This is a genomic window from Paenibacillus radicis (ex Xue et al. 2023) (assembly GCF_024722015.1).
Classification (GTDB): Bacteria; Bacillota; Bacilli; order Paenibacillales; family NBRC-103111; genus Paenibacillus_S.
In genome coordinates this window covers 288,357-332,375 of record NZ_JANQBD010000005.1, presented here as the reverse complement: position 1 = coordinate 332,375, position 44,019 = coordinate 288,357, and the positions used below count along the sequence as shown (strand labels likewise).

Annotated in this window: 29 protein-coding genes (1 of these 29 cut by a window edge); 11 read left to right on the top strand and 18 right to left on the bottom strand. The window is 44.8% G+C overall.

Annotated features, from left to right (window positions below):
- Positions 1-1,036: 1,036 nt before the first annotated feature.
- On the bottom strand, positions 1,037-2,074 hold the full coding sequence (locus tag NV381_RS09350) for a Gfo/Idh/MocA family protein (RefSeq protein WP_258213005.1): 1,038 nt from the start codon (positions 2,072-2,074) through the stop codon (positions 1,037-1,039).
- 419 nt (positions 2,075-2,493) lie between these two features.
- On the opposite strand from NV381_RS09350, the gene NV381_RS09345 reads away from it, so the two are divergent.
- On the top strand, positions 2,494-2,997 hold the full coding sequence (locus NV381_RS09345; protein ID WP_258213004.1) for a hypothetical protein: 504 nt from the start codon (positions 2,494-2,496) through the stop codon (positions 2,995-2,997).
- A gap of 135 nt (positions 2,998-3,132) precedes the next feature.
- Here the strand turns inward: NV381_RS09345 and NV381_RS09340 are convergent, their stop codons facing one another.
- From NV381_RS09340 to NV381_RS09325, 4 genes are read right to left on the bottom strand one after another with little or no spacing between them, the layout of a single operon-like run.
- Entirely contained in the window at positions 3,133-4,233 is a 1,101-nt protein-coding gene (locus tag NV381_RS09340; RefSeq protein ID WP_258213003.1) for a GerAB/ArcD/ProY family transporter, read from the bottom strand.
- A gap of 14 nt (positions 4,234-4,247) precedes the next feature.
- Positions 4,248-4,481: a hypothetical protein gene (locus tag NV381_RS09335; protein ID WP_258213002.1), complete on the bottom strand. Its 234-nt coding sequence runs from the start codon at positions 4,479-4,481 to the stop codon at positions 4,248-4,250.
- 10 nt (positions 4,482-4,491) lie between these two features.
- On the bottom strand, positions 4,492-5,694 hold the full coding sequence (locus NV381_RS09330; RefSeq protein ID WP_258213001.1) for a Ger(x)C family spore germination protein: 1,203 nt from the start codon (positions 5,692-5,694) through the stop codon (positions 4,492-4,494).
- 12 nt (positions 5,695-5,706) lie between these two features.
- Entirely contained in the window at positions 5,707-7,206 is a 1,500-nt protein-coding gene (locus tag NV381_RS09325; RefSeq protein ID WP_258213000.1) for a spore germination protein, read from the bottom strand.
- A 275-nt stretch (positions 7,207-7,481) separates the two neighbouring features.
- Here NV381_RS09325 and NV381_RS09320 point away from each other — a divergent pair, with 275 nt between their 5' ends.
- From NV381_RS09320 to NV381_RS09310, 3 genes are read left to right on the top strand one after another with little or no spacing between them, the layout of a single operon-like run.
- Positions 7,482-9,599, top strand: coding sequence for an AMP-binding protein (locus tag NV381_RS09320; RefSeq protein ID WP_258213015.1), 2,118 nt, complete (start codon positions 7,482-7,484; stop codon positions 9,597-9,599).
- 4 nt (positions 9,600-9,603) lie between these two features.
- The gene (gene lplT, locus NV381_RS09315) at positions 9,604-10,848 is read left to right on the top strand and encodes a lysophospholipid transporter LplT (RefSeq protein WP_258212999.1); all 1,245 of its coding nucleotides are present in this window, start codon (positions 9,604-9,606) and stop codon (positions 10,846-10,848) included.
- A gap of 43 nt (positions 10,849-10,891) precedes the next feature.
- The gene (locus tag NV381_RS09310; RefSeq protein ID WP_258212998.1) at positions 10,892-11,095 is read left to right on the top strand and encodes a hypothetical protein; all 204 of its coding nucleotides are present in this window, start codon (positions 10,892-10,894) and stop codon (positions 11,093-11,095) included.
- Positions 11,096-11,280: 185 nt separating this feature from the next.
- Here NV381_RS09310 and NV381_RS09305 read toward each other — a convergent pair whose 3' ends face one another.
- The 10 genes from NV381_RS09305 to NV381_RS09260 all read right to left on the bottom strand — a co-directional run bounded on the left by NV381_RS09305 (position 11,281) and on the right by NV381_RS09260 (position 31,040).
- Entirely contained in the window at positions 11,281-12,072 is a 792-nt protein-coding gene (locus NV381_RS09305; protein ID WP_258212997.1) for an alpha/beta fold hydrolase, read from the bottom strand.
- Between the two features lie 175 nt (positions 12,073-12,247).
- On the bottom strand, positions 12,248-13,222 hold the full coding sequence (locus NV381_RS09300) for a protease complex subunit PrcB family protein (protein WP_258212996.1): 975 nt from the start codon (positions 13,220-13,222) through the stop codon (positions 12,248-12,250).
- A 249-nt stretch (positions 13,223-13,471) separates the two neighbouring features.
- Positions 13,472-21,085: an immunoglobulin-like domain-containing protein gene (locus NV381_RS09295; RefSeq protein ID WP_258212995.1), complete on the bottom strand. Its 7,614-nt coding sequence runs from the start codon at positions 21,083-21,085 to the stop codon at positions 13,472-13,474.
- 218 nt (positions 21,086-21,303) lie between these two features.
- Positions 21,304-22,185 (bottom strand): carbohydrate ABC transporter permease, encoded by an 882-nt coding sequence (locus NV381_RS09290; RefSeq protein ID WP_258212994.1) that lies wholly within the window; start codon positions 22,183-22,185, stop codon positions 21,304-21,306.
- A 21-nt stretch (positions 22,186-22,206) separates the two neighbouring features.
- Positions 22,207-23,169, bottom strand: a complete 963-nt coding sequence (locus NV381_RS09285; RefSeq protein ID WP_419182251.1) for an ABC transporter permease — start codon at positions 23,167-23,169, stop codon at positions 22,207-22,209.
- Between the two features lie 102 nt (positions 23,170-23,271).
- Positions 23,272-24,909, bottom strand: coding sequence for an extracellular solute-binding protein (locus NV381_RS09280; protein WP_258212993.1), 1,638 nt, complete (start codon positions 24,907-24,909; stop codon positions 23,272-23,274).
- Between the two features lie 230 nt (positions 24,910-25,139).
- Positions 25,140-27,524 (bottom strand): helix-turn-helix domain-containing protein, encoded by a 2,385-nt coding sequence (locus NV381_RS09275; RefSeq protein ID WP_258212992.1) that lies wholly within the window; start codon positions 27,522-27,524, stop codon positions 25,140-25,142.
- Positions 27,525-27,648: 124 nt separating this feature from the next.
- Positions 27,649-29,439, bottom strand: coding sequence for an MHYT domain-containing protein (locus NV381_RS09270; RefSeq protein WP_258212991.1), 1,791 nt, complete (start codon positions 29,437-29,439; stop codon positions 27,649-27,651).
- A 193-nt stretch (positions 29,440-29,632) separates the two neighbouring features.
- Positions 29,633-30,067 carry a bactofilin family protein gene (locus tag NV381_RS09265; protein ID WP_258212990.1) on the bottom strand — a complete coding sequence of 145 codons (435 nt, stop codon included), beginning with the start codon at positions 30,065-30,067 and terminating at the stop codon, positions 29,633-29,635.
- Between the two features lie 19 nt (positions 30,068-30,086).
- The gene (locus tag NV381_RS09260; RefSeq protein WP_258212989.1) at positions 30,087-31,040 is read right to left on the bottom strand and encodes a M23 family metallopeptidase; all 954 of its coding nucleotides are present in this window, start codon (positions 31,038-31,040) and stop codon (positions 30,087-30,089) included.
- 199 nt (positions 31,041-31,239) lie between these two features.
- Between NV381_RS09260 and NV381_RS09255 the strand changes: the two genes are divergently transcribed.
- On the top strand, positions 31,240-32,331 hold the full coding sequence (locus NV381_RS09255) for a ParM/StbA family protein (protein WP_258212988.1): 1,092 nt from the start codon (positions 31,240-31,242) through the stop codon (positions 32,329-32,331).
- A gap of 108 nt (positions 32,332-32,439) precedes the next feature.
- Here the strand turns inward: NV381_RS09255 and NV381_RS09250 are convergent, their stop codons facing one another.
- Positions 32,440-33,960: an extracellular solute-binding protein gene (locus NV381_RS09250; protein ID WP_258212987.1), complete on the bottom strand. Its 1,521-nt coding sequence runs from the start codon at positions 33,958-33,960 to the stop codon at positions 32,440-32,442.
- A gap of 309 nt (positions 33,961-34,269) precedes the next feature.
- Here NV381_RS09250 and NV381_RS09245 point away from each other — a divergent pair, with 309 nt between their 5' ends.
- From NV381_RS09245 to NV381_RS09220, 6 genes are all read left to right on the top strand, one after another.
- Positions 34,270-35,664 (top strand): hypothetical protein, encoded by a 1,395-nt coding sequence (locus NV381_RS09245; protein ID WP_258212986.1) that lies wholly within the window; start codon positions 34,270-34,272, stop codon positions 35,662-35,664.
- Positions 35,665-35,777: 113 nt separating this feature from the next.
- Entirely contained in the window at positions 35,778-38,111 is a 2,334-nt protein-coding gene (locus NV381_RS09240) for a helix-turn-helix domain-containing protein (protein WP_258212985.1), read from the top strand.
- Between the two features lie 42 nt (positions 38,112-38,153).
- The gene (locus NV381_RS09235) at positions 38,154-39,104 is read left to right on the top strand and encodes an ABC transporter permease (RefSeq protein ID WP_258213013.1); all 951 of its coding nucleotides are present in this window, start codon (positions 38,154-38,156) and stop codon (positions 39,102-39,104) included.
- A 43-nt stretch (positions 39,105-39,147) separates the two neighbouring features.
- Entirely contained in the window at positions 39,148-40,026 is an 879-nt protein-coding gene (locus NV381_RS09230; RefSeq protein WP_258212984.1) for a carbohydrate ABC transporter permease, read from the top strand.
- Positions 40,027-40,214: 188 nt separating this feature from the next.
- Entirely contained in the window at positions 40,215-40,553 is a 339-nt protein-coding gene (locus tag NV381_RS09225) for an NIPSNAP family protein (protein ID WP_258212983.1), read from the top strand.
- A 71-nt stretch (positions 40,554-40,624) separates the two neighbouring features.
- Positions 40,625-41,707, top strand: a complete 1,083-nt coding sequence (locus NV381_RS09220) for a Gfo/Idh/MocA family protein (RefSeq protein ID WP_258212982.1) — start codon at positions 40,625-40,627, stop codon at positions 41,705-41,707.
- A 172-nt stretch (positions 41,708-41,879) separates the two neighbouring features.
- Here NV381_RS09220 and NV381_RS09215 read toward each other — a convergent pair whose 3' ends face one another.
- Together NV381_RS09215 and NV381_RS09210 are read right to left on the bottom strand one after the other, a co-directional pair.
- Positions 41,880-42,764, bottom strand: a complete 885-nt coding sequence (locus NV381_RS09215) for a metal-dependent hydrolase (protein WP_258213012.1) — start codon at positions 42,762-42,764, stop codon at positions 41,880-41,882.
- Positions 42,765-42,832: 68 nt separating this feature from the next.
- On the bottom strand, positions 42,833-44,019 hold the 3' portion of the coding sequence (locus tag NV381_RS09210; protein WP_258212981.1) for an MFS transporter. The gene runs 55 nt beyond the window's last position; the window shows 1,187 of its 1,242 coding nt (coding positions 56-1,242); its start codon lies beyond the right edge, outside the window — the gene reads right to left on this strand; its stop codon occupies positions 42,833-42,835.

Sequence of the window (44,019 nt, the reverse complement as noted above, 5' to 3'; positions counted from 1 at the left end):
GCGTCTGTGTAGATGTTGCCTTCCAGATTCCGCATACCGTCGGCCTATCTCAATGTTAGTCAATTTCGGGGCTCCGTCACTTTTCAGGCCTACTGCCTGACTGTCTACGCTTAGCACTCAACATTACTGCTGATAGCCCAAGACTCGCTATTGGCAACGCGGCTGCACGTTCTACCAAGCAGGGGTTCCACCTGCTAAATTACACGACCTTGCCCGGTCGCTCGCGGAATTCCGACTTCCGCTATCGTCTTAAATTGGGCGTGGCAGATTAAATAACGGAACTATCTGTTCCGTTCAAGTGCCTTTAGACACATAGTTACTTCCCCATTATCCGAATATAAAATGAAATTCGCCTGATGATTGAAAAGGATACCCGTGCCGCATATTTTGGTGCAATAATGTGCAATGAATAACTTATATTTTCTGACTGATTCCCACTCTTGTTCTACTCTGTGGGCCTGCCCCTTCTTAATCGGTCATTGATCCGGTATTCATAGCCATACTTGTAGTATTCCATCCGGTATAGCCATATACCCCATTGTTATATTCCCTATGTACCTTCAAAGCTAAAGCGGTGGTGTGTCTTCATCCCCTCACTCGCATAGGAGGAAATGAGGTGCGCTATTTCATTGTTTTAACGTTATGATTCGAGTGAAACGGAACTAGGATCTCTTATTTGTTTAAAATAGGGCATTTCAGTCTATTAAAGTCGGAATAACGCATCGTAGTTCCGCTTCTTCATGAAATAGGCTGGTTTTTCAATCCATAGAGGATCGACGTTCCGTTAGTCAGCGGCATTCCTGTTAGATGGATCCAAAGACATAACATAGATGAGCGACCGCGATCATTTGCAGGTTTTCTTGCAATATTAGACTTGCTCAGCTCCACTGAAAACTGATTAGTCTAATATGATAAGAAAACCGTCTCATCCATCGGTTGCCCAAGGAAGAGACGGTTCATCATGGAGAGCACGGTTCTCGTTAGACCGCGCCCCAATTGTATCGGATTACTGCCCGCCAAGCCTTAAAATAAGCCGTTAGCTCACAACCGATTCTGCGCCTTTATAGGAAATCTTCTTCCCTGTACGGGATGATTCATATATATCCATTACTAGGCTAAACGTTTTGTAGCCTTCCGGTCCATCAATCCAGAAATGCTTGCCTTCCAGCAAATGCTCGTAAAAATCACGAATTTGCAGCTCATGGCTCACTCCCCAGTAAGACTTCTCTCCCGTATTATTTACAGGAGGCTCCGTCAGTACAGTTAACTGTCCATCCTGCTCCAAATACAAGGTTTCGCCTCTTTGAACCAGTGAGCCTTGCTCAAATACAACTTCAAGCTCCACAGGAGAGTTTTTCAAGTAAGCATTTGTAGCATAGAAAATGGCTTTTGCTCCGTTTTCAAATTCCACATAGGCGTGAACGGTGTCCTCTACCTCAATAACATCCTCCAGTGAATCATTGGAAAATGACCCTTTCACACTAGCAATATCACCGCCGAACCAATGCAGTAAATCCAAGGTATGAATAGATTGGTTGATCAGCACACCGCCGCCTTCCGTTGCCCATTTCCCTTTCCACTCAGTCTCGTAATAGCTTGAGTTGCGGTACCAGGTGACAATCCCCTTCATGCAGATCAGTTTGCCAAATTCACCTGAATCAACGGCTTCTTTAATCCTTTGCGAAGCAGCATTATAACGATTTTGGAAAATAACACCGAGCTGTACATCAGGATTCTGGGCAGCGGCTTGCAGCATGCTTTGTCCGGCAGCCTTAGTTTCAGCCATCGGCTTCTCTGTCAGCACATGTTTGCCTGCATTCAAAACATCTACCGCCATAGGAGCATGCAAATGATGCGCAGTACACAAATGAACAACTTGAATATCTTCACGCTTCAACATTTCTTTATAATCCGTGTAATAGTCACAGCCATATTCAGCGGCCACTTTCTTCGCTAAACCTTCATTTACGTCAACAACCGCCTTCAGTTCAGAGCTTTCCAATCCAACTACCGCTTTCAAATGGATGCCTGAAATAGAGCCGAGTCCGATAATTGCTGTTCCCAATGTTTTCACGGTTTCACCTGATTCCTTATAGGTTGTTGTGTGCAATCCTTAACTGACGGGACAAGCCCGTGGGCATAGGCTCACACTTTACTTGTTATAATGAAGCATAATAATAACAATTTCCTTGCATGAATTGGTCTATATATTGCTTTTTTTGCTAATAAAAGAATTCACCGTTTTTCAGCGCTACTGATTTACAGCCATTAACGAATATTTTACTCAAAAAAATCACCCTTGCCAAGAAGCGCTTCAAGACGGCAACAAACTTATGGCGTATACAGAAGTGGTGATAGTTAATGACAGCAGCATGTACAATGGGCATAGTTAGACATACAGTCTGCAATAACGTCTATAAGGATTGACGAGACCAGCGCAAATATAATAGAATTACTAATGTTTGTTAGGCTTATTTAAAAGGGTGATCTCTTGTGTTATCCATGAATTTAAAGATATTTGTTATCTGCATATATTTGCTTCTCATTTATTCCGTTTCACAGCATCTGCCTGATTTAAAGATGATTTTCTTCCCAACACTCGGCGCATTCTCTTACTTGTTCATTAGCCGTTCCTTCCATTTTAGAGATTTTGCCAAGATGATCGCCGGAGCTTCTGTTGTTTCTTTAATCAGCTCCTTGCTATTCTTATCCATGACAGGGATTATCCCTTTTTTCTTATCAACGCTATGTACGATTCTAATAATTCGGAAGTTTAATTTGAACGCGCCTCCGATTTTAGCCATTGCACTCATTCCATTCTTCTCCCAACCTACCCACTTCTGGAGTCTTCCGTTGGCGGTTCTAGTTTCCTTACTAGGCTTGCTGCTGACGCTATCCGCCGTTGAATTGGCCGTAGCATTCGCAGCTCGGAATCAATGGGTCCAACGTTTGCGCAAACGCACAGACACTTCGCTTGATACAACTATTGACTCTTAAAAGCTGATCTTTCTGTAACCGACAGAAGGATGCAGCTTTTTTTCATTTCCTGATGTCCGAAAAGAGGATCTTGTTGTGCAAAACCAATACTTTTGTCACCCGAGAAACCGAAGGACGCTCCAGTTCCCGCAGGGTTCACTCTTTACTGCTTTTCGCTCGAATAGCGGATATGGAAGATGCTCCAAGCAGCAGCAAAGGTAAGAACACCGAGAAAATGAGTGCAAAGGGACTCCAGTTTTTGGAAAGATAGTCGTTGATATAGATGGAATTGGGGTAGCACATTATGGAAAGGACGATTAACCCCAGTGCCATTGGAATGATGAGTGGCTTCTCATCCTTGATATTCATGACTTGGACAAAACCGATAATTGAGGCGTGAAAGGTAAGGACGATTTTAATAAAAATAGACAATACCCAAATAGAGATCATAATTCCTTCTACCCGCTCAAGGAAATGACCGATGCTAATATTTTTGGCAAGCGTATACGCAGGGAATAACTGATTCGCCGTTAATGTAGCTCCGAGTACGGCAATGCTTCCTACTGTTGTACAAATGAGTACTGCCCCCCCTATTACTATACCTGTAATAAAACCATTCCCTCTCCCTTTCGTCTTGGATACTAACGGATAGAATATGAGCAGCACTATCAGCTCCTGTAAGCCCCAAAAGCTAAACCCGCCACGCACAATCGGTTTTATCCCGAACTCCATGACAGGCAAAAAATTAGAAATTTCAAACTTCGGTATCAAAGGCAAAATCAGCAGCAAAAACAATATCATTAACCAAGGAAAAAAAGCTTCCGCCGCGCGTGTATATACGATAAACCCAGATCGGACGGCCATCACTACAACCAGAATAAACAGCATCTGCAATACTTCCATAGGCGTTTCCTGCATAATTTGTGATGTTACAAAATAACCAAGATCCCCAATCATAAGCGATGCCAACAAATAGAAAAACAGCACAAAGCAGAGGGAGACGGCTTTACCAAACCATTTCCCCAGTGTTGTCTCGCAATATTGAATCAATGTCTGATCACCCATACGCTTCCCTATCACGACAAATAGCACTGCATTCAAGAGATTGAAGACAACACCGACAATGCAAGCCAGCCATGCATCCTGCTTAGCCTCTAATGCAAGGCCGGTTGGTGTAATAAGAATGGACGTACCTATCATAAAAAAAATGACTAGAATCACAAACGAACGCTTGCTAATGACTCCCGCCTTCTCCATAGAGCTGCCTCCTCTTATTTGAAAATCGAATATACAGCACGTGGATAAGGTCCCAACGCCACTGCAATCCAATCGAGAGGATTCGGCAGCTCCAGGTTCAAGCTTTTTGCAGAACTTAGCGCAGTTACAGCTAGTGTTATCAGCGCCAATGTCCACAGCTCTTTATGATTTCGTTCTCTCCATAATCGTGGGAATTCCTTCAGAATAGTCCAAGCCAACGTACCAGCTACACCGATGAAAAGCCACATTAGAGTACCCCTATTCTTTGTTTGTATAATCCACCGGCTGCAGGATTGTCCCCATTCTACGAAGGATAGAGTTCACATGGGCACGTACTTTAACGGTTGTAAATACCTTGTTCCAATCTTTAATTTGATGCCAAACCTTCGGATACTGTTGGTGAAGCACTTCGCCGAACCCATAAATATCCGTACCGAGATTCTTTTGTATTTTTTGGACTGAACCTTCGATGAAGGCCTTTATTTTATTATCAGTCAGTTTTTTCAGCTCGGGAACGATGGCTGCTTGCGATAGATCTATACTGCATTCGGCATCCGATATATCCTGCTCTATTCTAAGATATACATCGAATTCCGGCTTTCCGTTCTGGATACTCGCTTTAATAAAAGTATCAGCACGGATAACCTGCATCGTAATGTTGCCTTTTCCTTTTGGGCATGGGATAAACCCGGTCGTCTGGTAAACTGAATTTTGGACATAATTTAATGCCTTTGTGTCATTTTCATCCAACCAACCTACCATCCGATCTGATTTGAAAGCCGCCATACCGGCATATTGCAATATTACGGGAGGTTCTATATATTGCCCATTCGTCGTTTTTTTCCCAATGTTTCGATCTCCAACGATTTCAAGGCCAGTTATGGAAGGGCTCTTCCCCTCCTTCCCCAAATCTTGAAGCAGGTGGTTTAGCGTCATGCTGCCGGTGGCCGACCATAGTTTATCCGAGTTATCAAGCTTTGTATAAATATTATTTGCAGGAATCGGATCCATCGGACTATTTATTTTTAACACTTCGGAAGCGTCCGTATCTCTGGCAATGACAAAAAAGAAATCAGTTCGCATCTCCATATTTCTCGACAAGAAATCAAGCTGTTTACTGATCCCCTCTCTGGCCGCCTCTTCCCCTATGATAACCATACGCAAATGAGCGAAATATAAGTGGCGTGGAGCTTTTACGGTCATTCGGGATAATGCTTCAGGAATCGTGGTGCCTACCTCTTCGTACGTAACGACCGGGCTCGCAGTGCTGATGCTTCCTTTTTTGCTGGCAACCTGACCTGGATTAACAGTTTGGACCGTAACTTTGTATTTGCCATTGGATTTATCGATCCCCATTCCAACTACAATATTCAGATCATTTAATTCATGGCGGCTCCAGCAGCCAGTCATTAGCAATAATAGGAGCATTAGTAACAAGCAGCTTGCAATAGCTCGTTTCATGTGAACTCCTCCTCACCGGCGTTTCTGGCGAACAAGATTCTTTTGGCGAAACATTTTGGGCCGGGTAATAATATTCGGGAAGGAAAATCGAAACAAGGTATCTTTTTGATCAGACAGATGAAATGGAGCCAATGAGGACATATAAGGTACACCAAATGAGTGAAGACCGCACATATGAACCACAATGGCAATAAGCCCCATAAAGATTCCGAATAGACCGAAGGTAGCGGCAAGTATCATGAGTACAAACCGGATGATTCGGATCGTTATTCCTAGGTTAAAAGCCGGAAGAACAAAGTTGGAGATGGCTGTGATGGACACTACGATAACCATAGCTGCACTAACCAGTCCCGCTTCCACTGCAGCTTGACCAACTACTAGCGTACCAACAATAGATATCGATTGGCCAACCGTCCTTGGCATCCGTACACTCGCTTCCCGTAAAATCTCGAAAGTCACTTCCATCAAAATGGCTTCAATAAAGGCCGGAAACGGAACTCCTTCTCGCTGGCTCGCCAAGTTATAAAGCAGTGTTGTCGGCAGCATCTCCTGGTGGAATGTAGAAATGGCAATATAAAAGGAAGGCGTTAAAAGCGCCAAACCAAATGACAAGAATCGAAGCAGGCGAATCAATGTGGCAAAATCAGCCCTCTGGTAATAATCCTCGCTGGATTGGAAAAATTGAGTGAACAGAGCCGGAACCAATAATACAAAGGGAGTACCATCAACCATAATGGCCACTCTTCCCTCCAGCAATCCCGCAGCAACTACATCAGGTCTCTCCGAATTGAAGATGGTTGGGAAGGGTGTAAATCCCTTGTCTTCAATCTGCTCTTCAATATAATTACTTTCCAGAACCGCATCTATATCAATGGTAGACAGCCTCTGCTTAACTTCCTTGAGCACATCCTCGGATACAATATTCTGGATATAGACAACAGCCACTTCGGTTTTAGTTACTGTACCTATGCTCATGGTTTCCATCCATAAGTGGCGGTCTTTGATTTTTCGGCGAAGCATTGCAGTGTTCCAACGAAGCACTTCTGTGAACCCTTCTCGCGGCCCCCTGACAACGGATTGCACATTCGGTTCTTCAACGGTTCGAGCTACCAGCTCTTTGGTTGAAACGGCTAATCCGTGTGAGCATTCATCGACCAGTACAATGCTATCGCCTGACAATAGAAACCCGTACAGTTCATCGAAGGTAAATATATCAGCAACCGACCCTGATGAAACTACACTCTTCTTGCAATGATCAAGCAGTTGTTCGGAAGTGAAATTATTGGTTTCGTCGCCTTCAAAGGAGGCCAATAGAGAGTGAACCATGTTATGCAGATTGGAAATTCCTTCAACATAGAACACGGCTCCTTGGACAGAGCGATTATTGCCCACATTCAATACAATATCGCGAACTGTAACATCATCGCTGTATCCAAGACCTTTCCTGATCTGCTTCAGGTTGTCTGCAAGCTTCAAGTTTAGTGACTTATCCCCATCATCATGCTCAACCATGGAATCCTCCTCAGTATGCAGCGCATAGTCCTAATGACTATTCTCTGCTCAAATTCCATATTTATGCACACATGGAAGGTATATTTACAATAGAACCCTGACATCAAGGAGAACACCTATACTACTGCTAATTTCATCTCTTTCACAAAAGGGTACTATTTAAATTTAGTACTCTTTTTTTATGTGCATTCCATGTACAATATAAATATAGAATTAGCACCTGGTATTAGAAGCCATTCAAAGACAGTCCCCATAATGAGGAGTTGATCCATATGATGTCAGTTCTTATATCATTTCTAAAGCTTTTGTTTCGGGTTTTATTCAGATTTCGAATAGCTGGATTGGAAAAGCTGGACTTCAGCCAACCCGCTATTCTCATATCCAACCACGTTTCGTTGCTTGATGCCGCCTTGCTCGCAGCCTACTTGCCGGATGAAGCCACCTTTGTAGTCAACACGACTATCGCCAAACGACTCGGCCTGCTGCTTAAGCTGCGGAAGCATATTACTGTTGACCCATTGAACCCCTATTCAGTCAGAACGATGGTTAAAACAGTGCAAAGCGGTGCTCCTCTGGTCCTGTTTCCAGAAGGTCGTATTACGGTAACCGGCGGATTAATGAAAATTTACAGCGGGATTGGATATATCGCAATGAAAACCAATGCCAGAATCTTTCCAATCGCCATCAATGGGGCAGAAAGATCCAAGCTCTCCTATATCGGACATAAAATCAGGACCGTATGGTTCCCTGCAATCGATATCCGGATTGGCGAAGCCTTCAGTATAGCCCAACAGCCGAATGTCTCGATGAAGCTGCAAAAGGAACAGGCCGCCGAGCAGATTCTCATCGTCATGCAGGAGGAGCTGCTGCAAAGCAGATTGAAGCCGGACGTCAATCTGTTCAATGAGCTGCTGCTGCAAGCTTCGCGGGGCGGCTGGCAGCGGGTCATCTGCGAGGATATGTCGCAGAAGCTGACCTACCGGAAGCTGATTCTAGCTTCCTATGTGTTCGGCCGCAAGCTGCGGCCGCTCCTGCGCGGCGATGCCGCGGCGGGCTTGCTGCTGCCTAATTCGAACGGCCATGCAATCGCGCTGTTCGCCTTGTTCCGGCTAGGAGTCACCCCGGCTATGCTGAACTTCTCCGCAGGCGCACAAAGTCTGCAGGATGCTTGTGAGACTGCTGTGCTGCGGACGATTCTTACATCACGCCAGTTCGTCGCGAAAGCCAAGCTGGAGGAGACGGTTGCGCTTCTTGCAAAACAATGCAGCATTATCTACCTGGAGGACGTCAAAGCAGACGTCCGGCTATCCGATAAATGGGGTGGCTTCACTGACATGCTGCTGCGTAGAACAGCGAATCAAGGCTTTAATGACGTCATCCTGTTTACTTCAGGAAGTGAAAGCAAGCCCAAAGGTGTTGTGCTTGGCCATGAGCAGCTGTACGCCAACATCCAGCAGGCCCGCTCGGTATTCGATTTCACTTCAGCAGACAAATTATTTAATGCACTGCCTATGTTTCACAGCTTCGGGCTGACAGCCGGCACATTACTGCCCATTCTGACAGGCATGCCAGTCATTTTATATCCAAGCCCCCTTCATTACCGTGTCATTCCGGAAGTTGTCTATGACCGGAATGCAACGATTTTATTCGGTACCTCCACCTTTCTTGCAGGCTACGGACGCGCTGCGCATCCTTACGATTTTCGTTCGTTGAGATATGTAGTGACCGGTGCAGAAAAACTGAAGGAGGAAGTAAGCGAGCTATGGAGCCGAAAATTCGGCATTCGCATCATGGAAGGCTACGGCACGACAGAAGCCGCTCCTATAGTTTCTATCAACTCGCCACTGGCTTATAAGAAGGGAACAGTCGGACGGCCTCTGCCGGGAATACGATTCAAGCTGGAATCCATCCAAGGGATCGAATCGGGTGGCAGTCTGTTGATCCAGGGACCTAATCTGATGAAAGGGTATTTGATTCACGGGAAAGGCTTCATGCCTTCCTCGGAGTGGTATGATTGCGGGGATGTTGCAGATCTCGATGAGCAAGGCTTCCTCACCATTAAATCGCGGTTGAAGCGGTTTGCCAAAATCGGCGGAGAAATGTTATCTCTGCAGGTTGTTGAGGAGCTGGCGACAGCTTGCTATGGAGACGCAGCAATGGGGGCGATTAGTATGCCAGACGGTCGTAAAGGCGAGCGAATTGTACTCTACGTCACCAAGCCCGGCTATAGCATGCAGCAGTTGAAAGCCTATATCCACGATAGAGGCTACCCTCCTCTACTGCTCCCTTCCAAGCTTGAGGTGATTGATAAGCTCCCGCTTCTCGGAAGCGGCAAGACCGATTACCTTGCTTTAAAAAAATTAGCGGAATCCCAAGTGGAGAAAGGAGCTTGATCTTATGAGTCTGGACCGGACGAATCCATCGACCACTCACGCTGTAGGGCGTGTAGAGACAACAAGCATGCTGAAACGAATGCTGAGCCCACTCACCACACTTTTGTTCACACAGTTTCTATCCGCGTTTGCCGATAATATGATTTTGTTCATCACGCTTGCCATGATCAAGAAATATGCCCTTCCCGACTTTTATATCGGCGTCGTTCAAGGCGCCTTCCTTTTCGCTTTTGTCATCCTTGCTCCTTTTGTTGGCGCTTTCGCAGATAAAAACGCCAAATCCCATGTACTTTTAATCGGTAATTTAATAAAAGCGATAGGTATCGTTTGTCTTATTGCCGGCCTTGATCCCGCTGTAAGCTACGCCATTGTCGGCATCGGTGCCGCTGTATATTCACCGGCCAAATATGGGATTCTGACTGAGCTTACAGCTTCCGAATCCGGCTTGCTATCAGCCAATGCACGTATGGAAGGATTCACCATACTTGCTATATTGACCGGTTCTCTGGCAGGCGGAACGCTGGCAGGCTACTCCATTACAGCCGCATTGGCGGTATGCTTGGCCTTGTATCTGGTTTCGCTGCTCATAACCTTCCTTATTCCCAAAGGTCCCGTCAACAGCCAGCTGCATTACGGACGCGAAATGCTAACTTTTTTTAAGGATACAAGAAGGTTGTTTGCGGATCGCAAAACCCGCTTTTCCTTAATCGGCACCGGATCCTTCTGGATGTCGTCAGCCGTATTCCGACTGGCATTGATCGCTTGGGTTCCGATCCATCTAGCTATCGATTCGTTGGACCAGATTTCCATGCTAACGGCAATAACCGGTGTAGGCATCATGATTGGTGCACTTGCAACTCCGAAGCTAATCCCTGCTGCGAAATATTACAATGCTTACCGCTTCGGGGCTGTTATGATCTTCGCTATGCTGCTGTTTCCTCTGACTTACATGATGCCACTTGCTGTTGTACTCCTGCTGCTGATTGGCTTTGCAGGAGGCGTGTTCATCGTACCGATGAATTCAGCGCTGCAGGATGAAGGCCACCGAATGATTGGATCCGGTAAAACGATCGCCGTACAGAACATGGTAGAAAATGCTCTCATGCTGGCGGGGGTCGGCATCTACACACAAATAACCAAGATGGGTGCCTCGGCCGATAATTCGATCATCGGGATTGGAATTGCACTCGCGGTTTTCGTTGTCTTCTTATCAAGCCAGGTAAAAAGATTGAAACAACTGAAAGCATAGGTATAATAGAAATACAGCAACCGCTCGGAAAGGAACGATTCCTATGCAAACCTACATGACATTAATTATTGTAACCATGCTTGCGGCACTCATCGGCACGATTCTTGTCGGTTTCTCGAAGAAAAATAAAGCAGGCGATCCCTCCTATGATCAACAATTGGTCAGTAATTGGAGACGGCTCGGCATTTATTATGTAGCTATGACTGTAATCGTGGTTGTATTGTTAATTTTTATGCTTCGCAGCTAAAGATGTTATTTTTCCAATCAAGAGGCTTCACCATCAGCACACTCAAGAGACCCACAGCTCCATGCAGCTGTGGGTCTCTTATATAAAAGAAAAGGGGGTTGAATATGATTATAGACCTGATTTCTTAAGGCCAGATTAAAATAAGATTTCATCTTTATTACAAATGTCAGCGAAGACACATTTCTCTAAACATTCGTTATAAACTCAACGATCACATTCGCCAGCTTCTCCGGCGCCTCCACCATACTCATATGACCTGCAGCCTCAATCTGCCGCTGAACAATTCGCCCCCCGCTAACCGAGAAAGCTCGATCAAGAGGAATGATCTGATCATGAACTCCAGCTACAAGCAGCACAGGTATTGAAGCATCTTCCAGCACAGCATTGCGGTCGGGGCGTGTTCTCATTCCTTCCAGGGTGCGAATTGCGCCATCAGGATTGGCGCTTTCTCCTATTGCAGTAGCTTCACGCACCTCTTCAGGCATAGACTTCACATGCTCCGGCGCAAACAGCTTGGGAATCAACCCACCTATAAAGACCGGCAGCCCTTTTTCCCGAATCGTTTCCATCCCCTTAATCCGACCTTCCTTGCCCGCATCGCTGTCTGGATAGGCAGTCGAGTGAATGAGACCGAAAGCTTTTAGCATGCCGGGATATCGTTCTGCAAAAGCCAATGTCACATAGCCGCCCAAAGAGTGGCCTAGTACAATCGCCTGCTCAACCTTGAGATGCTGTAGCAGCTGTGCCAGGTCTTCAGCGAATACTTCCATAGTATAGTCTCCATCGGGTGCTTCCGAGCTTCCATGTCCCCGCAAATCTGGAGCTATGACCCTGTAATGATTAGGCAGCAGTGGCAGCAGCTTATTCCAATAGGAGGAGCTCCCGCAAAAACCGTGCAGCAACACGACCGCCTCCCCTTCACCTTTTTCCGTGTACGAGTAACGTGTGCCCTTTTGTTCAAAATATTTCTTTTCCATCTATCCAGCTCCTTCCTTATCTAAAGGATATCCAACAGCGCCATTTTAACACAAGCTTCTAATATTACCCAAAATAAGTCAACAAAAAACACCCTGTTCCGCTTCACCTGTGGCTAGTATGCCGGAAGCAGAATCAGAGTGCAGTAAGGTATCACAACTTATCAGTAATAGATTTTTATTCCTTGAACGGGTTAATAACTGGTGCTGCCGGATCAATTACGAATCCTGTTGAATTAGTGGGGGAACCTGCTGCGTTTACAGCAATCGGCTTGTATTTGGAAGACACATAAGTTTCCGCCTTCGCCTCCGTAATCACCTGCGCATACATGCCATCCGGGTTCGGGTCGCTAAGTGTGTAGGAAATGGCTGCCGTTCCGTCTGCTTGAAAGCTAATGCCCGTAATTGCTATTCCATAACCGGGATTCGGCATTTCACCGCGGGATAGGATGACCTTGTTTACATCATCGTTCACCTTCTCCACTATGACCTTTACGTCACCCTGCTGGGGCTGCGGCTGCTTCACCGTATGCTGCTCCACATATTGTATAGCGTTGTACAGTAAGACCGCCGCTTCACCACGGGTCATCTCCTGCTTCGGATTTACCTTACGATCCTCGCCCAGCTTTGCGAGTTTATACAAATACATTCGCTGCAAAGCACCTTGGTAGGAAGGAGTTATTTGGTCGTCGTCAGCAAATATAACGAGCATTTTGATTAATGGAAATTGTCCTTTGGTCTCCATGGCCGGTATAAGCAAATTCGCATATTGCTCACGTGTGATTGCAGCATTGGGGTCAACATTTTGCGGGATATCCAGACCGTTCATCTTCGCTATAATAAAAGCCTCTGCATACCAGGCATCGTTAGGCACATTCGTGAAATAATCGCTAGCGAGCGGTTGTTTGATAAATCTGATGTTGTCGATGTTGAGATTCAGCCCTTTTACAAGTAAGCTAATACTTTGGGCAAAGCTGATTGTACCCCGCGGCGCAAAATGCTCGCTATCCACGCCCGCAACAATTCCTCTATCCTTTAGCTGAAGGATCGGTGCCTTTTCCGCTGAATCCAGATCTGAAAATGCAAATACAGAACCTGCCGACAAGCTGCAAACCAACGCAGCAGTAGTAATAACTGAAAGTAGCTTTTTCATTATTCTCATCCTTTTCATTGTGAAATTATATTTGTATGACCTTAACTTGCTCCGGAGTTATTCATATAGACGGCCATGTTCTGTAAAAGGTTGCTGACAGAGCACAAAATAATATCCTCACAAAGTGGGGTCATGCTTCGAAGTTGATTCAGATACTTTGCGGGGAGCCCCAAACATATAAATTCTATATATGCAAAAAAAACAGCCCATCCTCAGTGTGGCTTGAAGAATGGGCTTGTATTCTGTAGCTTAATCCACTTCCTGTGAGCTTACCGGTTGAATCAAATCCAGCAAAAACAACAGGTCAAACTTGTCTATTTGCTGATCTAATGTTACATCGGCTCGAGTTCTCTGCCAGCTGACAACATCATCAATTCCGATTCCGTCAGATTGTTTATCCAGCTGATGTTTCAAATCAATCACATAACGGGGTGTCATAACCGGAATTGCGCCCAGTTCGAAGCTATTCCCGGCAGCCGTGCTAAGGTTTGTTACAAACAGATGCACACTTCCTTGCCCGGCATCGTTCAGCGGTTTGGACAGCTTGAGTGTTAACAGCGTCCCTTCCCTGGCAACCGGCATTATTTGTGCGGACTGCACAATCGAAGTTGTACCAACCAGAGTAAACTGGGTACCAACGAGTGGCTGTACGGCCAGCTTCTCACGGAACATGAGCTGAATCTCATTACCTGCTTCATTGGAAGAGGCGTAAGCAAGCAGTCGGTTGATATGCAATGTGTACGTTTGAACGGTGCTGCCGTCTCTCGCTGTTACAGTAATGCCGAGCTTGCTTATTTGATCCACTTGGACTTGTACAATCCCCCCCGGCAGCTCCATATATGCCGCTCCAGTAACGGACCATTTCGCATGCGCTTCAGCTGTAGCTGGCTTTAGCCTAATACTTTTTGTCAGCGTGTCCACGAAAATCATATAATCCTTTTGTTCTTGCTTGTAAGCATCCGCTAAAACACCGCCATCCGTTACAGCAAGACCGGATAGATTGGCATTATCCGATGTGAGCACACCATAGGTTGAGAAGTGATATACCGTCGTCACAACCGTATTCCCACGAATTACAGAAGGCTGCTCCTGCCAAGCTATTCCATTATAGTAGAAAATTGCGAGACCGACCTGATTCGGATCTACGTTTGAATGAATCGGCAGTGCAAGCTCGACGCCTTGTTCACCGTTAAGGGTCATACCCTGTAGAGTAAACTCGGCCACGGCCCCAGCTGCTACCAATTGGGTACCTGCTACTGCGGGCTCTATCGCCTCCATCGTCATCGTTGCGCCTGGTGCCAAGGTAACACCGTTAAAATTCAATGAGATCCCATTGGTAAACGTTAACGGTTTGTCGGGCAGGATTGGTACTGGAGCCCCTAATTCAGCAGGTGCTTCCTTCGTCTCTATTGTCCAAAACCGCTCTGTACCGTCTTGAGCTGTCACCAGAATCGTAAAAGAATGACTGTAATCTCTTGCAAGAGCGAGATCAATGTTCATCACAGCATCGGGTGACACGCTGATCTGAGCTGTAAGCCCTATGCGGTCAAATGCATAAGGAACTGTCGCAGTAATGGTTCCTGTCTCCGCATCGATAACGGCAGGCTTCACTTCGCCACTCAAACTAAAGCTCATAATCTCCTTTTCATCCGAAGCTTTAAACAGATGGATTATATAATCGTTATGGCTTCCTCCCGTTATCGAGGCTGTAACCTTTAAGCTGACGTCATTCATTCCCATCTTCAATTCACTTGCTTTCACAACACCATTGCTGTAAACAGCTTTCGTTGCCGTATCGTTAATGGTCAAGCTCGCTGAGCTGTTGCTGAGTACCGGCGTTAACTCCAATTCGGTCGTTTGCTTTGAAAGCTTAACCGTATAATCGAATACATCAGGCGTAAATGCCGGAGTGAGCAGCCCTATGTTAGTGTCCAGCTGTGATAAGGTCCCTTCGTCGGACACATTAATCTTTTTTACTATAAGGGGGAATGACTTGGTTGTGAACGCACTATTTTTACTGATAGTCGCTGTTAAAATAACCGGTACGTCCGCTTCATTAAAGCTTGGCCGCTCTACTGTACCGTTAGAGCTTACCAATAAGCTGTTCGTTCCCCAACTAATCGCTGTGCCCTTCGTACCTGTCAACGGCAGCCTTAGGTCCGTCAGAACATTGTCCAATGCCGAATTACCATTAAGGAAGTCGTCAGGTGTCAACAGCTCCTTATCCTCGGCTACGTCGGCAAAATCACCTTGAATGACGATACTGTCGGAAGCTTCACTTGTATTGCCCAGGCTGTCTCGATACCGGACAAACACCGATTTCGTCCCTGCTCCGTAAGGTAAACGCCACGCTTTGAGAGAGGTATAGGCTTCCCACTCAGACCATTGCGCACCATCATTGGAAAATTGCATTTCCACCCCACCAACACCGGCATCAATCGCGCTAAGCTGCAGCACCACTTCATAGGATGCTGCCTGTGCTGCATTTCCATCAATTGTAATGGTACCGACAGGGGCTTGCTTATCGATATAGTCAATCCCGATAAAAGCTTCTGCAGACCGATTGCCAGCTTCGTCCATGGATTGTGCATATACCACATCGTTCACACTTAGTGAAATCGCACCTGCATATGCATTATATACACTCCCGCTTCCCAGCTTGTATTGACGGCTCTCTGCCACTGAATCAGCAGGATACAGGACTGTAACTATCACATCATCCTTGGTGGCACTTGAGGCAGATACGCTGAAGCTTGCCGGATCAGGTCCCTTCGTATCCAAAATAATGGAGTCGACCGCTAAATCGGCATCCGAACCCTCATGGCCTACCGCATCGCGGTACTGCACATACAGCTTCTTCAAGCCATCCCCCACGGAGAAGGACCATTCTTTTGTAGAGGTAAAAGACTCCCAGGCATCCCAGTCCAATCCATTTAATGAAAAACGCATTCCGGTCACACCGGATTCGCCATCGCTTGCCGTGAGCTGCAGGGTTACCTGCCGATCTTTGGTTAACGCGGCACCTCCGTTAATTTGAATGGTTCCCTTAGTTGGAGGCGTCTTATCGATTTTTGTTATATTCAATGCAGTCTCTGCGGACCAATTCCCTGCAGCATCTCTGCCCTTAGCATAGACGGTACCGTTCACTGTGATTGATAAAGGAGCCACATAATTAACATAACCGCCTAAATCGATCCTATATACTTTCTCAACCGCATCCATTGGATAAACGATCTCAACCCTCACATCATCTTTCGTATATGAAGTTTGATTGGCTGTCGCCACTGGTGCAGCAGGACCTAATGTATCCAAAATAATGCTGGCTTGGATGATATCTGTGCTAATATTGCCTGCGGTATCCTTATATTGCACATAGACCGTCTTTAATCCGTCTCCCTCAATCAAGCTCCAACCAGCCTTGGTTTCCTTATAAGCTTCCCAATCCGACCAGCCTAAAGAATCATTTGAAAACCGCATCATCCCCATAAGAGCTCCACCCGTGTCTGTAGCGGTAAGAAGCAGATCCACCTGCAATTGATTCGTTAATCCGACTCCATTCCCGTCAACGATTTTCACCGTTCCGACAGGAGCAGCACGATCAATGTTGGCTATGCTCAGCTGAGTCTCTGAAGACCAGTTGCCTGCGGCATCTTGGGCTCGTGCATATACGATATCGTTAGCTGTTAACGAAAGAGTACCTGTATAAGCTGCAAAACGTCCTACAGAACCGAGCTTAATCTGTTTGATAATGGCATCCGCAGGATAATAAACGTCGATGGTTACTGAACCGTTAGTCCAGCTTGTCGGAGCAGCAGCGATCAATAGACCTTCCGGTCCTACTCTGTCAAGCACCAGTGAAGCATAAACAATGCTGCTTACATTCCCGGCTGCATCTCTGAATCTGGCTTGTGCGGTTTTCGTGCCATCACCGCCTAGAAGGCTCCAGCTTTTACTCGCCGAGTAGTTCTCCCATGAAGTCCAGCCTGCTGTATCGCTCAGGTTAAACTGCATTTGCAATCCGTTTGAACCGCCGGTATCCTTTGAATCCAACAAGAGTCTCACTTCAGATAAATTTGTGGGCGCTCCTTCCACTATACCCGCAATGGAAAGTGAAGCGCTTGGTGCTTCCTTATCGATGTTATTTACCGTATAGCTTGTAGTTACGGAAGGATGAATCCCGTCTGAGCTAACCGCAACAATAGTCGTATTGCGGTTTAGTATGATTGAACTGGAATAAGCAGCTTGAGTTACAGTAGTTCCATCATACGAATAATCTCGGGATGTTGCGCTTAATGGAAAATCAATAGTAACCGTTACATTCTCATTTGTATATTCCGTCAGATCAGAAGTAAACTTCGCCCCCAGAATAGCAGGATCATAGTAAACTGAACCTGTTACGGTAGAGCTTTGGTTGCCCAAGCTGTCCTTGAACTGGGCATGTACCGTCTTAATTCCAGGTACATCGGTAAGCGTCCAGCTTCTAGATGGCTTATAATGTTCCCAATCACTCCAGGTCGACTGGTCATTGGAGAACCGCATTTGAATGCCTCCAGCTCCGCTGTCCGTTGCCCATATATTCAATGAAGTGTATATACTTCCGGTCACTCCCAGCCCGTAGACGTTACCGCTCACACTATACACATTACCCGTCACCTGAGCTCCGCTATTCACCGAAATGCTGCCTGTGGGAGCTGTTTTATCAATATTGCTGATTACGATATAGGCTTCCAGCGAACGATTGCCAGCCGCATCGTAGCCCCATGCGTATACAGCCTCGTTTACTGACAGCATGAGAGGCGATTCGTAAGCTTGAAGATTCCCCGCTGAGCCCAACTTATATTTTTTATCAACCACATCCAATGGATACGTTATGGTTATACTCACATTTCCACTGGTATATTCGTTGGGTGAAGCCGTAAGCTCTGGACCCGCCGGAGCTGCCCTATCCAGTACTAGGGTACTGCTGTAGGGCTGGCTGATATTACCAAGGCTGTCTCTAAAGCGAACATAGACTGTTTTCGTACCGTCACCTTCCGAAAGCTCCCAGCTGCGCGTAGCCTGAAGAGATTCCCATGCACTGCTTCCCCATTCACCATCGTTGGAAAGCTGCATTTCAATTCCGCCTGCCCCAGCGTCAGTTGCGCTCAACAGCAAGGTAATAGTTCTATTGCTGGTCGCCCCCGAAAGAATAGAGGTGGCAATAGCTCCCACAGGCGCGGTTCTATCAATCTTGTTCATATTGTACTGTGCTTCCGTAGACCAATTGCCTGCAGCATCCTTGCTTTTGGCATAAATGGTTTGATTCGAAGTTAATACAATCGGCGCTGTGTAATCCATGTAAATACCACTGTAATCAAGCTTAAACTGCTTCTGCACAGCATCCGCCGGAAACTCGATGGATAAGCTTACATTGCCTGTTGTATGGCCGCTCGGAGTCGATGTGAACACTGCCGGAGCAGGCTCTGTTGTATCAAGCATAATACTATCGCTGTATACCGGACTCGTGTTACCCAGACTGTCTTTATAGCGAATGTAAACCGTCTTCGTCCCATCGCCACTTGCCAATGTCCGGCTGAGACTCGGGCTGAATGCTATCGGCGCACTCCAGACAGACCCATTATCGGACAGCTCCATTGTAATGCCGCCAACGCCAATATCGGATGCAGTCAGCTGCAGGATTGCGTTTACATTGTTCGTTGCTGCCGCTCCACCATTGATCGATATGCTTCCGATTGGCGCAGTTGTATCAATATTGCTTACCGTGTAAGATGTCTCCACCGACATATTGCCAGCCGCATCCATGCTGCGGGCATATATCGTTTTATTTCCGTTAACTGTAAATGGTCCTGTATATTTGTCATACAATCCGTCAGCTGCCAGTTTATACTGCTTCTGCACAGCATCTGACGGATATACAATTGTCATCGTTACATTACCGCTCGTATAAACAGCCCCTCCTGGACTTGCGGTCAATGCAGCAGGCAGCGGCGCTGTTCTGTCTAAAATGATGCTCTTGGTATAAATCAAGCTTATATTGCCAACGCCATCCTTGAATCGAACCGAAATGGATTTCGAACCGTCGGTTGGCGTTAATGTCCTCGCTTTTGTAGTAGAAAAGGTTTCCCAGGTTGAAGACCAAGTACTTTCCCCATCATAAAGAAATTGCATTTGAATACCGCCTACACCTATGTCAGAAGCAGTAAGCTGGAGCGTAACTCCAAGTGTATTCGTTATTTCTGCATCATTGCTAAACTTCAAAGAGCCGATTGGAGGCGTCTTATCAATATTGCTGATTGTGTAAGGAGCTTCCGTTGACCAGTTTCCAAAAGCATCCTGCCCCCGTGCATATACCACAGTGTTTGCTGCGATTGTAACCGGACCTGTATAATCACTGTAGACTCCGCTAGCTCCCAATTTGTATTTACGGGCAGCCGTTGCATCAGCAGGAAAATGGATGGTCAGTTGTACATCGCTGTTTGTATTAGTAGTCAGGCTGGGCGTAAACGATGGCGGCGCCGGCGGCGTCAAATCTTGTTCGATTGTAGCGGAATACACTTGGCTTACTGCTCCAGCGCTATTCTTGAAACGTACTGAAACGGTTCTCGTACCGTCCCCCGTTGTAAGATTCCATGCTTTCACTGCTGCAAAAGACTCCCAAGCCGACCAGGAGGTTCCCCCATTATTAGATAAGCTCATCTGAATCGAACCGGAATAGGCGGGTTTTATTTGCAAATTCACGGCAGTCGTGTTGGTTCTTAACTCTCCGTTATTAATCAATATCGAGCCGGTATCCAAATTGAGATCAAATGCCGCGCTTAAGCTTCCAGCTGCTCCGGGAACGGGCAGCGTCCGTACAGCTGTAAATCCATTACTGTCGGTTATTCCGCCTGTCAATGCATTAGCTGAAGCATAATCCAAATCCGTAACATACTCTCCTTGTTGGACCGTATAATTGAACGTTATCGTATTTGTACCGCTGCCTCCTGCATAAACAGCTGTTTTTCCCGTTTTCATACTTAACTGTGGCGGGGCGGAAGCATTGATTGTTACCGTATCATTAAATTTCACCTTGATCGGAATCACGTCGCCGATTCTATAGGTGCCGCTTTGTTTATCTGAAATGATAGATTCTACCGATGCCGGTTTAGAGATTACAACATTATCAATATACTGCGTATTGTAGTAATAGCCTGTACTCGCTGTAAACCCTATTCCGCTGTAGGTTTGATCCAAAGTACCTGTCCAGTTGACTTTCGAAGAACCGTCCATAAATACTTGCACAGACCCGGGATTAACAATAACCTTTACATCATGCCAGTTGTTATTCTCTATTGTGTTGTCCTTCACCTGACCAATGAGCGATCCAGCTACTCTATGGTCAGGGGTACTTTTGAATAAAGAAATATGATTGCTGCTTGGATCCCACTCATTGGAATAGGAGTCAAATTCCACCCCATACCCATTCCCAACCTCAAACCCCATACCTCCTCCACTGACCGGCGAAGTATTCTGAAGCTTATTGAACATGAATACAATACCATCCGCACCATCTGTTACATTTGTTGAAGGCGAAGGTCCCGGACCTGTCATCCAATATTTGAAAGTGGCTACATAAGGAGGAGCCAAAGTCTGCTTTAGCCAGACCGTACCCACCTTATTTTGTGCAGACGGTGTAAGCATCATCAAGCCATTTGATGTACGTTGAGCGGAACCTATGTAATTCCACAAGTTAGTATTAGCTGTGAAATCATCCTGCACTACTGTGTTTGCAGCTTCCGCTGTCGAGGCAGGTAAAGAAATAGCCGCGGTAAAAAGCAGCAGCGTAAACCATAAAATAATGGCATTATTCCATTTTCTTTTCAAGAAAAATGTACCTCCCTGACATCCCAATTCCTTTCTAGTATTTACACGGAGTATTTCTATAGGAATTTCGACATTTTTCTTTCAATTATATCACTACTATTCTAATTTCCTACAAAAATTAATGGATTTTTCTGCAGTTTTGTGATGATATTTACAAAAAAAAGACCGTTCATCCATCCCCTGACTTCTAAGGGAGAATGAACAGTCTTTTTTTAAAACTATCCTTTCAAAGCACCAACCATAACCCCTTTTACAAAGTATTTCTGTACAAAAGGGTACACGCACAGAATAGGTATTGTTGCTACCATAATAGTAGCGTATTTGATCGTTTCACCGAGCTGGAACTGGTCGCCCGCACTGGAGCCTGCAGCCATGCTGTCCGTCTGATTGGCAATCAGAATTTCGCGGAGTATCAATTGAAGCGGGAACAGCTCCCGGTCCTTAATGAATATCGAGGAGTAGAACCACCCGTTCCACTTATCAACCGCATAATACAAGATCATTACGGCGATAACCGGCATCGACAGCGGCAGAATGATACGAAACAAAATGGTGAAATGATTAGCTCCATCGATCTTGGCCGATTCCTCAAGGCTGTCCGGTACAGACATGAATGCAGTCCGCATAATAATTAGATTAAAAGTACTGATAGCAAACGGAATGATTGGCGCCCATAAGGAGTCGATCAAACCAACGCCTTTTACAACCAGATACATGGGAATCAACCCGCCGTTGAAAAACATCGTGAGCACAATAACAAAAATAAATACTTTGTTCCACATAACATTTTTACGTGATAAAACATAGGCTCCCAAAGCAGTCATAAATAAATTAAGAGTAACTCCCACGACTACTATAAAAAGAGTATTGCGGTATCCTGTTAAAATACCCGGATTTTTAAATACACTTTTGTAGGCTTCAATACTGAATCCAAGCGGTCTATATAGCAGGCCCTTGTGAGAAATCAGCTGATTAGCATCACTAATGGACGCAAAAGCGACATATAGCAGTGGATAAAGGGTTACTACTACTAAGGCTGTCAGTATTAGATATAACAATATATCAAACGATTTGCTGGAAACACTTTGATCTCTCGTCATGACTTAAGTCCCTCCTTTACTTTACCACAAGCTGCTCTCATTCACCTTGCGGCTTATATAGTTAGCTGTAATTAACAGAATCAGGTTGATCACGGAATTGAATATTCCGACAGCCGAGCTGTAGCTCCAAGCAAACTCCAGCAAACCTTTCCTATATACGAAGGAGGAGATGACATCTGCCGTCTCGTAAGTAACCGGATTGTAGAGCAGGATGATTTTCTCAAAGCCTACATTTAATAGATTACCCATCCGCAAAATGAACATGATGGCAATAGTCGGCATAATTCCCGGCAATGTAATATTAAGAATTTGTTTCCAGCGGTTGGCACCATCCATACGAGCAGCCTCATACTGCTCCTGATCGATCCCCATCAATGCCGCAATATAAATAATCGACTCCCAGCCGATTTTTTGCCAAATTTCAGAAATAATATAAACGCTTCGGAATAACTCAGGTTTTTGCAATATGGCCTTGCCGTCATAACCAAAATAAGTAAGAAAATTGTTAATAATACCGTCAGCATTAGTAAAATCGCTGATCATACCGCAAATGACAATCATAGAAATAAAAAAGGGCATATAAGTGATAGATTGAACGACTCGCTTGAACATCTGATGACGAACTTCATTAATCATAATTGCCAAAATAATCGGAGCCGGAAATTCAAAGCACAGTGAATATACGCTGATTAGAACGGTATTTTTTAAAATACGCCAAAAGTAATAGCTGCCAAAGAAGTCTTTAAAGTGAGCCAAACCGACCCATTCACTACCCAAAATGCCTTTTATAGGGGTATAGTCTTTAAAGGCGATTATAGCTCCATACATAGGGGCGTAGTGAAAAACACCATAATAGACAATGACGGGAATCATCATTACATATAAATATTTATTTAACAGAAAATCTCGGATAAACCGCCTCATAAAGGTTGGTTTAGTATTAGTTGCTGATCTGGTAGCCGATATTTGTACTGTTTTTGCCATCTCATACCCCTCCTTCCACAAAATAGTTTGTCTCTATACATCCGGATTCTTCTCTAAAAAAGGGAGGGCTTCCCGGCCCTCCCCCGCGGTTAGCATGAAAGATTAACGTTTGTTATAACGATCCAAAGCTGCCTTTTGAATTTCAATAGCGCGGTCGATTTTAACGGATTTCAGCTTATCCATATACTTCTCGAAGCTATCCAACGGTTCTGCACCCAAAATGATTTTTAATGTCATTTCATCCACCAATGTATTGACATCCGTCATGATTTTAGCGAATTCAGAGCTTTCCTCCGGTGTTGGTGTAACTGGAGGCATTTGGTATTTAGCCATTTCCGTCTTAGCCCAGATACCAATGGCGTCACGTTGTGTTGGAAGTGCTAAATATTGTTCGATATAACGCTTATCTTGAACGAACGGTCCGTTATAGTTTGCACGAGTATACAAGGAAAGTGTTTGTGCTGGAGCCAATTTATCCGGGTTCTTCATTACGATATCCGAATATTTCGGATAACCGTTCTCCATCTTATAGCTCACGCCTTCGGTTCCGAAATTGAAGTACATATGTCCTTCTTCGCCGTAACCATAATCGAGCATCTTAACAGCCAATTCAGCATTTTTCGATTTAGCTGTCACCGCTACCATACCGCCAAATGAATAAGGGATATCTCTTTGTCCGAACTTGGCTGTATCGCCTTTTTTCAAGACCGGTTGAGGGGTAGCTACCAGCAAAGCTTTAGGATCCTTAGCTTCAACGAGCGGCTGCCATTTACCGATTCCGCCTCCTGCATTACCAACTGTTGCGCCTGATGCGCCGGAAGCAATGTTAGAATCCCATGCCTTCTGGTCAACGGTAGCGATGTTCTTATCCAGCAAGCCTTGTTCGTACCAGCTGCGGTATAAAGCAAGGAAATCTTTGTAGCCCTTCTCGGCTGGCCCGAATTTGATCTGACCGCCTTCCATGTAGAAATCGCGAGTAACACCGTAAGCTCCCATGAAATGTCCGTTGTTGAAATCATTAAATACACGCGGTTTACTGTTCGTTGTGAATGGCGCTGTTGCACCTTTCTTTTCTTTAAATGCTTTTAGCATAGCGGTCCAATCATCGATTGTTTGCGGAATTGGCAATCCCAGTTCATCGAGCCAGTCTTTACGAACTATAGGACCTTGGAACACCATCAAGGCTTCATCGCCGCGAATAAATGGAAACGCATAGTAACTGCCGTTATCTGTCTTGACCATCTTGTCAACATCTGGATGTTCCTTTAAATACTTTTTAAGATTAGGTGCATTTTTATCGATAAGATCATTCAATTTCAGAATGTAGCCGTCTTTAATCGCCTTTTCCGGTCCTCCCGGGAAATCCTTAAGGAAGTTGAATTCGATCATATCAGGAAGATCGCCAGATGCCAGCATTACGTTTAAAGCTTCCTTCGCTTGGTTGGTTGGAGGCGCGCTAAACTTTAATGGAACACCGGTTCTCTTTTGCCATTCAGTGAAAAATGGAGTATCCGCATGGGTTGATTTTACGCCGGTCAAGTTGCCGGGAAGCTCGCCCCAGTAGGTTAAGGTTTTGTCTGTCTTCATAGGATATGTGGTTGCAGTTCCAGTTGTGGCTGCAGGTGCAGGGGTCTTGGTGTCTGAAGCAGGCGCCGGTGTTGTTGTAGAGCAAGCCATAACCATCGTGCTCATTACAGTAGTTACAACAATTGTAGAAGCGATTTTCTTCTTTCTCTTCATAAGTGGAAGACCTCCTTGATATTTCGGCTTAACCGAATTTCGATTCGTATGAGACATTTCTCATGACTTGATTATATGACAGCGCTTCCAAATTTGTAATCGCAATTATTGCCAATCTCATCTGCAAAAACAATTATCAGACTATTCAAAACATACAATTTAATATGCAAAATGCGTAAAAACACAAAAAAAGCCCATTTTGGGCAAGAAAAAAAGCCGCTTGAGGCAGCTCATTGATCTTTCATTTCCTTGTATTTACCGGGAGTAATCCCTTCATATTTCTTAAATGTACGGATAAATGCGTTAACATCATTGAAACCTACATCTATGGCAACGTCACTTATATTCTTTTTACGATCCGCTATTAAATGTTTGGCTTTTTCAAGCCTGGTTTTATTAATCGAGTCCAGCAAGCCTTCCCCTGTATGATCTTTGAACAGCTTGGACAGGTATGCGGGCTTCATGTCAAAATGGCTCCCAATCATGGAAATGTTAAGGTTCGGATCGTTGAAATTCTGATTAATGTATTCAATAATTTGGTGAATTCTCTCATCAAGCGTCCGCTGCCGGGATTGCTGAATATTTTGCTGACGTTTGTTAGCGGTATATTCACATACTTTTCCTAGAAACTCCGTTATCTGCACTTGCATCTCTTTTATCGTTTGGCAGGTCGTTATTTGTTCAATCCATTTCTCGATTCGTCTCGGATTCCTTATCAAAACACTGTCCTGAAAATCACCCAGCTCACTAATCGTTTTAATCATTGTGCTGACCAAATTCAGCATTAAGCAGCGGGCTATCGGCACCGACATGAACGTTCGGTTAAAATTACGTTCGATGATTTCATCCAATGTTTGACGCGCCATCGTAAAGTCACCGATTTTGACATAATTAATTAATTGCTGCTCAACCTGCAACGGATAATAATAGCCTGTATCTGAATCTTCCGCGGCAACACTCTGATGAATTTCATCATAGGATAAAATCTCTTTGCTTCCCATAACCAGCTTGTATTCCATCGCATCGAGCGCCTCCAAGTAGGCTTGGGAGATCCCTGCCAATTCGCTGTGTATGCCGCTGATAGAAAGCGTTAAGCCGATATGGTACTTCGTCATCAAAAATGATTGCGCCTCGCGGGCGATCGCAACCAACTGCTGCATACGATCCTCATTAGTCCCAGGTGAGAAGTTGATTAAGCAAACCAAAGTCTCTTCAATTTCTGTAACAAAGCCTTGATGATGCTGTAAAGCTAATTCTTCTATGACGTTGGTAATAATAAACTGCATTAGCTTCTGCGGATCTGTTGGGCCTATCTGCTGGATTCTTTCATGAAAAGAACTGCTTTCCTGAACATACAGCAAAATAACAGCAAAATCATCAGTAATGAACCGCATATTAAAGGTTGCCAATGATTCGTCTACAGGAATTTGGTCCAATTTCCCCTTTAATAAACGGCCTACAAAATTCGAACGCAAAATATGATGTTGTTTTTTTCGTTCAGACATAATTTTTGCCAATTCAACCAAAGTGTTATCAACGGCTTGTTGAATGAAGCTGAATTCATCATGTCCCGGTTTTTGGAGAACATCTGACTTTTCCGAGAATGCACGGACCAGCCTGCGGACCGGATTGTAATTTTTTCGCAGAAAAAAGTACGTTAGCAGGCAGCCGCCAAGCAAGCTAATAATAATACTCATATAAGTAAGCTTGCGGATCTGCTCAGCCTTCTCCCAGAACAGCAGGCTTGGAATGATGGACAAATATTTCAGCTTGGAGCGATCGGACTGGATATAAGTAATCTCATACTTTTGCCCGTCCTTTTCCCAGAAAAAAAACTTCGATCCCGGCATTTCTTGGCCGAATGGAATATCATGCAGCAAACGTTCGCTATCGTTTGAGCTTGAAACGAGAAGCTCGTTGGCTTCGTTCAAGATCAGTACATGCCCTTTATTGAACAGCTCCATATTCTCAATGGCTCTAAGAATACGAGACTGATCGATCATAATAACGTTGGTTCCTTCGGTTTCTCCCGACTCTATGCGATAGCGGCTAATATAAGCTACCGTCTTCCTTTGTTTACCGTTTTCATCCACACGAACCATTGGGATAAAGCCTTTTTTTTCCTTTTGATTCAAAGTATTGATCCATTGGTCATATGAAAAAGAATTCGTCTTATGCATCAATTCGTAAGCAAACGGAGCATCCCTATAGAGATCGGGTAAAAGAACCTTGTTGGGTCCGGATAAATAAATATAGAACAAATCAATTAGAGAATAGGAAGTTTTGTACATAAGAAGATCTTGAGTAATCTGATGCAGATCATATAAATATTCATTAGGGTAAATTTGATATTTATTAGAGAACAGCTGCCGAACTCTCATATTCCAGGTCAGCTCGAAATTGAGACGCTCCATAGTTGCGAATTGATTGTCCATAACCTCACGAACTTGCTTCAATAGAGATTCATTTGCCTGGTGTATTTCATTAACCAAGGTATCACTTGATTTAATGTATACGATTACACTCATAGCTACAGGCAGCAGCAAAACAGCCAGGTAGGATAGAAGCCAGGTTAGCAGAACACTGCGCCTGTTGATTTTGAACTTTCCCAGCATCAAACTCCTCCTCGGCTACAAATGAAAATATATGCTGATGCTAACTACTATTGTACCTGTTCCAGGAGGGTGAGTATACAAGCAAATACTAAAAAATCTTATAGAATTGAAACCCGCAAGCCCGCTATCCCTCTGCTGTGACAGGCAAAGTTATATCTACTACCGTGCCCCTTCTGCCGGCTTTATAGATATGAATTTCACCGTTATGCTCATGAATAATCTGATAGCTTATCATTAAGCCAATCCCGGTCCCCTTATCCTTGGTGCTGTAATAGGGCTCCCCTAGCTTATTCTGCCACTCATCGGGAATTCCAACGCCTTGGTCAGTGAATCGAATCTGAACCTTGTCGTCGTCTACAAAGCATATTTGTACGTTAATATCCCCCCCATCATTCATAGATTCTATCGCATTTGCTAATACATGGTTAAAAACATGTCTGATTTTATTCTCATCACAAAAAATCCAAGGCGTATCTGTTTCGTACTCAACCAAAATATGGATGTTGCTCAGAAGCGCCCGTGCATCCATCTGCATGACAATATTTGTTAGGATCTCATGCAGATTGCTTGTTTTAAACTCCCCGGGATTAGCCAGCAATAGAAATTCAGACAGGATGGATTCAATCTGTCCCATTTCGCTGAGCATAAGATCAAAGTAGCTCTGTTTAGAGATACCCTCCCTTATCAATTGAGTCATTCCCCTAACGGTAGTTAACGGATTTCGGATTTCATGAGCTATTCCAGCGGCAAGCTGCCCTGCCATGGCAAACTTCTCGGCCCTCCGCAGCCGCTCCTCGTTACGCTTGCGCTCTGTTATATCCTTGGCTATGGCAAACACTCCAATAACTTTTTTCCTGAAAATGATCGGAATGGTTGTCACACTGAATTCCATAATAAAGCCTTGTTTATGAATGGAATGGATTTCATAGTTTTGCGGCATGCCATGTTTTACATTCTCAAACAGCTGCTCGAACTTTTCTGATTCCTCAGGCACAATGAATTCCGTACTCATCCGTTCTTTTAGCTCATCTTTGGAATAACCGAGTAGCTTTTCAGTCGCTCCATTAGCAGAAACAATTTTTCCTTGCAAATCGATCGAGCATACAATATCCGGACTGTGTTCAAAAAGCGATTGAAAATGAAGCTCGTTTTTACTTGCCGCCTCATAAGCCAGCCTTCTATCTAAGTGAGCACCGAAACATACACAACCAACTAGTAAAAATAAAGCGGAGCATACTACGTAGGATAAGCTCGTAGTTTCCATAACGTAGCTCATCAGTTGAGCAAAAAGCGAATTACCAGGAGGTGAATGACTCGTGCCCACGGTAAAGTGCATAGCGCTCATTCCAGTATAATGCATGCCCGAAATTCCTATCCCCAATAAGAGTGCGTTCGCCAATTTGCCCCAACCGTCAAGGAAATCCTGAAACATTCGGAACATGGATATGAAAGATACCCCAATTGGGATAAAAACGGATACCGCAAACAGTAACGGATCATATTTAATGGAATATGAGCTTTCTAAAGCGGCCATTCCAATATAATGCATGGAGCTAATACCCATACCCATGCAAAAGCATGCAAAAATAAACCTGTACGTCTTCAAACGGCTGGCAAGCCTGAAAGCAATAAACGAAGTAAGGATGGGTATGACAAAAGAAATGCCTGTGAGCAATAGATTATAGGAAACCGGAAAATGTGTATGAAACGCTAACATCCCAACAAAATGCATAGTCCAAATCCCGATCCCCAAGGAAAAGGAGCTGTAAATCAAGAACAAGTTCCGGGTCTTTCGGTTCGAGGATGAACGTGCTTTATGAGATAAGTCCAGTGATACATATGATGAAAAGATGGCAATTACAATGGATAAAACCACAAGTGGTACCGAGTAAAAGTTGCCTTCATTTACCCCCATTAATCATCCCCCATTACACTAGATGTCATAAGGCTGTATATCTTGTAACAGGCTTCTTGTTACCACGAATCCGTTAAGATTTGGTATTCTACAAGGTCAAGTCATTTTCCTGCTTTTAACATAAAAAGGCCACGTACCCAGCATTGTTCCAGTACGTGCCCCTAAATAATTATTTGTTAATGAATCAATAAAATTATTGCCAGGTTGGTGATGTTGTGACAGGTTGATACGGGTTGCCCTGCTGCACAGCTTTTTCCTGATTTTCGGGCTGGGAAGCACCGTTTTCCATCTTACTCATCCCTTGGAACATACCACCTTCATCGATAATAAGCGACTGGGCCGTCGTATTTCCAAACAGCTTGCCTGTTGAACGGATGGTCAGCTTGCCTTTGCACAGCACATTGCCATTCACAGTTCCCGCCAGAATAACATCTCTCGCAATAATGTTCGATTTGACCACTCCAAGCTCTCCTACGGTAACATCACCCGCACATTCCACATCCCCGTTAATTTGACCCTCGATACGAATGCTTGCTTCCGACTTGATTTTCCCCTCAAATACAGTACCTTCGCCAATTAGCGTATCGGTTGTATGGAGGTCTACCGCATGTTTTTTCCCTTTAAACATAAAGCAACCTTCTTTCACACTATTTTAAAAACGGTTTCGGATCAATACTTACACCGTTTTTCAATACTTCGTAATGCAAATGATTGCCTGTGCTTCTTCCGGTTGAACCGACAAGCCCGATTACCTGACCTTTTTCTACCTTTTCGCCTTTATCCACATTAATTTTATTCAAATGCATATACCAGGTCTGCAATCCGTCAGAGTGGCTTACAACAATATTGTTGCCATGCAGCGAATCACTTCCTGTAGACTGAACAACACCATCCGCGGTAACATGAACCTTGGAGTTTAGCGGCGCACTAATATCGAATCCGCTATGAAAGCTGGGACGAAATGTAAACGGATCCTGCCGTAGCCCAAACCCGGAGGTAATAGTCCGGCTATCTACAGGCCAAATTGTAGGGGTGACGCGCTGCTTCTTCTGAACAGCCAACGCTGCCTCTTTGGTATTAACAATGCTGTGTTTCAGTTTGTCCACTTCTTCATTCATGTCAGTCAGCAGCGTTCGGGTCTGTTCAAGCATATCCTGAACCTCGTCATCAGTCGCAGGACGATTGGTCCCTCCCATTGCTAATCCGCTAGATGCCGAATTTACCGCAGCTGTGGTCTTGTCAGACCCCGTGATAGTCCGAACTTCATCTTCCAGCTTTCGAATATCATCGATTTGGGTCTTCATATCCGAAGTTTGCCGGGATAGATTGATAACCTCGTTTTGCAGCTGCTCAATCGTTTGATTCTTCTCCTGAACCGTTGTTGCGTATAAGGTATCCTGACTTTTTACACGCGTCTGCAAATCACTCGCAACCATTGCTGTTCTTGCATGAAGAACATACAAAGTCAAGGTTACGATAACTAAACTTAATAAACCTGCACCGGCGATGTAAGGGATCAGCTTGGGCACCTCGAAACGACGAACAGAGCTGTTAGCATCAGGAATGATGACGAATGTATAACGCTTTTTGCCCCATATCAATTTCTTGTCCGCCCTTTCTAATTGGCACAAATTTACAATCCTCGCTAGAATATGATATTATTCGTCACATTGGACGAAAAAACCTTCTCATCTGACGGCCACTTATAGAAAATAGTTCTAAAGTACGAAGGGATTTCCAACGTACGAAGCGAATTTAGTACTAAATAAGCAGGTGGATTTGACAGGAGGGAATTCATAGATGAAGTTGGCAGGAATAGATATCGGTAATGACAGTATCAAGGTAGTACTGGATGGTGTTCGTGACCCATTAACGGTTCCAAATATTGTAGCGCCCGGATTTGAACGGCATATTTTGCAGGAGGAGGATTCTCCCCTCAAGGCACTCGATGTGGTCGTACATAGTCCAAGACTATCCAGAAATAATCAACGTTATTTCGTTGGTATGCTGGCCATGGAAAATGAGGATAGTGTGGAGCTGGAGGAGACGGATAACAAAGCCGTATCGGATCAATCCTTGATCGTCGCTTTGACCGCACTGGCTTATGCGGCCATCGTCAGTCAATCCGTGACAAATACCGGCTACAACAATACAGAAGAAGCAGAGTATGTAATCGGAACAGGACTGCCTGTCCGGACCTACTCCTACTATAACAAAACATTCGAAGATCGCTTGGTAGGTGAACACGAAGTAACTTTCCTGTCCACGCCGAATATGCGCAATCGCAAGGTCAAAGTGTCCATTCGCCGGGCTATTGTATCCATTGAAGGCGCTGCAGCCTTGTTCCACATGGCGACCCATGAAAGTCTGCAAGTAAAAGATGAGGAGCTGTACAACGGCTGCATCGGCATTTGCGAAATGGGCGCGTTAACAACCGACTTTCCTGTTGTGAACAAAATGAGCATCGATAATCAATTCAGCACAGGAGAGCAAATGGGTCTTGCTACCTACCTGGATAACATTATCCGGGATGTGGAGGATCAATTCGGATACCGTTTCCCAAGTCGCGCCAAGCTGGTTCAGCGTATCAAACGCAATGACTTCACTATACGCCGCATGGGCGAAGGGCAATCGACCATGAAACCCGTCATCGATATGTATTTCAATAGAGCAGCTTCCAAAATCGTCGATTTAATTAAAAAGCGCTGGAAGAAGCATCCTGACATTCAATGCTTCTATGTAATTGGCGGGGGCGCTGCTGCACTTAAACCTTATATTATCGATGCGGCCGGTCCGATCAAGCTTCGTTTTGTTGATGATAGTGAAATGCTGAACGTACAAGGCTACTTGAAGCTTGCCAAGAGCAAAATGAATCAGGCTTCATTTGTTTAAGTAATACTCCCATTAAAAAAGCTGTCCTCAAGTAGATTTATCTACCTTAGGACAGCTTTTTTCTATTTCAAATTAATCGCTGACAGGCTCTTGATCGCCCAATCCTTTTTATTTCTTCTGTATTTTAGCAAATTCTTGGCCAAACTCAGCGATAACCTTGTCTCCGCCTTTGCTGCGCCATTGCTCGATCGATTTCTGCCACCCGGCATCATCTATCGCACCCATAATATATTTGGTTTTGGCATCCAAAACCATCTTATCCAGCTCATTACCTACCTCAGAGTAGGTCTGTGAAATCAATGGAGCAGATGGATCGGCTACTATATTCGGTAAATTTTCTTTAAACATTTTTGTATACTTTTCTACTAAATCCACGGTTTTAACCGGACTCATGTTTTCGGCATAGTTTAATGGAAGCTGGAAGTATTTACGAGGGCCGTTGACGTAAGCCTCCACTTTCTCAGGTATAATTTGCACAACATTGCCTTCTAATTTGTAATGCTCTCCTTCAACACCATAAGCAAGTAAATCCTGCATCTTCTGATCTTCCAGCTTGTCGAAGAAGTTCAGCGCTTTTTTCAAGTCCCCTTCGGTCTTCAGCTTTTCCTTGGAGAAGAAATACATGCCGTTCCAACCGGCCGTCGGCACAATCCTTACGCCTTTAGGCCCCTCAAGACGGCTGAATATATCCACCTTCGCATTGGGATTCAGCTTGATTAAATCTCTTGTTCCTGTGTAGCTGTCCTCCAGTGATGTGTAGAAAATGCCGGCCTTCCCTTTATTGTAATTATCCGAAAGATTCGATTTGTTGGCAACGGCAAAATCACTGTTCATAAGACGCTCATCAAACAATTTTTTGTAAAATTTAAGAGCTTCCAAGTACTCCTTCGTCATGAAGGCCGGAGTGAATACACCTCCAGCTTCTCCCCAGCCGTATGGCGCCCCAAGTGTAACTGCAAAGGCATCAAGCGACATTAAAGCATTGTGCTCGGACAAGCCGTAAGTATCGTTTTTACCGTTTTTATCCGGATCGTTTAATGTAAATGCTTTCAACACATTGTAGAATTCATCAGGCGTCTTCGGCTCCTTCAATCCTAGATTGTCAAGCCAATCCTTACGGAATATGTAACCGGAACGAGCCATTACTCTGCCACGGTACAGACTGTATGTTTTACCGTCGTACGAGGTGTTGTATTGAACTATTTTATTGATTTGATTTAAATTTTTGAAATCCTTCAAATAAGGTCCCAGCTCCCAGAACATGCCGGAACGGACAGATTGTACAACGCTTGGGGCTTTGTTGTTAAGAGCGACAATACCGTCGGGCAAGTCATTGGATGAAAGTGTCACATTAAATCGATCCTCATAGTTCACACTAGGAATCCAGATCGCGTTTAATTTCGTACCGGTGTATTCCTCGATAGTTTTTAAGGTAGGATTGTTAGGCTCCGGCGGCTCTGTAGCATAGTAAGGCAGCATTAATGATAATGAAAACGGTTTGTCGGGTGCTGATTGTACGTTTGTGTTCTTTCCGGGATCACTTCCTGAGCAGCCGCTTAAGACCACACCGGTCATTATTAATGCGGTAGAGGCTGCAGTGAGCACCCGATACTTTTGTCTCAAATCCATGAATTTGTAAACCTCCTCTTTTGTGGTAATGCGCAGTTTCATAATACATTCAAAGTATAGAAGCCGCTTTATGCACCGTCTATAATCACTTCATCATGTACTAACAGCGCCGCCAATGCTGGGGATATCCTATGTAATAATCATTAGATAACATCGCTTGCTAAGTCGTAATGCCAGTCCTGCCGCGGTTTTTTCAAGCAAGAGGTTAGTAGATGATTATTGTATTTCATGGTAACGGTTCCTAGAATTGAGTATATGAAACCTATCATGCACCATCAAACATACTATGTGATCGGAGTGAATATCTCAATGAGCAGCCAAACAGCAAACAGACCAATTGATCTAAGACCTATAATGGAAATGGAGGTGGGACAACCCCTTGAATATTTCCGAACCGTACCCATCAGGTTAGGGGAAGGCCAGCCAAGAGCCTTCTTAACTGTATACAGCGCAGATTTTGATATTGATTCAGGCTATAAAATGTTCAGCTTTCCTACAGATACCTTGAAGATGATGGTGTATACAGATAAAGGGGAAATTTTGTGGCGCCGTGATTTTGGACCGGGTGTTGTTCCCGGAACGTGCTTTACCAACTTCTTCGCATTCGATCTGGACGGGGACGGAGTAGAGGAAATCTGGTTTGTCAATAATTTGGACACTATCCACCCGTTTAATCTCTACGAATATGTACTTGAACGGATCAATCCACTGACAGGCGAGGCGACTGGACAATGGCCTTGGCCGAACAACAATCCGAACCAAAGTCCAAGCCTTGCATTCCGTCAGCATATATTCGCAGGATATGCTAATGGAGAGCCTGTACTTATTACAGCTCAAGGCACGTACGGGCCAACGTATATTCAGGCATGGAATGTCGATATGACGTATCGTTGGACGAAATCGATCATCCCTGGCGAGGACGGCCCTCAAGGCAGCCACGTGTTTCCTGTTGTTGATATTAACAAGGATGGAATTGATGAATTCATGTGGGGTGAACGTTGTATTTCCGTAGATACGGGAGACGAAATATTCCGCTGCGACGGGGTTGACTGCTGGAGCGGACACTCCGACATGATTCAGCCTATCTTGAATCCGGCGGATGGCCGTTGGTACATTTATATCAATAGAGAGAAGCTGGAGGATCAAGGACCGCGCGTGCTTCTATATGATGATCAGGGCAACCGGGTATGGGGACAAGTCGCTGCGGGACATATCCATAAAGGATGGATTGGCCGTATTGGTCCTAATGGTGAGATGATCGCTACAGCAGGGGAAATTGGAGCTCAGGCACGAGATTTGCAAGGTCGTTATTATACGGGAATTAAAGAATATAGCTTCGATGCATGGAGCGGCGATCCTGTCCAGCTTCCTTACAGCACCTTCGATACGGCGCCCATTGATTTGAACGGTGACGGGTTCCATGAAATCGTATACGGAGTTTCGGCCGGAAATGCACGCGTAATTGATCGGTTCGGCAACCCGATTAAAGAACTAGGCGGTCGTATAGTTATGGCGTCTAAAATTATTGATCATCCGGGCGAGCAGCTGTTGGTTTATCATAAGAGCGGCAAAGTGCAAATCTGGGGTGACGTTAACGCGCAGGATACACCGGAAGCATTGGAACGCTATGCGAATCCGTTTTATAAATTTAATCAGAAATATCCGACCAAGGACTATGTCATGTGCATGCTTGGCGGTGTTTAGATTCATATGTTTCGTAAAATTATGTTAGAATGACCTCTTAATCTTAATGATGCGGGTTCCTGTTAACCGCATCATTCCTTTTTGATCATTTACATAGATGGAGGATGAATGTTTTGCAATTGTGGCTAAGACAATCTTGGTTAAAGGTAGCGAAGCAAAGCTACTTGTGGAAACTTTTCGCTTTTGGGATTTTCTTAGGAACATTACCGGTACTGATTCTGGGGTTCTTCGCTTATATAAAAGCTTCTGAAATTGTTCAGGATAAGCTCAACGAAAGCAACCGGCAAATTTTGCAGCAGGTCCAATTAAACGTGGAGCAGGTCCAGAAAAATATTGATTTAGCTTTAACCCAGTTCGCCGATTCTCCCGCAATCGTAAAATCTATTCATACCCCTGTTGATGTAATGAATTTTGAAAGCGTCGCGATGGTGAATAATCTCGCTGCCGATTTGACGAGACTTCAGAGACTCGGAACTAACATTTTTGATATTCGCCTAATCAGCTTGGATTATAGATGGAGCATAGGCTATAAGGGCTTCCGATTTCTGGATGGCGAGGACAACTCGCTTGAGCTTGATTTGCCGATATACGCCGGAATCGATCGAAAGCCGCGCTGGTCCGTTGCGCAAACCGCAGCCAATACTGAGGGGCAGCAAGTGCAGCGGATTCATTTTCTAAAAAGCATTCCCATAACATCAAACAAACCATCTGGGATACTCGAGGTTGAAATCCTCAATTATGAAATCAACAAGCTGATTTCCAACAATACCGCAGCGGGAACCATTGTTATTCTGGACAATCAGAACAAGCTGGTTGCCAAGCAGGAAGCAGAGAATGCAGATAACCTGCGATTGGACAATTTTATTGAAGCGATGGCAGCTGCCCGGCCAAATCACACAGGGCATTTCAAGCTAGACTACAATAGATCCAGCTGGGGAGTATCCTACCTTGAATCCGGGTACAGCGGCTGGATGTATGCCTATATTGTATCGGTTGATGAAATTAATAACGCTTCCAGCTCCTCCATCGGTTTGCTGACCCTGCTGGTCTGTCTCGGTACGCTGATCATTTTATTTTTTCTAGCTTTTTTGGGGTCGAAAAAAATGTACTCTCCGGTGAGAAAGCTATATGACTCTGTTAACCGGGGGGCATTCAATAAAAAATCGGATAACCGGACCAACGATGAATTTCAGCACATCGGCCTGTTTTTGAACAAAATCATTGTGGAACAAACGGATTCCTTAAAAGAATATTTCATACAGCGGCTTCTACAAGGACAGGTCCGCAAAGAGGAATTATTTGAAAAGCTCGATTTATACGGATATCCGAACCAGCATCAGTGGCTCTGCTTATTCGTCATTCAAATGGATACCTTGGATCATTCCCGGTTTCAAGAAAATGATCAGGATTTGGCTTTGTTCGCCATTAATAACATTGTAAGAGAATTGATTCCTGAGGGTTATCGCATTGAAACCTCAATTGTTGGCGAACATCAGGTCACACTTCTCAAATCCGTTGCCCTAACACAGAAGGAAGCTCTGGATCATGTGTTCAATCTTGCACAGCACATTCAAACCGTGATAGACCAATATTTATCTGTCCAAATCAGTGTGGGAATAAGCCGCTTTTACGAACAGTTTCATGATTCACAGAAGGCATACCAGGAAGGCCTCGAAGCATTGAAGTATCGCATACGATTATCCGAGGGCGGCATTCTCTACATTGACAATATTCAGAGCAATTACCATGCAGAAATTATGTTTCCTGAACAAATGATCACTAAACTGGTCGATGCGGTAAGGCTCGAAGACGAGGCAATGGCTGGCCGGCTGCTCAATCAGATAATCAGTGACCTGTCCAAGCGGCAGTTGAATGTTCACTCCTATCAGCTATTCCTGTCCAAGCTTCTGTTGCGTATGCTCGATTTATTGCAAACTATAGGCAAAACTTCCTTTGACCTGCCAGGTCAGGGCCCCACAGGCAAATCATTATTCGATCAATTACTTGAGCTAAAGACACTGCCTGACGTGGAACATTGGTTTATATCAGCAATCATTAAGCCAAGCATTCAAATGTTTGCCGAGCAAAGTAAAAACCAGCATGTCAAGATCGCACAGGAAATTGTGAATATGATACTGCAGGAATACAATACAGATTTGAGTCTGGATTTATGCGCTTCTCGACTGCATTACCACCCTAATTATGTGAGCCGGGTTTTCCATCAAGTGACCGGATCCAGCTTTAAGGACTATTTAGCCATGTACCGTTTGGAGATATCCAAGCAGCTTCTGATGGAATCCGAGAAAACGGTCACTGAAATTAGCCAAATTTTAAAGTACAATAATCCGCAAAATTTTATCCGTTATTTTAAAAGCATCGAAGGTATCACCCCTGGGCAATTCCGGGAAACGAACAGGACTATAGAGAAGTCTGTTTCCCAAAAATAATCGAGCCGAAATGGATGAAAAGAGGAAGCCTATATGCAATCTATGACCAAACCACATCTGTCGGGTGTCTCTACCCGGCGCAATGATCTCCTATATTGGAGTCGGCGAATAGCCCGAAACCGATGGCTTTACTTGATGGCGCTGCCTGGATTTTTTTATTTTGTCATTTTTAAATACATTCCTATGTGGGGAGTGATGATTGCTTTTAAAGATTATCGTCCTTTTCTGGGGTTCAGTCAAAGTCCTTGGGTAGGCATGAAATATTTTGATCGTTTTTTTAACGATCCTTCGTTTTTTCAGCTCCTGAGCAATACGTTAATATTAGGACTGTATAATCTGATCTTCTTTTTTCCAGCACCCATTATTATTGCATTGCTATTAAACGAACTGCGCAGCGAAAGGTTCAAACGGTTTGTGCAGAGTATGATTTATGTACCTCACTTTGTTTCGTGGGTTGTTGTAATAGGGATCGCCTACGTGTTCTTGACAACCGAGGGAGGCCTTCTTAACGATATAATTGCATCCTCAGGCGGGACCAAGATCAATTTCCTGGCTAGTGAAGAATGGTTTAGACCTATGATTATTTTAGAGGTTGTATGGAAAGAAACAGGCTGGGGGACGATCATTTTCCTTGCAGCATTAGCCGGAGTCGATCCGCAATTGTACGAAGCGGCACGTATCGATGGAGCGAACCGCTGGCGGCAAATTTGGCATATTACTTTACCGGCCATCCGAAGCACGATTATCATTTTATTGATCTTACGTTTGGGTCATTTCCTTGAAACCGGATTTGAGCAAATATGGCTCATGCTGAATCCATTGAATCGCAGTCTCGGTGAGGTCTTCGATACCTATGTTTATACATCCGGTATCACACAAGGACAGTTCAGCTACAGCACGGCCGTTGGATTATTCAAATCATTCGTCGGGCTTTTGATGGTCATGGGGGCGAATTGGCTGGCAAAGAAATTCGGAGAAGAAGGAATTTATTAATTGCTCATTAGAGAAACATCATCTGAGGGAGGTCTTGTCCGTCATGGTTCATGATAAAACATGGGGCAACCGATTGTTTGATTGGAGTAATATCGCAGTGCTTTTTGGGATTGCGATGGTTACCATAATTCCATTCATTTACTTGATTATAGGTTCATTCACTTCGTCAGCGGAGCTGCTTCAGAAAGGCTTTGTGCTTTTCCCAAGTGATTGGTCGCTTGATGCTTACATCTATATCTTTTCCACGCACACGCTGATGCGGAGTATGATGGTATCCATATATATCACGATTGCCGGAACTATCATTAATTTGCTGCTCACCACACTTCTCGCTTATCCGTTAGCGCGTAAAGATTTTGACGGTCGAAAGGCATTGACGTTCATGGTCGTATTCTCGATGCTTTTTAGCGGTGGAATTATTCCTACCTATTTGGTTGTAAAAGAACTGGGACTCTTGAATTCGTTTTGGTCTTTATTGTTGCCCGGAGCGATCAATGCATTTAACCTGATCGTCATGAAGAGCTTCTTCCAACAGCTGCCCGATGGGCTGGAGGAATCGGCAAAGATCGATGGATGTAACGATCTGGGCATTTGGTTTAAAATAGTACTGCCATTATCGCTGCCAGCTATCGCGACCTTTTCCCTATTTTATGCAGTGGGCCACTGGAACACATTCTTCAACGCCATTCTGTACATTAATGACAGCACGAAGTGGCCTGTTCAAGTACTGCTTCGTCAAATCGTCATCATGTCACAAGGAGGTATCGGCGACACCTCGGCATTTGCCGAAGGCTTTGTACCCCCTTCACAATCGATTAAAATGGCGGTTATCATTGTATCTACAGTGCCTATTCTGCTCGTTTATCCTTTCTTGCAAAAGCATTTTGCCAAAGGTGCCTTGCTCGGCTCTGTTAAAGGATAAAAAACCGTATAGATAAACTAGAATCAGCCGGCTCCAGTCATTGAATTATTTCAAGTAGGTAAGCTGTTTTTAAGCTTAATGATTCATTAGTTAACTTTAAGTAACTTAATATGAATTTTTTCACTCCTTCTCATGCCATGGATGATTATCTATAATTGAAGTAATAGATGATCGGAGGTGAACGAATAATGATCTACGAATTGAGAATTTATACGATTTTTCCGGGAAAAATCGATGCGATTCGAAAGCGCTTTTCTGATCATACGTTAGGTATTTTCGACAGACTTGGCATGGAAGTGTGTGATTTCTGGGAGGATCTAGAGGAACAGCCCAAACTGTACTATACGATGAGATACGAAAGCATGGAGGAACGGAAACGGCAATGGGAAGCTTTCTCGCAGGACCAGGAATGGAATGAAGTGAAACAAAAATCCGAGCAGGGTGGAAAAATTGTCGAGCGCGTCGAACAGGTATTTATGAAACGGGCTGACTATTTCTCTGCAGGGTATCCAACCATTCTGGATTAGCCGCCAGTCCTATCGACGGTTGCTTCCTAAAGAACTTTAGGCTTAATGAAACAGTTAGGGGAGTATTTATAATGAACAAGCCCATACAATTCAGCATCATCGGCGGAGGGTTCCGATCGGAGTTTTATCTGAGAATCGCAAGGGCGATGCCCGACAAATTTCAAGTAACTGGCATGGTGGTACGAGATGAAGGCAAAGGAAGCGAAATGGAGCGGAAATGGAATGTTTCCACATACCGTACATTAGACAGTCTGCTGGAGCGGGAACGCCCCGAGTTTGCAGTCGTGTCGGTAAGCCGCTCGGCTTGTCCTGGCTTCTTATTCGAGCTGGCCGAAAGAGGCATCCCGGCGCTGGCGGAAACACCGCCTGCTCCGGATTTGGACGGTTTGTTGGCACTTCATGAGCTTACATTAAGCGGTGCCAAAATCCAGGTGGCTGAGCAGTACCATTTCCAGCCTGTCCATGCGGCACAACTGGCGATCATCGATTCGGGTATGATTGGTTCAGTAACCCAGGCTACCGTGTCGGTCTCACAAGCTTATCACGGAATGAATATGATCCGAAAATTGCTGGGTGTCGGATTCGAGGAAGCCAAAATTCGAGCCATGCGTTTCGAATCTCCTTGGGTGGCTGGCCCCAATCGCAGCGGTCCGCCCGTCGAGGAAAAAATTGTCACGTCCAAGCGTGAAATCGCTTGGATCGACTACGGTGATAAATTAGGCATCTATGATTTCACGAGCGATCAGCATCGTTCCTGGATTCGCTCCAATCATGTTTCAGCCCGAGGTGTTCGTGGTGAAATATTCGATGATCGTCTGAAGATGCTTGCCGATTTCGCGACACCGCTTCAGATAGATTTGAAGCGGATCAACCGGGGAGAAAACGGTAACCTGGAAGGATATTTTCTCAAAGGCATTATAGCCGGAGAGCGTTGGGTGTATGAGAATCCGTTTGCCCCGGCCCGGCTGTATGACGATGAAATAGCTATCGCGGTATGCTTGGACAAGATGGCCGCTTATGCTGCAGGAGGACCGGGATTTTATGGACTGCCGGACGCTTCCCAGGACCATTACCTGGGTCTTTTGCTCGAAGAGGCTGTTCAAACAGGAGAAACCGTAACGGCTGTTCGACAGCCATGGAGTGAATTTCATTAATGGTATTCATTTAAAAGAAGGCAGAAAGAACAGCTCTATCGAGGCGCCTTCAGTGATGAGCGACCGCGATTCATTTGGAGGTTTTCTTGCTCCCTCGATGAAGATACTTTCGTGTCATAGCATTGGCATTTATAAGAAAAAGCCGTCTCCCCTACATCAAGGGATTGACGGCTTACTTGCCTTGCTTCAAGTCTTTTTCTATAGCCTCAAATAAAAAGGATTGCCCATTGCGATAAAAACGGGGATCATACAAGCCAATCTGCTTCTCATTATCAACAAGAACAACGAACGGTGACCACTCGTACAAAGTTTTAGCTTTCGGATTTGCTGCAAACAGCTTATCGAGATCGGCGCTCTCCTGTGATTTCAGCTCTACCTGCAGCTTCGGTTCTGTAAACGCGGTTGCATTGCTTATTTCGACTACCCCGTTCTTTTTACCGATCATTTGAAACTGACCAGGAACAAAACCCGCCGAAAGCGCAAACTGTTCATAACGTCCCGCATGCTGCTCATACAAAGCATAGCCTTGTGCGGATTGGGCAATGAAATGGCATGCCATCAGCAGCCATACCAGCTTATAGACACGATGAGGACGGCTGATCTTGCGCAGCTTGGCATACAGCAAACCTCCGAGCATGATCGCCCATAAAGTTAAATCGACAATTGGAATCGTACCGAAAGTGATTCTTTGAGTCGAAAAAGGCTCCAGATAGCCCGTCCCCCAAGCATTAAACAAGTCGCTGGTATCGTGAATCAATACGGCCAGAACACCAAGCCCATACAGCTTCCATCCCTTGACCTTCCAGAACAGCCAGCTTATTGCCGAGAATAGGGCTGCCCAAATCGGCACCAGAAATACCGAATGTGTAAGACCCCGATGCCACATTTGATAACGCCCCGCCGTGTCCCACCATGAAGAAATAACGTCGATGTCTGGAATTTGCGAGCCACCAACGGCAGTTACGAAGAAAGCTGTTTTTTCCTTGCGGCTCCAGCCTTCCTTCTTCACAGCCGCGTATAATGTTAATCCAAAAAAAGTGTGAGTAACCGTATCGATTATAAATCCCTTCTTCCCCTGCAAATACAAGCACTCATCAGCTCCATGAGTACTTCCCAATCAAGCTGCTAAGCCTCTCCTTGCTCCAGCTCCGGCCGAATCCCGCTCATGCGGAAAAGCGGGATCATTAGCAGAGCCCCAATAACGAACAAAACCGCCGCGGCTTCATACATGATAACAATATTGAATACCCCTTTCAGCCAGCCGGCCATACTCATCGTTAAGACCATAGCCCCCATAAACATCGGACTTAAAATTCCGTTGACCCGGCCAACAAAGGATTCCTCTGTATTTTGCAAAATCATTGTGTTGATGCCAATCTGAATCGCAGGCAGTACAAATCCGCCGATAAACTGCGCTCCCAATGTCAGCCACAAGGAAGTGGATAAACCAGTCACAATCATACTGATTGCACTGACGACCATTCCGATAGCCAGCAGCGTTTGTGGAGCTAACTTTTTAGTTAAGCCCATGGTCAAGCCGCCGCCTGCTATCATTGCCAAGCCGTTAGCCATCATTAACCATTGAATATATTCCTTGGGCAAACTTAATCGTTCCGTAACCAGAAAAACACCAAGGGGTTGAATCAGCCCAAGTGCCAGCCCAGCTGCCATAAAGCAGCCGCCGAGCGTTTTCAATGCTTTCTTGGATAACACATAGTGGAAGCCAGCGGCCATTTCCTGGGACAGCGTAGTTGTCTTTTGCGTTTCCTCAAGCTCTTTATCAGGCGGCAAAAACATCAATACGGCTGCTGATAAAATGAAAGCGACTCCCATGATTCCAATTGCAACTTCAATACCATACCGTTGGTACACAAACGTTCCCATTATGGGTCCGAGTACCATAAAGATGGCAAACATCGTCTGATACAACGACATCCCCAGCTGCATCAGTTCACCCGGAACGTGAATTTTAAACAATCGCATACCGGATGGCTGGGAAAACTGCGACAAAATAGCCGAAACCAGTGTCGCAAAAAACACCGCTTTCCAAGTGCCAAAGGACAATGTCAGCAGCACAGCTAAAATCGACACCGCACTAAGGACATCACACCATATCATAGTCCGTTTAGGTCTCCACCGGTCTGCAAATGTGCCTCCAATAAAGGAAAAAATAAAAATCGGCGCAAATTCCGCCACAGAAATCATAGAAACTGCGAATGGATCCCCATTCGTCTTATCCATTACAAAGAGCAGAATAGCAAAGTTTCGTACCCATATTCCAATCTGCAAAAAAAGTCCCGACAGTAAAATCG

What these genes read in the sequence shown, in the direction of transcription:
- NV381_RS09340 (WP_258213003.1), bottom strand. Translation starts at nt 4,233, where the DNA reads ATGGAGAAGGCGGGAGTCATTAGCAAGCGTTCGTTTGTGATTCTAGTC.
- NV381_RS09335 (WP_258213002.1), bottom strand. Translation starts at nt 4,481, where the DNA reads ATGTGGCTTTTCATCGGTGTAGCTGGTACGTTGGCTTGGACTATTCTG.
- NV381_RS09330 (WP_258213001.1), bottom strand. Translation starts at nt 5,694, where the DNA reads ATGAAACGAGCTATTGCAAGCTGCTTGTTACTAATGCTCCTATTATTG.
- NV381_RS09325 (WP_258213000.1), bottom strand. Translation starts at nt 7,206, where the DNA reads ATGGTTGAGCATGATGATGGGGATAAGTCACTAAACTTGAAGCTTGCA.
- NV381_RS09320 (WP_258213015.1), top strand. Translation starts at nt 7,482, where the DNA reads ATGTCAGTTCTTATATCATTTCTAAAGCTTTTGTTTCGGGTTTTATTC.
- lplT (WP_258212999.1), top strand. Translation starts at nt 9,604, where the DNA reads ATGAGTCTGGACCGGACGAATCCATCGACCACTCACGCTGTAGGGCGT.
- NV381_RS09310 (WP_258212998.1), top strand. Translation starts at nt 10,892, where the DNA reads ATGCAAACCTACATGACATTAATTATTGTAACCATGCTTGCGGCACTC.
- NV381_RS09305 (WP_258212997.1), bottom strand. Translation starts at nt 12,072, where the DNA reads ATGGAAAAGAAATATTTTGAACAAAAGGGCACACGTTACTCGTACACG.
- NV381_RS09300 (WP_258212996.1), bottom strand. Translation starts at nt 13,222, where the DNA reads ATGAAAAAGCTACTTTCAGTTATTACTACTGCTGCGTTGGTTTGCAGC.
- NV381_RS09290 (WP_258212994.1), bottom strand. Translation starts at nt 22,185, where the DNA reads ATGACGAGAGATCAAAGTGTTTCCAGCAAATCGTTTGATATATTGTTA.
- NV381_RS09285 (WP_419182251.1), bottom strand. Translation starts at nt 23,169, where the DNA reads ATGGCAAAAACAGTACAAATATCGGCTACCAGATCAGCAACTAATACT.
- NV381_RS09280 (WP_258212993.1), bottom strand. Translation starts at nt 24,909, where the DNA reads ATGAAGAGAAAGAAGAAAATCGCTTCTACAATTGTTGTAACTACTGTA.
- NV381_RS09275 (WP_258212992.1), bottom strand. Translation starts at nt 27,524, where the DNA reads ATGCTGGGAAAGTTCAAAATCAACAGGCGCAGTGTTCTGCTAACCTGG.
- NV381_RS09270 (WP_258212991.1), bottom strand. Translation starts at nt 29,439, where the DNA reads ATGGGGGTAAATGAAGGCAACTTTTACTCGGTACCACTTGTGGTTTTA.
- NV381_RS09265 (WP_258212990.1), bottom strand. Translation starts at nt 30,067, where the DNA reads ATGTTTAAAGGGAAAAAACATGCGGTAGACCTCCATACAACCGATACG.
- NV381_RS09255 (WP_258212988.1), top strand. Translation starts at nt 31,240, where the DNA reads ATGAAGTTGGCAGGAATAGATATCGGTAATGACAGTATCAAGGTAGTA.
- NV381_RS09250 (WP_258212987.1), bottom strand. Translation starts at nt 33,960, where the DNA reads ATGGATTTGAGACAAAAGTATCGGGTGCTCACTGCAGCCTCTACCGCA.
- NV381_RS09245 (WP_258212986.1), top strand. Translation starts at nt 34,270, where the DNA reads ATGAGCAGCCAAACAGCAAACAGACCAATTGATCTAAGACCTATAATG.
- NV381_RS09235 (WP_258213013.1), top strand. Translation starts at nt 38,154, where the DNA reads ATGACCAAACCACATCTGTCGGGTGTCTCTACCCGGCGCAATGATCTC.
- NV381_RS09230 (WP_258212984.1), top strand. Translation starts at nt 39,148, where the DNA reads ATGGTTCATGATAAAACATGGGGCAACCGATTGTTTGATTGGAGTAAT.
- NV381_RS09225 (WP_258212983.1), top strand. Translation starts at nt 40,215, where the DNA reads ATGATCTACGAATTGAGAATTTATACGATTTTTCCGGGAAAAATCGAT.
- NV381_RS09220 (WP_258212982.1), top strand. Translation starts at nt 40,625, where the DNA reads ATGAACAAGCCCATACAATTCAGCATCATCGGCGGAGGGTTCCGATCG.